Raw genomic sequence first — 54,590 nt, 5'->3', positions numbered from 1 at the left:
CGCCAGGTCCAGGCGGGCGCCCTCGGTGGCGCGGGTCGCGGTGTTGAGCCGGGCGACGATGCGGTGCTCGCTCATGCCGGTGTCGGCGCGGCCGGAGTCGACGGCGATCTCGGCGAGCTCCTCGGAGTGCGCCGGCCCGCCGGCCTCGGTGAAGTGCACGTACACGTCGGAGCCGACGGATTCCCGGACGTCCACGGTGACGGTGCACACGGAACGCTCGTCGTGGCCCTCGACGAGGGCGGCGTCCTCGAAGTCCTCGGGGCGGATGCCCACGATGACGTCGCGCGGCGCGTCCGCCCGCTCCAGCGCGCGGCGCGTGCGGTCGTCGACGGGCAGGTCGCCGAGGGAGGTGCGCAGGGCGCCGTGTTCCAGGGTGGCGGCGAGGAAGTTCATGCCGGGCGAGCCGATGAAGCCGGCGACGAAGAGGTTCACCGGCGTGTCGTAGAGGTGCTCCGGCGAGCCGACCTGCTGGACGACGCCGGCGCGCATGACGACCACCCGGTCGCCGAGGGTCATCGCCTCGACCTGGTCGTGGGTGACGTAGACGGTCGTGGTGCCCAGGCGCCGCTGGAGGGCGGCGATCTGGGTGCGCATCTGGACCCGGAGCTTGGCGTCGAGGTTGGACAGCGGCTCGTCCATCAGGAACGCCTTGGGGTCCCGGACGATGGCGCGGCCCATCGCGACGCGCTGGCGCTGACCGCCGGAGAGGTTGGCCGGCCGGCGGTCGAGGTGCTGGGTCAGGTCGAGGATCCGGGCGGCCTCCTCGACCTTGGCGGCGATGGTGGCCTTGTCCACCTTGGCGAGGCGCAGCGCGAAGCCCATGTTGTCGCGCACGCTCATGTGGGGGTAGAGCGCGTAGCTCTGGAACACCATGGCGATGTCGCGGTCCTTGGGCGCCCGGTCGTTGACGACCTGTCCGGCGATGCGCAGGGTGCCCTCGGTGATGTCCTCCAGCCCGGCGATCATGTTGAGCGTGGTGGACTTCCCGCAGCCGGAGGGGCCCACCAGGATCACGAACTCCCCGTCGGCGACGGTGAGGTTGAAGTCGTGGACGGCGAGCGCGCCGTCGGGGTAGCGCTTGGTGATGCCGTCGAGGACGATCTCGGCCACGGTCCGCCTTCCTGGTCCCGCCCGGTGGGGGCGGACTCATCCCTTGACTGCGCCGGCGGTGAGGCCGGCGACGATACGGCGCTGGAACAGCAGGACGAAGATCACGATCGGGATGGTGATGACCACCGCCGCGGCGGCGATGGACCCGGTCGGCTGCTGGAACTGCGAGCTGCCGGTGAAGAAGGCGATGGCCGCCGGCACCGTCCTGGCCGAGGTGGTCGAGGTCAGGGAGATGGCGAACAGGAAGTCGTTCCAGCAGAAGATGAAGACGAGGATGCCCGTGGTGAACACGCCGGGCGCCGCCAGCGGGGCGATGACCAGCCGGAAGGCCTGCCACGGGGTGGCGCCGTCCACCTTGGCCGCCTTCTCCAGGTCCCACGGGATCTCGCGGAAGAACGCCGACAGCGTGTAGATCGCCAGTGGCAGCGAGAAGGTCATGTAGGGGATGATCAGGCCGCCCCAGGTGTCGAAGATCCCCAGCACCCGCTCGATGTTGAACAGCGGGGAGACCAGAGAGATCGGCGGGAACATGGCGATCAGCAGCGAGACGCCGATCAGCAGCCGCTTGCCGGGGAACCGCAGCCGCGCCACCGCGTAGGCGGCCATGGTGCCGAGGACGACGGCGACGGTGGTCGCGATCACCGAGATGCCGATCGAGTTGACCAGCGCGCGGGTGAACTCGGAGGTCCGGAAGATGCCCCGGTAGTTCTCCCAGGTCCACTTCCGCGGGATGAAGTCGCCGTCGGTGAGGGTGCTCGGCTCCTTGAAGGAGAGCGCCACGATCCACCACACCGGGAACAGCGCGTACAGGACGACGACCAGGTTGGCGATGCCCCAGCTGGTCAGGGTGCGGGTGCGGTTGCTCATCGGCGCTCCGGCTCGCCACCCGGCGCGGCGGCGCCGAAGACCTTGATGAAGACGAAGGCGATGACGGCCACGCAGAGGAAGATCAGCACCGAGATGGCCGACCCGATGCCCAGGTTCAGGGCGGTGAACAGGTTGTCGTAGCCGAGGATCGACACCGATCCGGTGTCGTTGGAACCGCCGGTCAGCACGTAGATGTTGTCGAACACGCGGAAGGCGTCGAGGGTGCGGAACAGCAGCGCGACCAGGATCGCCGGCTTCATCAGGGGCAGGACCACCAGACGCAGCCGCTGCCAGAACGTCGCGCCGTCCACCATGGCCGCCCGGACGGTCTCCTCCGGCACCAGGGCCAGCCCCGCGAGCAGCAGCAGGGCCATGAACGGCGTGGTCTTCCACACCTCGGCCAGGATGATCAGGCCGATCGCCTGCCACTGGTCGGTCAGCGGGGCGCTGCCCTCCGGCAGGAGCGCGGCGAGGTAGCCGACGCCGGGCGTCCAGGCGTACTGCCAGGAGTAGGCGGCGACCACGGTGACGATGCCGTAGGGGACCAGGACCGCGGTGCGGACGGTGCCGCGGCCGAACGCCGCGCGGTGCATCACCAGGGCGAGGGCCAGGCCGATCACCAGCTCGATCGCCACCGAGACCACGGTGATCAGCACGGTGACCCACAGGGCCTGCCACCAGAACTTCGAGGTGAGCACCGCGCCGTAGTTGGCCAGTCCGACCCAGTGCGCCTGCTGGGGGAACCGCAGGTCGTAGCGCTGGAGCGAGAGGTAGATCGCGTAGACGATCGGGTAGGCGGTGACGGCGAGCATCACGAGGGCGGCGGGCGCGCACAGCAGCAGGCCGAGCCGGCGCTCCTGGCGGGCGCCCTCGGAACGCTCGGCGACCTTCTTGGCGGCGGGATCGCCGAGGGCGGTGGCAGGTGTCACGGGATCAGCCCCTTGGAGCCGAGCGCGTCCTGGATCTGCCGGCGGACGTCGGCCATGGTGCTCTCCGGTTGGATGTCGGCGGGCGGGGAGAGGGCGTGCGAGATCGCGATGGAGACGTTCTGGTACGCGGGGGTCTGCGGCCGCACGCTGGCGGTGTCCAGCGCGGCCAGCACGTCCGCGGCGAACGGATAGCTCGCGGTGAGCTCGGCGGCCTGGTACAGGCTGCGCAGCGACGGCGGCAGCCCGCCCTTGAGCGCGTTGGTGAGCTGGTTCCCGCGGTCCCGCAGGCACAGGGTGGCCTCGAAGGCGAGGTCCGGGTGCCGGCCGTACGCGCCGACGGCCAGGTCGATCCCGCCGATGGTGACGGTGGCCGGCCGGCCGGGCAGCACCGCCGGGTAGGGCGCCCAGCGGAAGTGCTTGAACAGCTCGGGCTGGTTGGCCTTCATCGACGGGTAGACGAAGGGGTAGTTGAGTTCGAACGCGGCCGTTCCCGACTCCATCGCCAGCCGGTTCTGGTCCTCCATCTGGTTGGGCAGCGACGGGTCGGCGGCCGCCGAGGTCGCGGTGTCGTGCATCACCTGCGCGGCCAGCACCGCCGGGGCGCCGAGCGAGGGTGCCTGCGCGTCCGGGGTGAGGACGGAGCCGCCCGCGCTGGTGACCAGGGTGTTGAACCACACCGTCAGGCCCTCGTACTGGGCGCCCTGGATCTCGACGTAGTGCGGCTTGCCCGCCTTGGCCAGCGCGTCCGCCTGGGCGAGCATCTCCGACCAGGTCCCCGGCGGGTTCGGCACCAGGTCGTCCCGGTACCAGAGCAGCTGGGTGTTCGAGTTGTACGGCGCGGCGAACAGGCGGCCCTGCCAGGTCGCGGTCCGTACGGCGGCGTCCAGGGTGTCCGCGGTGGCCTGCTCCTTCATGGCGCCGGTCCACTCGCGGATCCAGCCGGCCTCCGCGAACTCCGCCGACCAGGTCACGTCCAGGCCGAGGATGTCCACCCCGGTGTCGTGCGCGGCCATCCGGCGCACGAGTTGCTGCCGCTGCCCGTCGGCGCCGCGCGGCAGCTTGTTGTAGTTGATGGTGTACCGGCCGCCGGACTGCCGGCCGCAGCGGTCGGCGGCCTGCTGGAGCGCGCCGGAGTCGTCCGGGAAGTTGTACCAGTTGAGCGTGACCGGTCCGCCGTGTCCGCTGCTCCCGCAGCCCGCCAGGGCCTGCGCGAGCACGAGCAGGCCCGCGGCGGCGGTGGACCACCGTGAGCGGAGGGCGCGGGTACCCGGCATCGCTCTCCCGGATCTGTGGGGGACGGACCGGACGACGGTAGCCGGGCGCGGCGCGGCGGTGCTCCGGCGGCGGACCCGCCACGCGGGGCGGCCAGCCGAACGGAGCAGTACCCGACGGGTGGTCACGGGCCCGGCTCGTCGGGGCCGGAGGCGCGGAACGCCCTTGTTCTTGAATGGGTGTTCAGATATGGTTCCCGCATGCCCAGACCCCGAGAGTTCGAGCCCGACGCCGTGGTGGAACAGGCCATGCTGCGCTTCTGGTGGCGGGGCTACCGGGCCACGTCCGTCGAGGACCTCGTCAAGGCGACCGGGGTGAAGCCCGGCAGCCTCTACAGCGCCTTCCCCGGCGGCAAGCACGCGCTGTTCCTGAAGTCGCTGGAGCGGTACTCCAAGCTGGTCGTTCCGCAGAAGCTGGGCGAGCTGGCGGCGCCCGGCGCCTCGCTGGCCGCGCTGCGCGGCTACTTCGACGGGCTGGTGCAGGACCTGCTCAGCACGGAGGGCCGGCAGGGGTGCCTGCTGGTGAACACCGCCATCGAGAACGCGGCCGAGGACGACGAGGCGGCCGCCGTCGTGCGCGGGCACCTGGCGCGCCTGGAGGCCTGCATGACCACCGCCCTGCGCAACGCTCGCGACGCGGGCGAGGTGCGGGCCGGCGTGGACCCGGCCGGCAGCGCCAAGGTGCTGGTCGCGACCTGCCAGGGGCTGATGGTCGTCGGGAAGGCGAACCCCGACGCGGCGGTCCTGCGCGCCATCGTCGACAACGCCTTCGCCGTCCTCGTCTAGGCGCTCGTCCCGAGGGCCACCGCACGCGGTGGCCCTCTTGTTCGGCCCGATAGTTGAACCACTATTCAAGAATGGATCCGTCCATGAAGGCCATCGTCATCTCCTCCTACGGCGCCCCCGAGGTCCTGCACCTCACCGACCTGCCCGACCCCGTGCCCGCGCAGGGCGAGGTGCTGATCAGGGTCAGGGCGTTCGGTCTCAACCACGCCGAGGCGTACATGCGCGCAGGGGCCTGGGGCGAGGTCGCGGCCGTCCCCGGCATCGAGTGCGCCGGTGTGGTCGAGGCCGACCCGTCGGGCCGACTGGCCCCCGGGACCCGCGTCGTCGCGATCCTCGGCGGCATGGGCCGCACCCGCAACGGCAGCCACGCCGAGCTGGTCACCGTACCGGCCGCCAACGTGGCCGCGGTGGACTCCCCGCTGGGGTGGGCCGACCTGGCGGCCGTCCCCGAGGTCTACGCGACGGCCTGGTACGGGCTGTTCGGCAACCTGGGCCTGCGCCCCGGCGAGCGCGTCCTGGTGCGCGGGGCGACCTCCTCCCTCGGCCAGGCCGCCGTCAACCTCGCCGTCGACCACGGCGCGCGCGTGCTCGCCACCACCCGCAACGCGGCGCACGCCGCGCTCCTGAAGGAGCTCGGCGCCGAGGACGTCCTCGTCGACGACGGCCACCTGGCCGCGCAGGTCGACAAGGCGACCGCCCCGGTCGACGCGGTCTTCGACCTCGTCGGCAACAGCGTCCTGCGGGACTCCCTGGCCACTGTCCGCCCGCGCGGACGGGTCTGCCAGCTCGGCTTCCTCGGAGGCTTCGAGCCGGTGCGCGACTTCGACCCGATCGCCGACCTTCCGACCGGTGTCCAGCTCAGCTTCTTCGGCAGCGCGTTCGTCCTGGGCACCCCCGAGTTCCCGCTCGCCGAGGTCCCCTTGCAGGCGATCTACGCCAAGGTCGAGTCCGGGGCCTTCCGGGCGCGACCGGTGCGGGTCTTCCGTTTCGACGAGATCGTCGAAGCCCACCGGGTGATGGAGGCGGGCGGCGCGCTGGGCAAGATGGCCGTCACCGTGGACTGACCCCGGGTGCCACCCCGGATCCGTGCGGGCGGGTCCGTCGCTGAGGGGGCGACAACTGCCCGCCCGCGCCGCGCCGGCCGTCGGGAGCGGCGCGGGGAACCGAGCCGCCCGGGTGGGCGTTGCTGGCTGAGGACACCCGGGCGCGCCGGCTGGCAGGCGCGCTGCGGGTGGCCGGTTCGCACCAGGGAAAGGAATGGCACATGCACGTCACCCTCGCCGAGGAGCTGATGCTGCTCTCGCTGGACGACGAGTCCGGTGTGGCGAAGGACGGTTCGGGCGCCGGATGGGCGGTGGCGGGAGGGCTCCTGGCCGACCTCGCGCTGGCCGGCCGGGTCGCGCTCGACGGCGGCCGGATCAGCGTCACCGACCGGACCCCGACCGGTGACCCGCTGCTCGACGAGCGGTTGGAGCGGCTCGTCGAGTGGGTCGGGCGCAAGGGCCCCGACAGGGCGAAGGCGACGGACTGGCTGACCAAGGACCACGCCACGGCCGTCCGGGCCACCGTGCAGCGCCTGTGCGAGCGCGGCCTGGTCGTCGAGGAGCGGCACCGGCTCCTCGGGCTGTTTCCGGTCCGGCGCTACCCGGAGGCGGACGGCTCGGTGGAGCGCGAACTCCGGGGCCGACTGGCCGCCGTGATCCGGCACCATGAGACGCCCGACGTCCGCACCGCGACCCTGATCGCGCTGCTGCACGCTGCGCGGCTGCACGGTCTGGCCTTCGCCGACCTCCCCCGGGCGCGGGTCGAGCTGCGCTTCGCGGAGATAGCCGCGGGCGACTGGGCGGCGGAGTCCGTCGGTCAGGCGATCCGGAACATGCACGTCGCCGTCGCGGCCATCGCGGCGGCGACCGTCGCCACCACCACGGCCGCCGTGACCGCCGTGAGCTGACGGGCGCCGACCCGGGGCCCGGTCCCGGCGGGCGGCCCCGGCCGGCTGCCGGGAGCCCGCCGACCCGGGATTTCCGGCCAGGTCGGGTTGTCCGCTGCCGCCCGGTAGCGTTACGTGGATATGACATGTACGCTGCGTGTCGCTGGTAGAACAGAGGCGGGCCTGGCCGCCACTCCGTGGGGGGAGTCACGTCCAGGCCCGGTCGCCGGCCAAGGGCCCGGTTGCGCTCGTGGGGGAGCTTCAGCCGGGCCCGTCGGTGGGCTATCGACGGTATGCCCAGTCCGACGGTGTTTCAGTCATGACAACCCGGACGGCATCGGCCGCTCGTCCGGCCGGGCGGGGCGCCGCCTCGGCGGCACCGGTCCCGTTCCGGAAATCCTCAAGCACCGGGTGCGTCAAACGCGATGACGGATCATCAGCGCGCCGGGTGCGAGGCGGCGGAGCCCGGGCGGTGCTGGAGGTCCACCGGGTTCTCGGCATCGGCCGGTGGCGGGCTGGCGGCGGCGCTCGTCGCCGTGGGCGGATGGCTCCGGTTGGAGGCGGGTTCACCGGACGGTGCCCCGCTCGGCACGGCGGGGCGGCCGGCCCCGGTCGGACGGACAGCCGGCGCGGTGACCGCCGGGGAGGCGTCCGCAGCAGAAGCCGGCTGGCCGGCTGCGGTGGTGGGCGTGGGGCTCGGAGCGCCGGTCGCATCCGCGGGTGCGCTCCGGCCGGGCGAGGACGGTGGGGTCGAGGTGCCCGCTCCGGACGTGCAGGCTCCGGTGGCGAGGCCGAGGAGCAGGACGGCGGCCACGACGGCGGCGGGTCGGTTCATGGCGGGAGCCTCCGGTGTTCTGGTGTCCAGCTGACATCCGTCCACCTTGGACGGCACCGGCGAAGCGCTGGTTCCGGCCTGCGCCGACCTCTCGGCGCCTGGTAGGCCGGTGCCCGGCACGCTCGTGAGCAGCGTGCCGGGCACCGGTGGGAGGCGAGCCGGGAGGGACGGGATCAGTCGTCGGTCTCGTCGTAGCGGCCGCGGCCCAGGCTGTGCAGGTTGAAGGACCAGATGCCGCGGCCGAAGGTGGCGGCGTAGAGCCTGCCGTCCGGGCCGATTTTGAGCTGCTGCACCGCGGTGGTGGGCAGGTTGCGGCCGAGGACGCGCCAGTCGGTGGTGCCGGGGGCGCGGTAGAAGGCGGCGAGGTCGGTGCCGAGGGCGAGGCCGCCGTTGGGGAGGATCTTGACGGAGGTGGCGGGGACGTCCGGCAGGTTGGCCGAGACGTCGGTCCAGGTGGCGCCGCCGTCGTGGGTCTCGAAGAGGTGGCCGTTGCCGGCGCCGGGGCCTTCCGTCCAGGTGCGGGAGAAGCCGTTGAAGGCGACGAAGACGTGCCGGGCGTCGTTCTCGTCGACGGCGAAGGAGGAGACGTAGCGGTTGGGCAGGGTGCCGTCGACGGGCAGGTTGAGCTGGTGCCAGCCGGTGCCGTCCGTGTTGCCGACGGCGATGCCGCGGCTGAAGCCCTGGTTGTTGCAGGGGCCGCACCAGCCCGCGTACACGGTGCCGTTGACGGTGGCGACGGCGGTGGCGACGTGGCCGGCGCCGAGGTCGTAGGCGGAGGTCCACTCGCTGCCGCTGCGGATGGCGTAGCCCTTGTGCTGGACCCAGACGTGCCGGCCGCCGGCGATCCAGGTGTTGACGTCCTTCGGGTCGCTGGTGATCGGGGCGATGAAGCGCGCGGCGCTGGTGTCCTTGTCGGGCGGGGCGACCTCGTAGGAGGTGGCCTTGCTCGGGTCGCTCCTCCAGGAGCCGTCGTTGACGGCGCAGTTCTGGGTGACCCACATGTCGAGGTAGACGTACTCCTCGGCGATGTTGCAGCCGTTGTTCGGGTCGACCAGGGTGTCGGCGCCGTCGCCGCCGAAGTCGGAGCCCATCACCTTGTCGTGGGCGCGCAGGATGGACTCGCCGTTGTCCTGGAGGCCGCCGCTGACGATGACGCCCCGGCCGGAGCGGTCCGCGGGGTCCTTTCCGACGCCCACCGAGTAGTACTGGAGGGTGTCCATGGTGCCGTCGGCCAGGGACTTCCAGTCGGTGGCGTGGCCGGAGGCGTCGGCCGCGCCGTTGATCGGACGGCTGTAGATCCCGCCGTCGTTGCCGACGTACACGCTGGTCCTGCCCCGGTACGACCCCACGGCGATGGCGTGCTGGTCGGAGTGGGTGGTCTGGGAGCAGTCACCGGTCTGCTTGGCCGGGTCGATGCTCCAACAGGGGAAGCCGAAGTTCCAGTACGGGCCCGGGACGGTCCAGCTGGAGCCGCCGTCCTTGGTCTCCAGGACCTCCTCCAGGCCGGCGTAGAGGTGGTCCGGGTTGGCCGGGTCGACCTGGAGGAACTGGTTGTACCAGGCCTGGATGCCCGGTTGGTAGCCGGCGTCCTGCAGCGCGGAGCCGGAGTTCTTCAGCTTGTCCTTGTCCGCGATCTGGGTCCACGGGCCGAACGGCGAGCCCGATTTGGAGACGTAGATGCCCTTCAGGCCGGTGTCCGGGTCGCTCGCCATGACCGCCGGGGACTGGTCGATCGCGTAGTACCGGGAACCGTCGGCGGAGGCTGCGAAGGTCACGTTGCCCACGTTCGCGGCGTCGGTCGGCAGGTCGCCGAGCGAGCCGACGCGCTGCCAGGTGCCGTCGGTGGCCTTGGCGTAGAAGCCGTTGTAGGTGTCGCCGCCGCGCCAGCCGACCGCCAGGACCACCTTGGTCGGGTCCTTCGGGTCGATCGCGATGTCGTTGGCGATGTTCTTGTACGGCGCGGCCGGGTCGCCCGCCCTCGAACCGCCCGGCAGGTAGTCCGGGTTGGGTGCGAACTCCAGCGCCCAGGGGCCGGACAGGTCCGTGGTGGAGTGGCTCCACACGCCCCGGCTGGTGGCCGCCCACACCTTGCCGCCGCCGAAGCGCAGCGCGTGGATGATCGTCGACTCCAGCTCCGCGCCGCCCACCCGCATGCCGGGCTGGAACTCGCCGTGCTTCGGGTCGCCGAGCACGTACACGCCGGTGCCGACGTACGAGGTCGCGCCGGTGTTGGACTCACCGGTCGCGTACCAGAGCCGGCCACCGCCGTCGAGGTTCAGCGTGCCGGTGGAGAGGGACGGCAGCTTGTCCGAGATGGACTGCCACTGCCCGCCGCCGGTGCGGGAGCGGAACACGCCCCCGTTGGCGCCGCCCGCGTAGACGTAGCCGTCGTCGTCGGCCGCGATGCCGGTGATCCGGCCGGTCACGAACCCGGAGCCGCCGCTGGAGTTGGAGTTGACGTCGCGGTAGCGCGGGTCGTCGGAGTTGTACGGCTTGTCGGTGACGTGGTCCCAGCTGCCGCCGGTGTGCGGCATGGACTGCAGCTGGGCCCAGGCGGCGCCGTACGCGCCGGGCGCGACCACCCCGGGGGCGGTGCGGGCCTCGGTGTACTGGGCGGTGCCCTCGGCGGAGTTCTCCGCCTCGTCGCCTTCGTCCTCGCCGGGGGCGTCCGCCCTGGCGCTGAAGGCGGGACCGGCGGTGGAGCCCGTGCCGCCCCGGACCCTCTTCGCGTGCTTCGCCCCGATCTCGGCCTGGTGCTGGGCCTGGTGCGGACGAGGCCCGGGTGTCCCGGACGGCGCGGCGAGGGCCTGGGTGGTGGTCAGTCCGAGCGCGGTGAGGGTCACGGCGGGCAGTAGCAGCCGTCGGCGTTGCCTGTTGGGCACGATGGTGGGTCCTCCCCATGCGGCGGGCCGCGCGGTCGCGCGGCTCCGGCGGAAACAGTCGGAAGCCTCGCGGTTCGGCCGGGTGGAGTGAAGGGCCCGCGCATAACGAATGATTAAAACCGAATTCAGTGAAGAGAGTTGGAAAGCCCGGAAGGCCTCGTCCCGCAGATTGAAGCAGCCGGAGCGGTGGGAACGGTCGGCGACGGACGGGCGCGGGGGGAATCCCTCCCCGAATGGGTGCGGGCCGCCGTACCGGCCCGGCCCCCGTCCCGAGCGCCGCTGACCGGCCGGGCTCCGCCGGGGGGGCCGGTTTGGCGGGCCGGCCGGGGAGTCTTGTATGGTTCCTGGCGAATCATCCAGAGGGGTGGAGGGACCGGCCCTACGAAGCCCCGGCAACTCCCCGGTCGACCCGGCGTCCGAAGTACGCGCCGCGCCGCCCGGGATCAGTGCCAACTCCGGCCTGTCGCCAACGTGGCGCGGGAAAGATGAGGAGACACGGTGCTCTCTGTGCTGTCCTTCGCCCGGGCGCTCTCCGCCGCCCCGGCCGTTCCGCGTACCCGTCTCGTGCCCGGCGCAGGCACTCGGCCGATCTCTCCGGCCCGTCCTCGCTGACCACCCCCGCTCCCCGCGGGGAGCCCCCGTGAGCGCGAATCCGCCCCCCGCTCACGGGTACGAGACTGGAGTACCCATCCCATGCAGAACACGAGCGGCGTCGGCGTGCTCGACAAGGTCACCTCGATCCTCGGCACCCTGGAGTCCGGCCCCACCACACTGGCCGGACTCGTCGCCGCGACCGGTATGGCGCGGCCCACCGCGCACCGGCTCGCCGTCGCGCTGGAACACCACCGCCTGGTCAGCAGGGACCTGCAGGGCCGGTTCGTCCTCGGCCCCCGGCTGACGGAACTCTCGGCGGCCGCCGGTGAGGACCGGCTGCTGGCCGCCGCCGGCTCGGTCCTCACGCACCTGCGTGACGTCACGGGCGAGAGCGCGCAGCTCTACCGGCGCCAGGGCGAGGTCCGCATCTGCGTGGCCGCCGCCGAGCGGCTCTCCGGCCTCCGCGACACCGTCCCGGTCGGCGTCACGCTGTCCATGAAGGCGGGATCCGCCGCCCAGGTGCTGCTCGCCTGGGAGGAACCCGAGCGCCTCCACCGCGGCCTCCTGGGCGCCCGCTTCACGGCCACCGCGCTCGCCGGGGTGCGGCGCCGCGGCTGGGCGCAGTCCATCGGCGAGCGCGAGCCCGGGGTCGCCTCCGTCGCCGCGCCCGTCCGCGGCCCGTCCAACCGGGTGGTGGCCGCCGTCTCCGTCTCCGGCCCGATCGAGCGCCTCACCCGGCACCCCGGCCCGCACCTGGCCCAGGCCGCCGTCGAGGCGGCCAACCGCCTCAGCGAAGCCCTCGCCCAGGCCTGAAGGGCCGACCGGGGCCCGGCCGGCCGTTCAGCGGCCGGGCAGGAGCCACCGCCACACGTCGCGTTCGGCGGTGGCCGACCAGACCACGTCGCCGTGGCCGTAGCCCGGCACCACCCGGTAGTCGACCCGGGCGCCGCCCCGGCTGACCAGGCGGGGGCCGAGGTCGTGGTCGCCGCGTCCGAGCTCGGCGTTCAGCCAGACGACATCGGCCCGGATCGCGGACCAGTCGATGCGGTGGACCTCCGCCCGGCCGGCCCAGAGCGCCGCCAGGTCGCGGAGCAGGGCGGTCGCCTGCAGGCCGCTGCCGAGCCGGGAGACCGCCGCCGTCCAGACCGGCAGCGGTGCGTGGTCCAGGACGAAGCGGTCCTCGGTGGGCGTGGCGCCGAAGGCGTACTCACCGGCGCTGTGGCCCCGGTGGTAGATCCAGTTCGCCGCCCCGGGCAGCTCCCGGGTGCGGGTCAGCGCGTAGTGCAGCAGGCCGAGGTTGCTGAACTGCGCCGCCCCGGGCACCGGTCGCGGCACCCCGCTCGGGGCGTCCGGGGCGGCGGCCGCGCGGGCGAACAGGCCCTTCAGCCCGGGGTCGACGGTCCAGGTGCCCGCAGCCAACAGCTGCCGGAACCCGTCGGTCAGCGCCGAGGCTCTCGCGACGAGCTCCGGCTCGGTCTCCGGGTCGTAGGGGCCGGTGGTGTCGAGGACGAGCACCCGGCGCAGCCGCTCGCCGCCGTCCCGTGCGGCGGTCGCCAGCGCGAGCGCGGCCCCGGCCGAGTGGCCGAGCAACTCGTACGGCAGGCCGGTGACGGACTCGACGGCGGCGACGACCCGCCGGAGGTCGGCCCGCTGGGCGTCCAGGCCCCGGTCCGCGCAGTGCGGGCCGATCAGGTCGGGCGTCAACGCGTCCTCGCGCGGCGTGGTGCCGACGACCAGGTACCCGTGGTCGGCGAGGAAGCGCGCAAGGCTCCGGCCCCGTGCGGTGCAGTAGTCGGCGGCGACGTTGAGCCCGCCACCCGGCAGCAGGTGGACCACCCGGTGCGCCCCGCCGCCGTCGCCGAGGACGTCGACGGTGAACCGCCCGCCCTGCCGGTCCGGGACGGCCAGCCGCCGGTGCCCCGGGCCGACGTCCACCACCGCCGAATCGCCGCAGCCGAGTGCCGCCGCCACCGCCCCGATCAGCTCCGCCCCCACCGCTTCTCCTCCCCGCGTGCTGCCGACCGCGCGCGGACCGGGCTCCGCCGCCCGCGGCGCGGGAACAGTCTGACGGACGGCTACGGGCGGCGCCGGTCCGGCCGCACCCGTCAGCCCCAGTACCCCGTGTGCACCGCGGCCGCCTCCTCGTACAGGTGCGGCCCCGAGACCTCCACCGGGCTGCCGCCGGCGGCGAAGACCTGACGGCAGGGCAGGTGGAGCACCGGCTCCTCCGGATCCACCCCCGCGATGACGTTCAGTTCGGTCGCCGCCAGCGCGTACACGACCCGCCGGATGCCGCTCCAGAAGATGGCGCCCGCGCACATCGCGCACGGCTCGGTGCTGGAGTACAGGGTGGCCTTGGCGAGCTGGGCCGGGGCCAGGGTGCGGGAGGCCCGCCGGACCAGGTTGGTCTCCGCGTGGGCGGTCACGTCGTGGTCCGTCAGCACGGTGTTCTCGGCGGTGAGCAGGACGCTCCCGTCGGCGTCCGTCAGCAGCGCGCCGAAGGGGTGGTTGCCGTGCGCGCGGGCGGAGGCCGCGATGTCGAGGGTCGCGAGCAGGTGGGCGCGGGTGTCATCGGCCATGACGTGCTCCTCGGGGATCGGCCGGGCGGAGGCTCGGGAATCGCATCGAACGTACACGACGTCCGCGGTGGGGCCGCCCCGGCGGTCGTGCCGGCCCGCTCAGCCGTACGGGACGACGGCGACCGGGCAGTGGACGTGGTGGACGACCGCGTGTGCCACCGGGCCGAGGTGGTGGTGGCGCAGCGGCGCGTGGTGGGTACGGCGGCCGACGACCAGCAGCCGGGCCGTCGCCGCCGCGTCCACCAGCTCGACGGCGGCCTTGCCCCGCACCAGCTCGTCCGTCACCTCCACCTCGGGGTGGCGGCCGCGCCAGGGCTCCAGGGCCTCGGCGAGCCCGGTCCGCTCGACGGCGGAGACCTCGCGCTCCAGCCCGCCGATGGCGCCGTAGGCCATGTACTCGCTGCCGGCGGGCGGGTTCCAGACGTGGACGACCCGCAGCGGCGCGGAGCGGAGCGCGGCGGCCTCGAAGGCGAAGGCCAGGACCTCCTCCGCCGGGTGCGTCAGGTCGAGGCCGACCGTCACGTCGCCGGCCGGCTCGCTCTCGTGGGCCCGCACCAGCACCACCGGGCAGGCGGCCCGGCGCAGCACCTCCTGGCTCACCGAGCCGGTCAGGTAGCCGCGCAGGGTGCCCAGCCCGCGTGAGCCGAGGACCACCACGGCCGCCGTGCGCGAGGCGGCCTCCAGCGCCTCCACCGGGTCGCCGGAGACCGGCGAGGAGACGATCGGCACCTCCGGTGCCAGGGCGCGCAGGGCTCCCTCGCGCTCGGCCAGCTGCGCCAGGGCGCGGTGGTAGGTCTGGTCGCTGCCGACCACGTCGCGCTTCGGCCAGGGCCACGCGTGGAGGACTTCGAGGCCGAGTCCGCGGCGCTGTGCCTCGCGGGCGGCCCATTCGGTGGCGGCGAGGCTCTCGGGCGAGCCGTCGAAGCCGACGACAACTGGTCCGGTCACGGCGTACTCCTCGGTTCCGCGGCGCGTCGACGGCCGTCCCCGGCCGCCGGGGCCGCCTCGGGTTGCGGCCCCAGTATCGGCGTCTCCCGCGCCCGCCGCCTCCCGGGCCGGGGCGGCTGCCGGTGCCCCGCCGCCGGTGCTCCGCCGCCGGCGTCGGCGTGGAGCGTCGCCGGGCAGGTCGGCGGCCCGGCGGGAGCCGCACCGAGCCGGAGTGGGCGTCGTGGTACCGCGGTACTACGGACGGCCCGATGATCAGCCCGCGGTGCCACGGATCCGGCCCGGGCCGCACCTAGCGTGGAACCGTGGGCGGCCGGGACGGCCCGGCCCCTGGACGTAAGGGCGAGCGATGATCGAGGCGCACCAGCTGACGAAGCGGTACGGGGAGAAGACCGCCGTGGACAGGCTGGACTTCACCGTCCGACCGGGAACGGTGACCGGGTTCCTCGGGCCCAACGGGGCCGGGAAGTCCACCACCATGCGGATGGTCGTCGGCCTGGACGCACCCACCAGCGGGTCGGTGCGGGTCAACGGCCGCCGCTACGCCGAGCACGCCGCGCCGTTGCAGGAGGTCGGCGCGCTGCTGGAGGCCAAGTCGATCCACCCAGGCCGTTCGGCCTTCAACCACCTGATGGCCCAGGCGCACACCCACGGCATCCCGCGCCGCCGGGTGGAGGAGGTCATCGAGATGACCGGCCTGCAGAGCGTCGCCCGCAAGCGGGCCGGGGCGTTCTCGCTCGGCATGGGCCAGCGGCTCGGCATCGCGGCCGCCCTGCTGGGCGACCCGGCCACGGTGATGCTGGACGAGCCGGTCAACGGTCTCGACCCCGAGGGCGTCCTGTGGATCCGCAACCTGCTCACCTCCCTCGCCGCCGAGGGGCGCACCGTCTTCGTCTCCTCGCACCTGATGAGCGAGGTCTCGCTGGTCGCCGACCATCTCATCATCGTCGGCCGCGGCCGGCTGCTCGCCGACACCACCGTGCAGGACCTGGTCCGGGAGGCCGGTGGCGACGTCGTCAAGGTGGCCAGCGCCGACCCGGCCCGGCTGCGCTCGGCGCTGGCCGGCCCCGGTGTGGAGATCACCGGCCGCTCCGGCTCCGAGGAACTCCTGGTCAGCGGCCGTACCGCCCGCGAGATCGGCCTGACCGCCGCCGAACACGGCATCGCCGTCTTCGAGCTCACCCCGCGGACGGTCTCCCTCGAAGAGGCGTTCATGGACCTGACCAGGGACGCCGTGGAGTACCACGGCACCACCACCGCCGGAACCGAGGGCAAGGCCGCGAGCACGCCCGAGAACGACGCCGAGACCGAGACCCCGAGGAGCGCGGCATGAGCACCATCGTGACCTCCGAGCCCGCCACGTCCACCGAACCGCGTGCCGCCCGCCCCGCGTACAAGGTGACGGCCGCACGCGTGCTGCGCTCCGAGTGGGCCAAGCTGTGGTCGCTGCGCTCGACCTGGATCACCCTCGGGCTGGCGCTGCTCTTCCTGATCGCCTTCGGCCTGATCGCGGCCTCCCAGTTCAAGTCGCGGATCACCTCCGGCCGCCCGATGGACCGGGACTTCGCCGCCGCGAGCACCCTCAGCCTGTCGCTGTTCGGCACCAACTTCGCGCAGCTGGCGCTCGGCGTCCTCGGCGTGCTGGTCGCGGCCGGCGAGTACTCGACCGGCATGATCCGCTCGACCCTGGCCGCGGTGCCGCGCCGTCTGCCGGTGCTCTGGTCCAAGGCCGCGGTGTACGGCCTGATCGCGCTGGTCCTCGCCACGGTCGGGGTGTTCGTCGCCTTCCTGGTGGACACCCGCATCCTCTCCGGGACGCGGGCGGCGATGACCCTCTCGGACGCCGGGGTGGTGCGCGGCCTGCTCGGCGCCGCGCTCTACCTGGGCCTGGTCGGCGTGATCGGCGTCGCCCTCGGTGCGCTGCTACGCTCGGTGGCCGGCGGCATCTCGGTGCTGGTCGCCTCGCTGATGCTGATCCCCGGGCTGGTGTCGCTGCTGCCCAGCTCGTGGCAGGACCACATCAGCCCCTACCTGCCGAGCCACGCGGGTGAGGCGATGTTCGCCCTCCACCACGACACGACCACCCTCTCGCCGACGGCCGGACTGCTGGTCTTCCTCGGCTGGACGGTGCTCGCCCTCGCCGGCGCCGCCGTACGGCTGGTCCGCACGGACGCCTGAGAGACTCCCGGTGCGGCGTCGGAACTCCCGGCGCCGCACCACCCGTACCACCACCAGGGAGAAGCCACCGGTGAGCGAGGACCGAGCCATTCCCGACGGCTTGGCCGCCGACGCGCTGTCCGGCCACCCGCTGTTCGTCCGGCTGGCCGGGATCGGCCAGCGCGTGCGGCAGGCGGACCGCGACCACCCCTGGGTCCTGGACGCCGCCGTGGTCGCGGTGGTCGTCCTGATGTTCTGCCTCCCCGACCTCTTCCCCTTCGCCGGCCGCGACGAGCCCGCGCACGAGCACCGGATCGTCTTCGCCCGCCCACCGCTGCCCGCCATGCTGGCCTTCCAGGCGGGTCTGGTCCTGCCCTTGCTGTGGCGGCGCCGGCGGCCCACCGAGGCGCTCGCGGCGATCATGGCGGTCTTCGTGCTGCAGTGGTCGCTCGGCGTCGCCCTGCGCGCCGACGCCGCCCTGCTGGTCGCCCTCTACAGCCTCGCCCTGCACGGGCGGCTGCGGCACCTGGCCTGGTCCTGCGCCGTGATGGTGGGCGCGATGGCCCTGGTGGCCGTGCAGGTCTCCGGCGGCGGGCTGCCGGTCGGCGACGCACTGTTCTTCCTGGTCAGCGCCGCCACGGCGGCCGTCGCCCTCGGCATCGCGGTGCGCATCCGCCGCGCCCAGCTCGCCGGGCTGCGCGAGCGGGCCGCCCGGCTGGAGATCGAGCGCGACCAACGCAGCCGACTCGCCGCCGCCACCGAACGCACCCGGGTGGCCCGGGAGATGCACGACATCATCGGCCACAACCTCTCCGTCATCGTCACCCTCGCCGACGGCGGCGCCTACGCCGCCCAGACGTCCCCCGATCGCGGCCGGGAGGCGCTCCAACTGATCGGCGAGACCAGCCGCCAGGCGCTCGGCGAACTGCGCCGGATGCTCGGCGTGCTGCGCGACCAGGGCGACCAGGCCGCCGAGTTCAACCCCCAGCCCGGCATCGCCGACCTCGACGCGCTGTGCGCCCGCATCCGCGCCGCCGGCCCCCAGGTGCTCTACACCGTCGGCGGCGACGTCGACCAGCTCGACCGCGGAGTCCAGCTGATGGCCTACCGGATCGTGCAGGAGGCGCTCACCAACTCCCTCAAGCACGCCGGCGCCGGGACCCGCGCGCACGTGACCCTGACCGCCGACACCGCCCGGCTGCGGGTGCGCGTGCGGGACAGCGGTCCGCCCGGCGCCGACCCCGGGCCGGTGCGGCCGGCCGGCGAGGGCCACGGCCTGGCCGGCATGCGCGAACGCGCGGCCCTGTACCGCGGCACCGTCACGGCGGGCCCCGGCCCTGGGGCAGGATGGACCGTGGAGGCCGTACTGGACCTCACCCCCGAACCGACAGGCGGCCCGACGTGACCACCGTCCTCATCGTGGACGACCAGCCACTGCAGCGCTACGGCTTCCGGATGCTGCTGGAGAGCCAGCCCGACACCGAGGTGGTCGGCGAGGCCGCCCACGGCGGCGAGGCCGTCCGGCTGACCGCCGGCCTGCGGCCCGACGTCGTCCTGATGGACATCCGGATGCCCGGGATGGACGGCATCGAGGCCACCCGGCAGATCGTCGCGACGGGCGGACGCTCGCGCATCCTCGTGCTCACCACCTTCGACCTCGACGAGTACGCCCACGCCGCGCTGCGCGCCGGAGCCAGCGGCTTCCTGCTGAAGGACGCCCGCCCGGAGGAACTGCTCGCCGGGATCCGCGCGGTCGCCGAGGGCGACGCGGTGGTGGCCCCCGCCATCACCCGCCGCCTGCTCGACGCCTACGCCCACCACCTGCCGGTCCGCCCGGCGGGCGCGGCGGCGGTCGAGGACGCCCGGCTGGACGCGCTGACCGAGCGCGAGCGGGAGATCCTGACGGCCATCGCCCGGGGCTGGACGAACAGCGAGATCGCCCGGCGCCTGGTGCTGGCCGAGTCGACCGTCAAGACGCACGTCAGCCGGGTGCTCTCGAAGATCGGCGCCCGGGACCGCGTGCAGGCCGTGATCTTCGCCTACGACCGCGGGCTGACCCGGCCCAACCCGCCGGTCGCGAACTGATCGCAGGCCGCACCGGGCGCGCCGCCGCACCGCATGACGACCGTTCCGCTCGGGGCCGCTCGGCCCGCTCCCTGCCGTCACCGCGAGCCTCGTCGCGAGCCTTCTGCACGGAACAGCCCCGGCGGCGGTCGGCCGTCAGCAGCTGTCGGCGAACTCGCGGAAGTCCGCGTCGTCGTCGTCATCGTCCAGGCGGAGGCCGACGACGATCAGCAGACCGAGGGCGAGCAGCAGCGCCAGCGCGGCCTTGGCGATCCGAGCGATCACAGGTTCTCCTCCGACGCCGTCAGGTGGTTGCGCAGGTCGTGGTCGGGCACGCCCACGCCGGTGGGCTCGAACGCGGCGGCGCTCAGGCCCCCGGCGCGGTCGGCGGCGCCCGCGCGGAGGCCGCCGGCGCCCTGGCGGCCGAGGGCGGCCCCGTCCTGGTGGGCGGGGTCGGCGGCTCTGGCCGGGTTGTCGGCTCTGGCCGGGTTGGAGGTGTGGGCGGGACCGTCGCCGGTCGCGCTCCGGTCGCAGGTGGTGGGTGCGGCCACGTGGGGGTCCGCCTCTCCGTCGGGGATGGTGCCCTCCGTTGGTAGCGGAACCGTTCGCCGCTGCGACGGCAGCAGTGCCCGGGAGTCACCCGAACGGGTTCAGGTCCCGCGTTCAGGCCGCGGGTTCAGGCCGCGGGTTCAGGCCGGGTCCGGGACACGGGCGGCGGCGCCCGGGCCGCTCCGAGCGGCGCCCGGTGGCTGGGAGGGAACGGGTTCGTTCACTAACATTGGAGGCAGGCGTGGTGACCAGAGAACCCCGGAAGGTGCGCAGCCATGTCCGCTGAAACCGACACCGCGCGAGCGGCGGTGACGGCCGCCCGGCTCCGGCGGCGCGGGGAGGCGCTGGAGAGCGCCATCTACGAGGCGGCCCTCCAGCAGCTCACCACCGACGGCTACGCGCGACTCACCATGGAGGGCGTCGCCGCCGCCGCGCAGACCGGGAAGGCGGCGCTCTACCGCCGATGGTCCTCCAAGGAGGACCTGGTGATGGACGCGCTGCGGGCCAGCCTGCCCCCGGCCGGCCCGGCCCCCGACACCGGCAGCCTGCGCGGGGACCTGCTGGAGGTGGTGACCGGGCTGCGCACCGCGATGTTCAGCGAACTCGGCGCCGCCGTCCGGGCGATCATGAGCGAGCTCGACCACCGTCGGGCGCACGCCTTCCTGGCGCTCGTCCTGGAGCGGGTGGTCGAGCCCACCACCGCGCTGATCGCCGACGTGCTCGACCGGGGCACCGCCCGGGGCGAGGTCCGCCCCGGGTCGGTCACCCCGCTGGTCACCGACGTGGTGCCGGCGTTGATGCTGTACCGGATCAAGATGTGCGGCGGCGACGCCGAACTCCTCGACCCGGCAGCGATCGTGGACGAGGTGCTGCTGCCGATCGTCCGTCCGTGAGACGGGACCGGGGCTGATCGGGCGTCAGTCGCCCTGGGCGGCCGCCTGCGGCGGGACGGCGGGCGCCTGCGGCGACGCGGTCCGGGCAGCGGCGGGCGCGGGGACGGCGGCGCCCTCGGCGAGCCGGGCCGTGGAGGCCTCGAAGAAGCGCAGCAGCTCCACCGGGAACGGCAGCACGAGCGTCGAGTTCTTCTCCGCCGCGACCTCGACCACCGTCTGCAGCATGCGCAGCTGCATCGCCGCCGGGGTCTCGGCCATCTTCGCCGCCGCCTCGGCCAGCTTGGCAGCCGCCTGGAACTCACCGTCGGCCGTGATGATCCGGGCCCGGCGCTCGCGGTCGGCCTCGGCCTGACGGGCCATCGAGCGCTTCATCGAGTCGGGCAGGCTGACGTCCTTGATCTCCACCCGGTCGATGTGCACGCCCCAACCCGCCGCTGGGCTCTCCAGCATGACCTCGAGGCCCTGGTGCAGCTGCTCCCGGCCGGAGAGCAGGTCGTCCAGCTCGCTCTTGCCGATGATCGAACGCAGCGAGGTCTGGGCGACCTGCAGCATGGCGAAGCCGTAGTTCTGCACGTCCACGGTGGCCTTGATCGGCTCGATCACGCGGAAGTACAGCACCGCGTCGACGCTCACCGAGACGTTGTCCTTGGTGATGCCCTCCTGGGCGGGCACCGGCATCGTGATGACCTGGACGTTCACCTTGCGCATCCGATCGAGCAGCGGCACCAGCAGCGTCATGCCCGGCTCGCGGACCGACCCGCGCACCCGGCCCAGCCGGAACACCACACCGCGCTCGTACTGCTGCACCACCCGCACGCCGGTCACCAGCCACAGCAGGGCGACCACGACGACGATCACGAGTACTGCCACGCCTGTTCTACCTTCTCCCCGTCGCGGTGCGGCCGGGCCGGGTCCGGAGTGGCCCTGTCGCCGGGGCGCGCCGCGCGCAGCACAGTATGCGCCCGGGCCGACCGGACGGTAAGGCGTGCGGACCCGGATCTTGACGCATCGTTGACGCGGCCCCGGTGCGTCCTCGGCGCGGGCGGCCGTACGCCGGTTCGCCGCCCGAGTGCGCCCGGCCGGGCAGCCGACACCGACCGGGCGGGCCGGACCGGCGGGTGCCCGCGGTGATCGGCGCTCCCGTGCCGCCGCCCCGGCCTGACCCGGCTGGGTCGGGGCGGGCCGGGCCGGTCGGAGTGTGCTACTCGCGGACGCCGACTGCCTCCGCCGCTCGCCGGTGAGTCGCCCGCCCCGTCGCCACCGACGAGGTGACCACGGTGACGAGGGCGCACAGCGCGATGGTCGCCAGGAGCTGCGGCCACAGGACCACCGTGGGGCCGAGGCCACCAGCTGTGCCGGGGAGGCGCGTTGGGTGGCCGCCGCCAGCCCGGTGGCGACGGCGGCGAGCACGGTGCCGACGACCACCGTTATGACCGACTCGGCCGCGGCCACCCGGACGATCTGGCCGCGTACCGCGCCGGCCAGCCCGAGCAACGCGAACTCCCGCCGCCGCCGCCATCGCCATGATCAAGGTGTTCGCGACCGCCGTCAGCGCGTAGGCGAGCGCGATCCCCAGGATGACCACCGCGGCGTTGTCCGTCTGTTCCTCGGCGGGCCGAGCGGTCGTCCGTCCCGGGCGCCGGCCGGTGGTGCGGGCTGCGGATAGGCTGAATCCGCACGTCAATGGCCGTGGGCGGCCGGGAGGGTTCGGGACGGTGGAGAAGATGGGCGAGCTGGAGGACCTGCGGGCGCGGCTGACGGCGTTGGAGGCGGAGGTCGACCGGCTGCGCGAGGAGTCCGCGGCGGCCCGTGCGGCGGCGACGGTGCGTACGGCGACGGGGCGTACGACGGCGGGGGAGCGCACGGTAGCGACGGGGCGCGCGACGAGTGCGGCGGCTGAGCGTCCGGACGCGGGCACGACGGACACGGCCGGGGCAAGGACCGACCGGGACGGCACGGAGGACCGCGCCGTCGTGCCCGTCCGCACCCGGGCGCCGGAGGGCGGCCACGGGGACCGGGTCGAGCGGCCCCAGTCGATGACCAGCCTCGCCGACGTCGTCGGCGTCATGGTCTCCGGACAGAACGAACAGACCCGGGTGCTGCGGGCCCACGCCCGGACCCTGGAAGCGCAGAGCAGCACGCTCGCCAAGCACGGGCAGTTCCTGGAGAGCCTCCTGGCGGGCCAGGAAGCCCTTCAGGAGGAACTGCGCCGCTGAGGCGCCCCTACGGGCCCGCGCACGACCGGGAGGGCTTCGCCCCGCGTGTGCGCCGGTCGGCGGCGCCCACGGCCGGGCCGCTTCGACACGCACGGGCCCGTGGCCTTCCTCGACTTGCGCTGGGCTGGACGCTTGGATGGGTCCGGCCCGGTCCCCGGACGCGTCCGGCCTGGTCACCGTCCGGGTGCCGTCCGGGTGCCGTCCGGACGACCTCCCTTGGCGAGCCGAGGAGCCATCACCGTGAACGACACGACCGACCCCGATTCCGGCCCCGGTTCCGGTTCTGGTCCCGGTTCCGACCGTGATCCCGGCCCGGGTCCCGGTCCCGACCGCGATCCCGAGCACGATGGCGCCCCCGCCGACGTGGCCCACCGGATCACCGAACAGCGGGAGCGACTCGGCATCACCGAGGATTCGCTGGCCCGCCAGGCGGCGATGGCTCCCCGCTACCTGCACCACCTGCTCGAAGCCGGACCGACGTTCGACCCCGGCGGGTTCGTCCGGATCGCCGCCGCCCTCGGCATGAGCCGGGAGGAGCTCCTGACGGGCCGTCGCGACGCCCCGCCCGGGCAGGGCGGCCCCGGCCCGCGCCCCCGGCTGCTCAGCCTGACCGAGGCCGAGTGCTGGGACATGGTGGGCACCCACGGCGTCGGCCGGATCGGCCTGCCGGTGCGGCCGGGGCCGGCGGTCTACCCCGTCAACTACGTCGTCGACCGGGCCTCGTTCGCCTACCGTACGGGCCCCCACGTCGGCACCGCCCCCCAGGAAGGCGCCGAGGTGTCGTTCCAGGTCGACCACATCGACGAGTACCTCGGGCGCGGCTGGAGCGTCCTCGCGGTCGGCACGGCCCACTACGTGGACGACCAGGAGGAGACACGGCACCTCGACGGCCTCCCCGGCGCGGCCCCCTGGGCGGGCGGGGACAGACCCTGCTGGGTACGGATCCGACCCGCCGAGATCACCGGCCGCCGACTGGTCACCGGCTGACCGGGGCGGCAGCCGGGGCACCCCTCGGTCCGGACCGCTCCGGGCGGCAAGTGCCCTGCCGGCGCGGCACGTTGGGCGGGCCGCTGGTGCCGTGGGCCGGGAAGGCCGATCGCGGCCTCCGGGGCATACTCGTCGGATGGATCACGGATCAAGGGCCTCCTGGACCAACACCACCCACGACTGGGCCGCCGCCGTGGACGCGGACCACCTCGCGGGCATCCGCCGCGACCCCGGGCGCTACGCTCCGGGCGGCGTGGACCACCTCGTGCTCGAGGTGGTCGCCTACGCGGCCGACGAGGCGGCAGGCCGGGGCGCGGGGCGGTGCGTCGTCACCCTGCGGGCCGACGGCTCGGTCTCGGTACGGGACGACGGCCGGGGCACCGACACCCGGGTCGACGAACGCGGCGAGGTGGTCAAGAAGCCGGTGATGGCGACCAAGGACCTGCGCTTCTTCGACTCCTCGGAGAACTGCCCGGACGGATCCGCGGAGGCGGAACGGCTTCCGGACGGCCGGCCGCGCCGGGGCATGTCCGTCGTCGCGGCGCTCAGCAGCCGGCTGGTCCACACCAACCGGCGTCACAACGGGGCCTGGACCCAGCGCTACGAGCACGGCATCCCGGTGACCGGCCTCGACACGATCGAGCCGGACGGCACCACCGGCACCTGCGTGACCTTCCTGCCGGACGCGTCGTTGCTCCCGCAGAGCCCGTTGGACGCGGACCGGCTGGCCCGGTGGGCCGCGCACTGGCCCGCCCTGGACCTCCGGGTCGAGGACCTGCGGGGCCGCTCGTAGCGGGGCTGGCGGGTAGCGGGAACGGCCCGTTGCGGTCACGGACGGGCGCGGCCGGGGGCGCGGTCACCCGACGACGGGTGGCCGGGCCGGCCGGCCCCGGGATCCGCACCCGCGGATGACGCCCTCGGGGCGTCCGCCGACGTGGCGAGCCCGCCTTGTAGCGGGCGCTACGCCTCGCTACGCTCGCCGCCATGAAGCAGCTGAACGTCCGACTGGACGACGCCGTGCACGAGGCCCTGGAGCAGCGCGCCGAGGCGGCCGGGATGAGCCTGCCGGACTACGCGCGCAAGGTGCTCGCAGAGGAGGCGGACGAGCGGCGCGAACGGTTCCTGACCGCGGCCGCCCACTTCGCCCAGGCCTGGGCACCGGCCTTCGAGGCGGAGTTCGGGCCCTACCCGCACCGCTCGCGCGACACCGCGGCGGACGCGGCGTGATCCTGCGGATCGACCGGGCCTGGCTGCTCGACCTCGCCCACCAGTTCCTGCCGCACGACCCGGACGTCACCGACTACGGCACCCTGGCCGCCGCGGTCGCCCGCCACGCCGACGCCGTGATGGACGTCCCCGTCTACGGCACCGTTCAGCAGCGCGCCGCGGCCCTGATGCACCAACTGATCCGCGTCCCCGCGCTGGAGTCCGGCAGCGAGCTCTTCGCCGCGGTGGTCGCCGCCTCCTACCTCAGCGCCTCCGGCGTCATCGTCACCGCCGAACCCAAGCAGGCCGTCGCGCTCGCCGCCCGCATCCGTGCCGACGACATTGACGTCCGCGAGACGGCGGCCGCGATCCGCACCTGGTTCCGCTGACCACCGGTCCTCTCGAACACTCGAGTGACGTCGCCCGTGGCTGACGGATCGTCACTGGTCCCACAGCGCCGAGGACCAGGACCCAGGCGCCGCAGCCCGGGACGCGGTTCGCTGTCCGCCGAACAGGGGAGCGGCGAAGCGGCCGCCGTGTCCATGGAGCCGGCCTGGCCGATACCGTGGCGCCACGACCGCGGAGGAAGGACCCGGCATGGCACAGCGCTCCGTCGAGGAGGAACAACCGCCCGGCTACCGCGGCTTGATCCTGGACTTCGTCGGCGTCCTCACCGAGGGCGTCCGCGAGTCGATCGCCGCCTGGGCCCTGGCCGAAGGCCTCGACGCGGACGCGTGGCGCCGCACCCTGACCACCGACCCCGTGGTGCGGCGGCTGTACACCGAACTGGAGCTCGGCCGGCTCCCGCAGGCCGAGTGGAACGCCCGCACGGGGGCCGTCCTCGGGGTGGACGGCGACAACCTGATGGGTCGGGCCTGGGCGGCGGTCCGCCCGGCAGCCGAGATGGTCCGGTTCGCCCGGGAGGCCCGCCGCGCCGGGTACACCGTGGCGCTGCTCTCCAACAGCTTCGGGCTGGATCCGTACGACCCGTACGGGGCGACGGGCGTCTGGGAGCTGTTCGACGTCGCGGTGGTGTCCGAGCGCGAGGGCATCGCCAAGCCCGATCCGACGATCTACCGGACGGTCCTCGACCGCATGGGCCTGGCCGCCGCCTCCTGCGTGTTCGTCGACGACCAGCCGGCGAACCTGCTCCCGGCCGCCGAACTCGGTATCACCACCGTGCTGGCCGACGGACTCCCCGGTACGGCCGGGCACCTGGCCCGCCTGCTCGGCCTGGACAGGGGCAGCCCCGCCACCGAGCCTGTGGTGGCGGCCGGTTCGGATGCGGCACGGCCCTGACGTCGGTCTCCAGGCCAACGGTGCGGGGCGAGTACGGCGGTTCGGCCTCGCGGCCGGAAGGTTCTTGTGCGAGGACGGCCGGCGGCGGCCCCGGGTGCGGGACCGCCGCCGGCGCGGGAACTGCCGTCAGCCGTTGCCGCCGCCCGCCTTGAGGACCTGGGCCGCGGCCACGCCGGCCGCACTGTTGCCGTGGCCGCCGCCCTCGACCTCGGCGGCGACGGCGAGGTCGTCGCGGTAGGCGATGAACCAGCTGTTGGTGGACTGGCCGGAGCCGGTCTCGACCGTACCGGTCTTGGCCCCGATCTGGCCGTTCAGCCCCGACATCGGTGCGCGGGCGGTGCCCTGGGTCGCGGTCCTGGCCATCATGGCGCGCAGGTCGCGGGCGACGTCCGCCGGCAGCTTCCCGGGCGCGGTGACGCGCTTGACGTCCTCCCGCAGGACGGGCTGACGGAACGTTCCGCTCTGCACGGTCGCGGCGACCGAGGCCATCAGCAGGGAGTTCACCTGGATCTGGCCCTGCCCGATGTACTCGGCCGCCGCCTCGTCCTTGGTGCCCGGCAACGGGATCGTGGCGTCCCGGCTCGGGATGCCGATGTGCCACTGCAGGCCGAGGCCGAACTGGTCGCGGGCCACCGCGGCCAGGGTGCCCGGCTGTAGTTTCTCCAGCCCCTTGTCGATGAATCCGGTGTTGCAGGAACGGGCGAAGTCATCGGTGAGCGTGGCGTTGGGGAAGTCCCCCGGCTCGTCGTTGTGCCAGGCCCTGGGGGAGTAGGTGGTCTCCTTGCACGGCACGACGGTGTCCGGGCTCACGCCCGCCTCCAGCAGCGCGGCGGAGGTGATCACCTTCATCGTCGAGCCCGGCGGCTGCCCGCCCCCGACCGCGCGGTTGAAACCGCCCTGCGGGGAGTAGGCCATCGCCAGGATCCGCCCGGTGCTCGGCTGGACGGCCACCAGCGAGGCCGGCTTGCCACCCGCCGACTGCTGCTTGACCGCCTCTTCGGCGACCTGCTGGAGATCGGCGTCCAAGGTGAGCTTGACCTGCGGTGCGCTCGACGGGGTCAGGACGAACAACTGCTCCGGATCCTGGGCACCGCCGCCGGACAGCACCACCGCCTGTCCGGTGACGACCGTCGCACCGTCCGCCGGGGCGATCTGCGGCAGCACGCTGCGCAGCGACGGGAAGGCGTCCAGCGGACGGCCCTTGCGGTCGGTCGGCTTCGACACCGGGTTGGCCAGCGGACGTACGCCGATCGTCCTGCCCGCACCGAGCTTGGGGTGCACCACACTCGGCACCCAGCGCACCAGCATCCGCCCGTCCGCGGCCCGCATCACACCCATGACGCTGTGGTACTCCCAGGCGTCCGGCGTGCTGTCGAACTCCGCCCGCACCTTGAAACCGACGGCCGGCTCGCTCGGGGTCCCGGCCGGGGCCGGGCCCGTTCCGGTCAGGGTGAGGGTCTTGGCGGGCACCCCCTCGTGGAACGCGGCCAGCGCCGCCCGGGCCGCCTCCGGGCGGTCGGTCATCCCACCCGCGACCGTGAAGTCCCCCCGCTCCCAGGCCGCCAGGAACTCCTTGGCCACCGCCTCGGCCTGCTCCGCGCTCGGCGGCTGCTGCGCCGCCCCCGTCGCGGCGGCCGGCCTGCCGCCGCCGTCCCCGGAGGAGCCGCCCGATACGGCGCTCACCAGGTTGTACGCGCCGTAGCCGCCGACCCCGACCAGCGCGGCGAAGACCCCGCCTACGGCCACCAGCACCGCCCGGCGCGCGCCCGAGCGCCGCGCCGGCTCCTCCTCCTGGCCGGTGTGCTCCCGGAGGTCCAGGTCGTCCTCGTACTCCTGGTACTCCTCGCAACCCCCGTACTCCCCGTACTTCCCGTACTCCGTGTACCCGGCGTCGTCGGCGCGCGCCTGCTCGTCAGCCATCCTGCTTCTTCCCCCCATGAGAATGTCCTGATCACGGCCCGACTTCTCCCCGTTCCCCGCACCGCGCGGTCCGGCGACGGGTCGTTCGGGCCCGGACCAGGGTAGTACCGGCCCGGGAGCGGACGATCGTCGGCCCGGCAAGCGCCGGCCGCGGCCGGGTCGGAGCTCGGCGCGGCTGCCCGTCATCAAGCCCCCAACACGGCGGTTACAGAACGGAGTTGTGGGTGCTGAACCGATCCCCAGCCGCCTCGCGCCCGCGGACGCCCGTCGTCCCTCGCCGCGGCCTCGGACGCGCCGACCTCCGGGCTCCAAGGTCACGGTCTCGCCAAGTCCCGTGCAAACGGCGCCTGATCATGGTGGGTTCGTGTCGACCCCGGCCCGCCGGGGAACATCTGAGCGCAGACGCGAACAACAGGAGACATGGTGGCGGTCGACGGCAGCAACATGGCGCACGCTGTGATCGAGACGGCGGTGAAGGAGCGCACACGGCTCCAGACCGGCCGGAGCCGGACGACGACCCTGGTGGTGCTGGGCTTCTTCGCCGCCCTGGGCCTGTTCCTGGCGCTGGTGGTGGGCAAGTCCGATCCGACCAGCGCGCCGACCTGCGACGGCCAGACCATGACGCGGGACTCCGAGTGCCGGATCTGGTCCAACCACGGCGGCGGGGGCACGTACAGCTACGACGAGATGATCGACCGCCGGGAGTCCTCGAACGGCGTGTGGCGGGTGGTCGGCTTCGGCGGTGCGGGCCTGGCCGTGGTCGGGATGGTCGTCGCGGCCACCAGGCTCGATCCGAAGCGCCCCTGGGGCAAGCCGGTCGCCGAGGCCTGCCCGCGCTGCCACCAGCCTACGCTGCGCGAGAAGTTGACGGTGCACAGCATCTCCCGCGGGCGGACGACGTACCGCTACAGCGGCATCGTCACCCTCTGCACACCCGTCTGCGGGTTCTCGGCGGTGCGGCAGCGCTGACGGCGAGCGGTCGGGCCCGGCCGGGAGCCCGGAGAGCGGCCGCCCGAGGGCCTGGGGGGTGTGAGGCTTCCCGGAGGCAGGCGCGTCAGTCCGCCAGGCCCAGCGGATCGGGGGCGGTGGCGAGCAGCTCCGGGCCGTTGGGCGCGCGGACGCTGTTGACGGCGGGCGGGACGGCGCGCACCCGCAGGTCGCCGTCGCCGGGGCGGCGCAGCAGGTGGTGGAGGTCCGTGGGATCGGTGTGGGCGGGGGAGAGCCAGGTGGGCACGTCGTCGGGGGCGATGGTCAGCGGCATCCGGTCGTGGACGCGGCCGGCCGAGTCGGTGGCGTCGGTGGTGATGACGGTGGCGGTGGCGAGCCAGGCGAGCGGGTCGGCCTCGGGCCGGCCGGGGTCGCGCCAGAACTCGTAGAGCCCGGCCATGAGCATCACGCCGCCCGTGCTGAGGAAGTACGGCTGCTTGTACTTCTTGCGGTCGGCGGTGGCGGGGACTTCGCGCCACTCGAAATAGCCGTCGGCCGGGATGACGCAGCGGCGGGCGGCGAAGGCCTTGCGGAAGGCGGGCTTGGTGTCGACGGTCTCCGAGCGCGCGTTGATCATCCGGGCGGCGCCGGACGGGTCCTTCGACCAGGACGGGACCAGTCCCCAGCGCAGCGCGCGCAGTTGGCGCTGCACCTCGCCGGTCTCCCGGTCGACGCGTTCGAGCACGGCGGGGATCGGGTCGGTGGGGGCGACGTTCCAGCTCGGCGCGAGGGTCTCGGCCGGGTCCCAGCGGAGTTCTCCGAGCAGTGAGACGAGGTCCTGGGGCGTGGTGGTGGAGACGAAGCGGCCGCACATGCCCCCAGCCTGCCACCCGCCGCAGCCGATCGGCGAGTACGGGGGCGGTTCAGCGCGCCGGGCGGCTGCCCGCCGGGTGCACGTCCGGCGACCGGCCGTCCGGCGAGCGGCCGCCCCGCGAGCGGTTCTGAGCGGTGTGGCCGCCCGGGGTGTGGCCGAACGTCCGGCGGAAGACGTCGATGAACGCGCTGGCCGAGGACCAGCCGCAGCGGTGCGCGACGGCCGTGACGGGCACGCCCTCGGCGAGCAGCACCAGGGCGTGGTGAAGGCGCAGCTGGGTGCGCCACTGGGGGAAGGTCATGCCGAGGTCGGCGCGGAAGAGCCGGGAGAGCGTGCGGCTACTGGCGCCGACGGCGCGGCCGAGCTCGGCGAGGGTCCGGGAGTCGGCCGGATCGGCGCGCAGCCGTGCGCACACGGCCTGGAGGAGCGGCTCGGCGGGGGTGGGCAGGTGCAGCGGCTGCTGGGGCGAGGCACGTAGCTGGTCGAGCAGGACGGCACGCAGCCGGGAGCGTTCGGGACTGTCCTCCCCGGGGGCCCGGGTGTAGGCGATGATCAGCTCGCGCAGCAGCGGGCCGACGGCGAGCACAGTGGGGCGGGCGAGGGCGAGCGGGTTGTCGTCGGCGGGCAGGCCGACGAGGTGGAGCTCGAGCAGGCCGTGCGCCTGGTGGGCGTGGACGGTGCCGGCCGGGATCCAGAGCGCGCGGTTGCCGGGGGCGACCCAGGAGCCGGCGTCGGTGGTGATCGCGACGACGCCCCGGGCCGCGTAGGCGATCTGGTGGTCGTCGTGGCGGTGGGCGTCGATCCCGGCGCCGGGCGGCAGGAGCCGGGCACGGGTCGGTGCGACGGGATCGTGGCGGATTTTCGACATCGGCTGGCAGGTTATCGGAAGTCGGACAGGGGGCGTGCGGCCCAGCATGGCGGAGTGCTGAAACGACCGTCAGAGGAACAGACTCGGCCGGCCGGCGCGCCGGAGGGCGAGCCGGCGAACCACTCGAGGAACCAGCCGGGAAACCCATCGGGAAGACCTTCACCGGGGCCGACCTCGCGCTCGCGACCGTGCCTCAGGTCGATCGCACTGCTGTCCGTCGGACACTCCTGCGTGGACGTCTACCAGGGTGCGGTGGCGGCGCTGGTGCCCTTCCTCGTGGCCGAGCGCGGCTACGGCTATGCCGCCGTGTCGGGTGTGGTGCTGGCCGCCTCGCTGCTGTCCTCGGTGGCGCAGCCGCTGTTCGGGGCGCTCACCGACCGCCGGCCGCTGCCCTGGCTGCTGCCGGTCAGCACGCTGCTGGGCGGCGCGGGCATCGCGCTCAGCGGTGTGGGCGGCTCGTACGGGCTGACGCTCGCCTGCGTGGCGCTGTCGGGCGTCGGGGTCGCCGCCTACCACCCGGAGTCGGCGCGGGTGGCCAGGTCGGTCACGCGAGGCACCGGCGCCGGCCACCGGGGGATGGCCTGGTTCTCGCTGGGCGGCAACCTGGGCTTCGCGGCCGCGCCGTTGCTGGTCGCCGCCGTGGTCGGGACGGGCGGGCTGCGCCTCACCCCGCTGCTGGCACTGCCGGCCCTCGCGGGCGCCGCGCTCTGCATCCCGGTGCTGCGCGACCTGGCCCGCCGCCGCGCCTCCGCGGCGGACGCGGCGGCGAAGCGAGGACGGGACGACCGGGCCTCCTTCGTGAGACTGTCGCTGGCGGTGGTGTGCCGCTCGATCGCCTTCGTGGGCCTGAGCACCTTCCTGTCGTTGTTCGCCACCCAGCGGCTCGGCGGCGGCACGGCGCCCGGCACGGCGGCGCTGGTGGTGCTCTACGCGGGCGGTGCGGTCGGCTCGGTGCTGGGCGGCGCGCTGGCGGACCGGTGGGGCCGGGTCGCGGTGGCCCGCTGGTCGTACCTGGTCGCGGCGGTGGCGCTGGCCGGGGTGCTGCTGGTACCTGGCCCCGCGCTGTACCTGTTCGTCGCACTCACCTCGGCCGGCCTGTACGTGCCGTTCTCGCTCCAGGTGACGCTCGGACAGGACTACCTGCCCACCCGGATCGGCACCGCGAGCGGGATCACCCTGGGGTTGACGGTCAGCATCGGTGGCCTGGCCGGTCCGCTGATCGGCGTTCTCGCGGACGCGACCTCGCTGCGCACGGCGCTGCTGCCGCTGGTGGCGATGCCGCTGCTCAGCTGGGCGCTGTTCCGCGCCCTGCCGGAGCCCGCCGCGCCCGAGGACGAGCCGGAACCCGCCGCGCCCGAGGACGAGCCGGAACCCGCCGCGCCCGTGGAGGAGCCGGAGCCCGCCGCGCCCGAGGGCGAGGCGGCGTCCGCCGGGGGCGGCCCCTGACCGGGCGCGGCGGGAGGCGGCCGGATCAGGTGGTCGCGCAGTCCAGGACCCGGCCGTCCGCCGTGCCGACCAACAGTCGGCCGTCCGCGGTGGCGGTGAGCGCCGTCGGGACGACGGGCACGCCCGCGACGGCCGGCCGGTCGCGCCGGCGGACGGCGCCGCTGTGCAGGTCGAGGGCCAGCAGTTCACCGTCGCGATAGGCCACGTAGACGGTGTCCGCCGCCATGTCGAGGTCGGTGGCGACGTGGTCGGTCCGGAACACCCAGCGCGGCGCGCCGTCGGCGGCCGCGCGGCGGACCACGAAGGAGCCGCCGGGCTGCAGCCCGTGGCCGTGGTGGACGGTACCGGCGTGCACGAGGTCGCCGTCGGCCGTCTCCACGCCCGGGCCGGGATAGTGAACCTCCCCGGGCTCCCAGGAGAACGGGAACAGGTGCCGGACCCCCGCGCCCACGGCGGAGCGCACCGCGAGCCAGTGCTGCTTCCGCTCCCGGCGACTCCGCCCGGTCACGTTGGCGTAGTTCCGGCTGCCGTGCCGGATCCGCAGGCGATCGTGCCGGTCGCGGTACGGCGTGGTCCGGTGACGGATCAGCAGGCCGTCGGTGAGGCCGGTGGGTACGGGTGGCTCCGGGTCGTCCTCCGCCCGGGCGATGGTGGCCAACACCGCGCCGTCGGGCCGCTCTTCGACGGAGAGGACGTGGCCCCGGGCCTCCCAGTTCGGGCTGAGCGCGGACAGTGCCCGCTCCGCGTCGACCCGTCCGTCCGGGCGCGGAGCCGGCACCCGGGGGCCGGCCAGGTCGGCGCCGGTCAGCGAGCGGGGTGCGACGGCGCGCCAGTCCGGCCGCCGTACGACGGCGATGTGGCCCTCGGCCTGCGCCGCCAGGTCGTCCTCACCGTCGTCGGGCGGTGCCATGAGCACCTGGAGGGTCTGCTCGTCGAGCCAGGCCAGTCCGAGGACTTGGCGGCCGAAGTCGTGCTCGACAAGGGAGCCGGCAACGCCCGTCTCCCAGTCCAGCAGGAGGAGTTCACCCTCGAAGAAGTAGCCGCCGTCGTACTGGCCGGTGCCCACGGCGAGCAGCGGTGCCGTCGGGTGGAAGGCCAGCGCTTGCACCGGGAAGGGCGAGCGGAGCACCGCCCGGCAGCGGAGGTCCTCCGTGCCGTACACCCCCACCGTCGCCCTCCCGGCGAACGCGCACTCGCCCGCGACGGCGGTGAGGCCCCGCTTCTCGTCGGGGACGGCGAGGACGGGGCGGCCGACCTCGGCGAACGGGCGGTCACCGAGGACGCGGCGGACACGGAGCGGGGAGATCATTCCCAGGATTCTCCCCGCAGGCCGGTGACCCCCCGACACCGGGGGAGGGCTGTGCTGCCCGCCGTCTGTCGACGGGACGTCACTTCCGTGTCAACCGCCGTCTCCCGTCACGTCGTTGAGGAAGTCCGGAGGACGAGCGGCCTCGCGGCGCATGTGCCTCGCGAATCGGGATAGACGAGCGGGCGGAAACCACCGCTCGCTCGGAAGGAGTCCCCCGTGACCGACACCGCCCGCCTCCCCGGAGCGCTCGAGCACCACTGGTCCTGGCAGATACGGGGCGCCTGCCGCACCGTCGACACCAACCTCTTCTTCCACCCGACCAATGAACGCGGGGCCGCCGCGAAGCAGCGCGAGCAGGTGGCGAAGTCGGTGTGCGCCCGCTGCCCGGTGCTTGCGGAGTGCCGGGAGTACGCGCTCGAGGTCCGCGAGCCCTACGGCGTGTGGGGCGGGCTGACCGAGGACGAGCGCCGCGCCCTGATCGCCGGCCGGCATTCCCGGCGCCCGGTGGCCGCCTGACCGCTGGGAACACAGCCGGGAGCACCGCCGGGAGCACTGCTTGGGGGCACCGCCGACCGGCCGCCGCCTTCCGGCGACGGCGATCCCCCTGCCCGACCGTCACGTCGGAAGGGGGATCCGAACCGCCCGAACGACCGTCGGCACCGGCTCGCGCAGGTGGCGCCCGTCCTGAACCCGGCGCGGGTGACCGCGGGTCAGGCCTTGATGGTGAGCCAGGCGCCGAGGCCGCTGCAGCCGCGGGCGTCGTAGGTGGTGCTCCGGTAGCCAGCCGGGATCGGCGAGTACGGGCAGGTCCAGATGCCGTTGCGGACGAGTTCGTGGAACCAGGCGCCGACGCCGCTGCAGCCGCGCGAGTCGTAGTTCGTCAGCACGTAGCCGGAGACGATGGGCGAGCCGGAGCAGGTCCACAGGCGGTTCTGCGCGGGCTGCTGGTACCACGAGCCGTGGTTGTTGCAGCCGCTGGCGTTGTACATGGTGATGACGTAGCCGCTCGGGACGGGTGCCCCGGAACAGGTCCAGCCGCCGGTGGCCGAGGCCGTTCCGGCCGTCGTGCCGGTGAGGGCGGCCGCGAGCACGGCGACCGTCGCAGCGGCCCTTCCGGCGCGGGTCATGAGCTGGCGGATGATCCTGGTCACGGCGACACCGGTCCGATCGGTCGTCTCCGTGCCGCCGGAGCGGCACGGGAAGGCGGAAAAGCGGGACGCGCCGCACCCTATCGACGGTGATCGGCTCTTCGATAGGTCAGATCGAATGGTTGCCACACCTGTCCGAAAACGGTCCGTGGACCCGGCCGGAACGGCCCGACGACCGCAGACCCGTCGGCCGATCTCGCGGGGCATGTGAACAGCGGTTCCGGGCAGACGTGATCGCGGAAAGCCGGCGCGCGGCCTCGGAAGTCCCTTCGAGCAGGACAGGACGAGCGTCGGCGACGGCACGGCAGTGGTGACCGCCCACCGGTCGGACGGCGGATCGAAAGGCGGACCCGCACAGCGGGCCGACCGGGCGAGTGGAACAGGACGAGTGGAAGGAGAGCCCGCCATGGCCGATTCGGAGAAGGCATCCGCACGCCGACAACGGTCGGAGCCGGGGGTGGTCGAGAGCTGTCTGCCGGCGAGGCTGGACCGGCTGCCCTGGTCGGCGTGGCACTGGCGGATCGTGATCGGCCTGGGCACGGTGTGGATCCTGGACGGTCTGGAGGTCACGATCGTCGGCAACATGGCCGGCCGACTCGCCCAGAACGGCAGTGGGATCGCCATCTCCACCAGCCAGGTGACGACGGTGGCCGCGGCCGTGTACGTCGCGGGGGCGTGCAGCGGAGCGTTGTTCTTCGGCTGGCTGACCGACCGGCTGGGCCGCAAGAAACTGTTCATGGTCACGCTCGCCGTCTACCTGGCCGCCACGGCGGTGACGGCGGTGTCGTGGACGGCGTGGTTCTTCTTCCTGTGCCGCTTCTTCACCGGTTTCGGCATCGGCGGGGAGTACGCGGCGATCAACTCCGCGATCGACGAGCTGATCCCCGCCCGGGTGCGCGGCAGGGTCGACCTGATCATCAACGGCAGCTTCTGGATCGGCGCCGCCCTCGGTGCCTTCGCCTCCATCGCGCTGCTCAACACCGCGCTCTTCGCCACCGACATCGGCTGGCGGCTGGCCTTCGGCATCGGCGTGGCGCTGGGCCTGGTGATCCTCCTGGTGCGCCGGCACGTCCCGGAGAGCCCCCGCTGGCTGTACACCCACGGACGCGCGCCGGAAGCCGAACAGGTCGTCGTCGAAGCCGAGCAGGCGGTGGAACGCGAGAGCGGACAACCGCTGCCCCCCGTCACCGGCGAGCCGATCCGCATCCGCGAACGCCAAGCACTCGGCTTCGGCACGATCGTCCGGACCGTCGTCGCCCGCTACCCCCGCCGCACCTCGCTCGGCCTCGCCCTCTTCATCGGCCAGGCCTTCCTCTACAACTCCGTCACCTTCGGCTACGCCGTCATCCTGACGACCTACTTCGGCGTGGCGGAGGGGGACACCGGCTACTACTTCGTGGTCATCGCGGTCGGCAACTTCCTCGGCCCGCTGCTGCTCGGGCACCTCTTCGACACCGTCGGCCGCAAGCCGATGATCGCCGGCAGCTACATCGGCTCCGGCCTGCTGCTGTTCGCCACCGCCGCGCTGTTCCAGCACGGTTCGCTCTCGGCCGCCACCATGACGGCCTGCTGGACGGTCGTGCTGTTCCTCGCCTCGGCCGGGGCCAGCGCCGCCTACCTGACGGTCAGCGAGATCTTCCCGCTGGAGACCAGGGCCCTGTCGATCGCCTTCTTCTACGCGGTGGGCACGGCGGTCGGCGGCATCAGCGGGCCGCTGCTCTTCAACGGCCTGGTCAGCAGCGGCAAGGTCTCCGACACCACCCTGGCCTTCTGCATCGGGGCCGCCCTGATGACGCTGGCCGGGCTCGTCGAGGCGGCGATCGGCGTCAAGGCCGAGCGCCGCAGCCTGGAGTCCCTGGCCACACCGCTCAGCGCCGTCCCCGCCCCGTCGAAGGGTTAGCCCGCAGACCGGGGTGACCGCCCGCTCCTTCACACCGCTGCGCGTGAAGTCGACCAGGTCGACTTCCCGCGCAGCGGTGTGTGGGCCGGCTTCGCCTCTCGGCCTCGCCGGGCCGCCCGGCCTCGCGCCATGAGAAATTGAACGCGTTCAGTTATGTCGCTAGGCTCGATGTTCGAGAGGGAGGGGAACCATGAAGATCGTCATTCCCGGCGGGTCCGGTGCGCTGGGGACGCTGCTCGACCGTGCGCTGACGGCGGCCGGGCACCGGGTGGTCGTCCTCAGTCGCAGGCCCGACGGGCCCCGGCAGATCGGGTGGGACGGGCGGAACCTCGGGCCCTGGGCAGCGGAGGTCGACGGCAGTGACGTGGTCGTCAACCTGGCCGGGCGGAGCGTCAACTGCCGCTACACCGAAGAGAACCGGCGGGCCATGATGGATTCCCGGGTGCAGTCCACCCGGGCCGTCGGCCAGGCGATCGCCGCCGCGCGCCGCCCGCCGGGCGTCTGGTTGCAGATGAGCACCGCCACCGTCTACGCCCACCGGCACGACGCCCCCAACGACGAGCAGACCGGCGCGATCGGCGCCGAGGAGCCCGATGCCCCGGCATCCTGGCGGTACAGCGTCGACATCGCCCAGGCGTGGGAGGACGCGCAGGCGCAGGCGGACACCCCGCACACCCGCCGGCTCGCGTTGCGCACCGCCGTCGTCCTCGGCCCCGAGCGCGGCGGCGTCCTCGACGCCCTCTCCTGGCTGGCCCGGCTGGGCGTCGGCGGCTCGATCGCGGGCGGCGCGCAGTACGTCTCCTGGATCCACGAGCGGGACTTCGTCCGCGCCGTCGAGTTCCTCATCGGGCGGGACGAGCTCGCCGGCGCGGTCAACCTCGCCGCACCGGACCCGCTGCCCCAACGCGAATTCATGCGCCACCTGCGGGCGGCCTGGGGCATGCCGCTGGCGCTGCCCGCCGCGCGCTGGATGGCCGAGATCGGCGCCTTCGCGCTCCGCTCGGAGAGCGAACTGCTGCTGAAGAGCCGCCGCGTCGTACCGTTCAGACTGCTCGACGCGGGTTTCACCTTCGAGCATCCCCACTGGCCGCAGGCCGCCCGTGACCTGGTGCGGCGGCTGCGCGGTCGCTAAGCGGGCGGGTGCGGCGGGCCACGGCGGTCGCCCGGCGAGTGGCGGGGACCGATAGGACCGAAGGGCCGAAAGGGCCGACGGGCCCGGGCGTGCCGGTGGGGCAGGCCCGGGCCCGTGGCGGCTCCGTGAGTGCGGGGTGGGCGGCGAGGGTGCCGACTTCGGACTACCGGTCCGCGGTGAGCCGGCCGGCCGCGCCCCAGCTGTCCGCCGGGTACTCCTGGATCCACACGTACACGCTCTCGGCGGGGACCTCCAGGGTCTCCACGAAGGCCTCGGTGACCTTCTTGACCAGCTCGCGCTTCTGCTCCACGCTGCGCGGGCCCTGCTGGATGGTGACGATCGGCATCTTCGGCTCCTGACCGGGTGTCTGCTGGACTCTCAATGCCGGGTTCTCCGGCTGGGAACAGTCCACCCGATCGGGCCGTCCGGACCCAGACCTGATTCGCTCTGGCAGCGATCATGAATCGTGATCGCTGCACGTCACGGGTGTCCGGCGGCAGGTTCCCGGTGCCTGGGGTGTCCGACGCGGCCCGGGTTCGTTCAACCAGGAGAGACCATCCCCCCGGGCCCCGCCCCCGATCCCCGACGTCGAGGAAGCCCCATGGCAGCGATCGACGCAGGTGCGCGGAAATGCGGAATCAGTAGCACGGACTGCCTGGCCGACTGCCTCGGGCTTCCGGACGTCCCCGAGCACGGCGCGTTGCAGTAGGCGCTTCGACGCGCAGAGCCCGGACCCGCCTCGGGCGAGGGGGCCGGGCCGTCGTGCTGATCCGCCGGGGCCCGGATGCGGCACGCGGCAGCAGGCCGCGCGGGTCAGGAGACGACGGGGCTGCGGCGCTCCACGAGGACCACGTCGCGCCAGCGCCCGCCGTGCTGGCCGAGGCGCTCGCGGATACCGACCACGCGGAAGCCCGCCTTGGCGTGGAGCGCGAGGCTGGCGGTGTTCTCCGGGAAGATGCCGGACTGCACGGTCCAGATCCCGGCGGCGTCGGTGGAGGCCAGCAGTGCCTCCAGCAGTGCCAGACCCACTCCCCGGCCCCGGGCGCCGGGGTGGACGTAGACGGAGTGCTCGACCACGCCGGCGTACGCGCACCGATCCGAGACCGGCGTCACGGCGGCCCAGCCCAGCACCCGGTCGCCGTCGAGCGCGACCAGGCGGTGCGCGGCGAGACGCGAGGTGTCGAACGCCTCCCAGGCCGGTGCGGCCTGCTCGAAGGTGGCATCGCCGCCGTCGATGCCGGCCTGGTAGATCGCCAGGACCTGGTCGGCGTGTTCGGGCCGCATCCCGGTGACGGTGACCCCGGTGGCCTTCACGCGGCGGCCTCGATGCCGAGTTCGGCGAGCAGGCCGCGGACGCGCTGCTCGATCCGGTCGCGGATCGGGCGCACGGCCTCGACGCCCTGGCCGGCCGGGTCCTCCAGCTTCCAGTCCAGGTAGCGCTTGCCGGGGAAGTAGGGGCAGGCGTCGCCGCAGCCCATGGTGATCACCACGTCGGAGGCCTGCACCGCCTTCACGGTCAGCACCTTCGGCACCTCGGCGGAGACGTCGATGCCGACCTCCGCGAGCGCCTCGACCACGGCCGGGTTCACGGTGTCGGCCGGGGCGGAGCCGGCGGAGCGGACCTCGACCCGCCCGCCGCCGAGGCGGGTGAGGAAGGCGGCGGCCATCTGGGAGCGGCCGGCGTTGTGGACGCAGACGAACAGCACGGACGGGACGGCGGGGGAGCTCACGGGTTCATCCTTCGGGGGGAACAGCGAAACGGGAACAGCGGAACGCGTTCGGCGGAACGGGCTCAGCGGCCGACCGCGGCCGCGTCGCGCCCGCCGCGCGGGACCACGACGTCCTCGGCGGCCGCCGCGGCGGGGCGGCCGAACAGCACGGCGGCCAGCGCGACTCCGGCCACCAGGCCGACGAGTTGGGCGGCGACGAACGGCAGCACCGAGGCCGGGGCGATCCCGGCGAAGGTGTCGGTGAACGCCCGGCCCACGGTGACGGCCGGATTGGCGAACGACGTGCTGGAGGTGAACCAGTACGCGGCGCCGATGTAGGAGGCGACCGCCACGGGGGCGACGTGCGCACGGCCGGTGCGGGCCAGACCGCAGATCAGCAGGATGAGCCCGGCGGTCGCCACGACCTCGCCCAGCCAGAGGTGCGGGGCCCAGCGGTCGTGGGTGGACCAGCGCACCAGCGGCTCGGCGAACACCGCGTCCGCCAGCACCGATCCGCCGATCGCCCCGGCGATCTGGGCGGGCAGGTAGGCGGCGACCTCGCGCAGGGTCGGGCCCCCACCGCCGCGGCGGCCGGACCACCAGGCGGCCAGGGTGACGGCGGGGTTGAAGTGCGCCCCGGAGACGGGACCGAGCAGGACGATCAGCACGCCGAGGCCGAAGACGGTGGCCAGCGAGTCGGCGAGCAACTGCACGCCCACGTCCCGGGACAGCCCGGTGGCCTGGATGCCCGAGCCGACCACGACCGCGACCAGCGCGCCGGTGCCGACGAACTCGACCGCGGCCCGACGCCCGAGCGGCGCCACCGCAGTCATCTCGCGCCCCCGGACGGAACGGTGGCGGTGGTGTCCGGGGTCTGGAGCAGGGCCGACAGCCTGGCCAGCGCGGCGGGAAGCACCCAGTAGTAGACCCAGGTGCCGCGCCGCTCGGAACCGACCAGGCCGGCCTCGCGCAGCACCTTCAAGTGGTGGGAGATGGTCGGCTGGGAGACGTCGAAGGGGCCGGTCAGGTCGCAGACACAGGCCTCGCCACCCTCGTGCGAGGCGATCAGGGACAGCAGTCGCAGCCGCACGGGATCCGCCAGGGCCTTGAACATCTTCGCGAGGTCGACCGCGGCCTCCTCGCCCAGGGGCTCGCGGACCATCGGCGAGCAGCAGGCCGCCGGGTCGTCCTGACCGATCACCGGCAGTTCCAGATTCGACATACGTCTATGTTGACAGTCATCTATTCGGAGAGGCAAGCTCGCTGCATAGACCGATATCGAAACAAGCCCTCGGATCGGAGAGCCCGCCATGTCCCGTGTTCAGCTCGCCCTGCGCGTCGCCGACCTCGAAGGCTCCATCGCCTTCTACTCCCGGCTCTTCGGCACCGAGCCGACCAAGCGACGCCCCGGCTACGCGAACTTCGCCATCGCCGAGCCGCCGCTCAAGCTCGTCCTCATCGAGGGCGACGCCGGCGAGGACACCCGCCTGGACCACCTCGGCGTCGAGGTCACCACCACCGAGCAGGTCGCCGCGGCGACCACCCGCCTCAAGGAAGCGGGCCTGGCCACCTTCGAGGACGGGGGTACCTCCCGGCCGAAGGCTGGGGGCGACACCTCCTGCTGCTACGCGCTGCAGGACAAGGTCTGGGTGCACGGCCCCGGCAAGGAACCCTGGGAGGTCTACGTCGTGAAGGCCGACGCCGACACCCTGGGCAAGAGCGCCGACAGCGCGCCGCAGGCCTGCTGCGGCACCACCGCCTGCCGCACGCCGGACCAGCAGGCCCTCGCCCCGGCCCGGAGCCAGCCCCCCAGCCCGACCGGGGCGAAGGCCGCCGTCTGCGCGTGCGGCAGCTGACGCTGGGCCCGACGCACCGGACGGCCGTGAGTCGGGCGTGCGCGGCGGCGAGAGCGGGGGGAGTGCCGACCGGCCGTCAGCCCTCGGCGTCGCTTCCCCCTTCCGCGTCAGGCTTCGGCCGGCGGTGGGGCGGCACCTGGAAGACGCCCTCCAAGAAGCCCTCCAAGAAGTTTCCGGAGAGGCCCAGCCGCAGGCGGTCGCCGCCGTGAGCGGCAGGATCGCCGTCCCCGGCGTCAACGGCGGCTCCGTCGACCCCCGGTACAGGCTTCCAGGAGCAGCCGGGGGAGCGGTGCGGAGCGTCGTACGGCGATCGAGGTCGGCAGGGCCAACGGGGTCCGGCAGGGGCGGAAGGCGATCCGGTGGGCGTTGGTCATCCGGGCGTTGGCGGCGTAGACCACCGTCCACATCGGAGTGCCGCTGCCGATCGAGGCCAGGGTGTCCTGGAGGGTGCTGTGGGGCGGACCGGGGAGCGGTCGGAAGCCGGCCTGCGCGCAGGCGTCCATGACCAGGTCCACCAGCGCCGGATGGTTGCGGCGTTCGGTCAACTGCAGGGGGAGTTCAGCGAGTTCACCCAGGTCGAGGTCGGGCTGGGCGGCGAGGGGGTGCCGGGCGGGCAGGGCGATCACCAACTCGTCCTGCCAGACGGGAATGAACCGGAGGCCCGGGTCGTCCTCCGCGACGGCACCGCGGACGAACCCGGCGTCGAGGCGGCCGTCGGCCAGCCGGGCGAGCCGCTCCCGCACCGGGGCGGCGTGGAGTTCGACGCGCACGTCGGGGGCCTGTCGCCGGTAGGTGTCGAGGATCAGGTCGAGCCGTTCGCCGAGCCCGGTGATGGTGCCGAGCCGGAGCACGGCGGGTGCGGCCAGCTCGGCGGCGAGGTCGGCGGCGAGGGTGCGGGCTGCGTCCTCGGCGGACAGCACGTCCCTCGCGGCGGGCAGGAAGCGCTCTCCGGCCGGAGTCAGCCGGACGTGGCGGGGGGAGCGGTCGAACAGCTCGACCCTCAACTCCCGCTCCAGGCGGCGGACCTGCTGACTCACCGCGGGCTGGCCGAGCAGCAGCTTCTCGGCGGCCCGGCCGAAGTGCAGTTCCTCGGCGACGGCGACGAAGCAGCGCAGCTGCCGTAGCTCCATGTGGTCCCCCTGCTCGACGTACCGACCGCCCATGGTCCCAGGCCCGCGGGGCGCCCCCGGCGACGCCCCTGCTCCGGCGGACCGGCCCGGTGCTCACCTGCTGCGCCGGGCCGCACCGGCCGACCGGGCGTTCCTGTGGGGGGCGGGGCCGCCCTGGCCCTCGCCACCGTGCCGGGGTCGCCCTGGCCCTCGCCACCGTGCCGGGGCGTCCGTGGAACCGGCCCGCCCCGGCCCGCGCCGATCACGGTCGGGGGCGACGGGCCCCGCCACGTCCACCAGCAGGGCCTGGGCCGGCAGGCGGCCGGCCGGTGACCGGCGGGGCGTCAGACCGCGGGCGGCGGAGCAGCCAGCAGGTGGTCCAGGACCCGCCCGAACACGAGGCGCGCGGCCGATGCCACCACCGGGTCGAACAGCCCCGGCAGACCGGTGATCCGCAGTTCCTCGGTCCAGACCACCGCGCTGCCGCCGCCCACCGGGCGGACCCGGAGTTCGGCGCCGCCCCGGACGACCCGGCCCCGTTTCGCGAGCCGGCACAGTTCCGGTTCGACCAGGGCGACGATCTCCATCGGGTCGTCGAACCGCACCGGTCCGACCCCCGTCCGCGCCAGCACCACGTCCCCCTCCGCCCGGCCGGTGCCGCGTGCCACACCCACGCGGGTGAAGGGCACCCGGTCGCCGTGCCGGGGCCATGCCGTGAGCCGCGTCCAGGCGTCGGACGGCGGGAGCGAGCAGCGACGGGTCAGGGTGAAACGGGCCATGCGCGGCAGCCTATCCGGGCCGGCGGGCAGGGCGGTCTAGCGGTGCAGGGGCGTGCCGTCCGGGGTCTCGCGGTCGGGGCGGGCCGTGAGGGCGGCGGGCGCCGGGATGTGCTCCCGGTCGTCCGGCGGGTAGAACTGCCGGGCCCAGTGCCGCATCGCGCCGATCGGCCCGTCGCCGGCGGCCAGGCGCGGCGGGGAGACGTACCTCTTCGTGGACCAGATCGGGAAGTCGTCGGCGGTGAAGGCGAGGGTGTGTTTGAACATCGGACCGGCCAGCAGCCTGGTCGCCGTCCGGCTGACCGCCCGCGCGAGCGCCGGCGGGAGCGAGGCCGGCTCGTCCAGGGCGAAGCGGCTCGCCTGGCGCAGCTGCATCCGGGCAGGGGCGACCTGGGTGGCCATCACCAGGGAGCAGATCCGCAGGCCGAGCGACGGGGTGTGGACGTCCGTGTGCAGGGCGGCGAGCCCGTAGCCGTCGACCTCCACCCGCACCTCCCGCATCCCGACCAGCGGAAACCGCTCCCGCACGCGCATGGAGATGTGGAAGCGGTGCCCGTCGAAATCCACCGGGGCCGCCAGCTCTCCGTGCGGCCAGCCGTGCAGGGTGAGGAAGTGGCCGAGGTCGAAGGAGTTCTCCATGACGTCCTGGGCGTAGCCGGGCATCTCGAAGGAGGCGTGGCGCAGCGGCTGGTCGTCGAGTACGTGCCAGGCGGGGATCTCCCAGTCCGGTTCGCGGCCGTCGTGGTGGCGCCAGACGAAGACCGCGTCGTTCACCTCGCACACGGGCAGCCGGGCGAGGCCGGCCTTGGGCGGTGGCGTGCCGTACCCGGTCCGGACGCACCGGCCGTCGGCGTCGAAGGCGAACCGGTGGAAGGGGCAGACCAGATCGCCGCCCTCGACCTCGGCGAGCCCGAGGTGGGCGCCCAGGTGGGGGCAGTGCGGCCGGACGGCGCGCAGCCGACCGTCCCGCAGGCGGTAGAGCACGACGTCCTCACCGGCCAGCTGCCGGGTGATCACGGTGCCGGGGCGGAGCTCGGCCGAGAACGCGAGCGCGGCCCAGCCGTCGGGGTAGGGCAGGGCGGGTGGCAGTGCGACGTCGGCCGGGGTCGGGCGGGAGCTGACGGGGTGGACGTGCTGGTGGGACACGCGGTTGGGCCCTCCTGTCGGTCTGTCCGGCGCCGCCCCTCCCAGGCGCTTGGCGTCCGAACCGATGGGAGTTCAGATGCTAGTCATGGAATGCGGTCCTCCGCGCGGCCAACCTCCCGGGAGAGTTATAGGTCTGATGATCAGTCAGGACCATGGGGTGCGGGTCACAGCTTGGCAAAGTCCGGCCCGCCCCCTAGATGTGCCATTGCACATGTCACATCATGCTCCCCATGAGAAAAGCCATCGCCCTCCTCGCGGCCGCCGCGGCCGTCGCAACCCTCGGCGGCACCGCCGCTTCGGCAGCCGGGCCCGACGCCGCCGACCTCGTCGACACCGGACAGGGGGCCCTCGCCTGGAGTTCCTGCAACGACCCGGCCACGCCCGCCCTGCAGTGCGCCATGCTGGACGTGCCGGTGGACTACGCCGACCCGCGCGGGCGCAAGATCAGGATCAAGCTGAACCGGCTCCCCGCCACCGCGCCCAAGGACAAGCAGCAGGGCCCGATCCTGCTCAACCCCGGCGGCCCCGGCGACTCCGGGCTCTGGATGCCCGCCTACATCTCCGGCCAGATCCCCGCTGACGTCGCCTCGACCTACGACTGGATCGGATTCGACCCGCGCGGCACCAACGGCAGCGACCCCCACGTCGTGTGCGACGCCCACTACTTCGACGGCGAGCGCCCCGACTACCAGCTGAGCCAAGGCACTTCGAAGGACTGGCTGAAGAAGGCGGCCGGCTACGCCGCCGACTGCGCGGCCGACTGGTCCTGGCTGCTGCCGCACATGACCACCGTCGACAGCGCCCGCGACATGGACAGCATCCGCCGGGCGCTCGGCGTGTCGAAGATCAACTTCTACGGCGGATCCTGGGGCACCTCGCTGGGCTCCACCTACGGCCAGCTCTTCCCCTCGCACGTGCGGCGCATGGTGCTGGACAGCATCGTCGGCCCGACGATCAGCTGGTACGACCACAACATCCTGCAGGACAAGGAGCACCAGCGCCGCTTCGACGCCTTCGCGGCCTGGACCGCCAAGGCCGACTCGGTCTACCACCTGGGCACCGACGCCGCCGCCGTCAAGAAGGCCTACGACCAGGTCGAGGACGCGCTGCGCAAGGACCCGGTCGACGCCGCCCCCGCGCCGGGGAAGATCGGCCCCGCCGAGTTCGAGGACACCTTCTACGGCGGCGGCTACAACTTCCTGCGCTGGCCCCGGATGGCCACCGTGCTCTCCGCCTACGTCACCCGGCACGACACCCAGCCGCTGAACATCGCCTACAACAAGTACGCGGCCCCCGGAACCGACGACGGCACCTTCCCCGCCTACAACGCGGCCCAGTGCACCGAGAACGCCTGGCCGCGCGACTGGGAGGTCTGGAAGAAGGACCAGGCCAAGGTCAATGCCGCCGCGCCCTTCTACACGTACAACAACATGTGGTACAACGCAGCCTGCATGTTCTGGCCCTACCAGGGCAACCAGGCCGGCCGACTGAAGATCACCGGGAAGGGCCTGCCCCCGGTCCTGCTCTTCCAGGCCACCGAGGACGCCGCCACGCCGTACGAGGGCGGCCTCGCCATGCACGACGCGCTGCCGGGCTCCAAGCTGGTCGTCCAGGACGGCGGCAGCTTCCACGAGATCCTCTTCCACGGCAACGCCTGCCTGGACGACACCTTCACCGCGTACCTGCGCGACGGCAGCCTGCCCCAGGGCAAGGGGCGGATCGCCAAGACCTGCGCGCCCGAGGACGACCCGACGCCGGTGTACGTCACCCCGCCGCCGGCGAACGCCAAGGCACTGACGGCCGCGCCGGCCGCCCCGCTCCCGCCCACCGACCCGGAGGCCCTGCGCGGCGTGCTGCGCTAGGACGGCAATCCCTCCGTCCGTGACGGCCGGGTTGCCCGGTCGGGCTGATCGCGGGCGGGAGGGTGGCCGCCACCGGATGAGCGGGGCCGGGGCCGGGTTCGGAAACCGGATCCGGCCCCGGCCGTCCGGCCAGGACACGGGTTCCACGGCCCGCCTCATCTGCCCGACCTGGCGAATCCACCTGCCGCTGCGCCCCCCGTGCGGCGGTCGGCGGCACGCTCAGGTGGGCCGCAGCCCGTCCAGGACGGCCTCGACCAGCAGGGGACTGCGCAGCGTCTCCTCCGGTCCGGCGCCGAGCAGGACGCGGTAGTAGACCGGGGCGTAGAGGAGGTCGACCATCGTGCGGGTGGGCAGGTCGGCTCGGAGCTGCCCGGCGGCCACGGCGGCATCGAGGCGCCGGATGCACCGCTGGATCCGAGGCTCGAGGAAGGTGGCGCGCAGGGCGGCGGCGAGCTCCGGGTCGCTCTGGGACTCGGCGATGATGCCGCGGTAGAGCGTTCCGGTGTCGCCGGTGAGCATGGCGGCCACGCTGGTGAGCTGAGCGGTGAGGTCGGCGGCGATGTCCCCGGTGTCGGGGAAGTCCATGGAGTCGCCGATCCGGTCGTTGACGGCGTCGAGGGCGATCGCGCCCTTGGACGGCCACCAGCGGTAGATGGTCGGTTTGCCGACGCCGGCGGTCGCGGCGATGGCCTCGATGGTGGTCCTGCCGTACCCCTTGGCTCCGGACACCTCGAAGACGGCGTCCAGGATGGCGCGGCGGGCCCGTTCGCTCCGGCGTTCCGGGTTCGGTTGGGGGGTCATGCGGAGAGTCTAGCCCCTCGACGTGACGTTACGTTTCGTTTTGACAGGCCTGCGGGGCCGGTCTAGCCTCCTAAGCGTTACGAAACGTTCCGTCACTCGACTGCTTGTTCCCGCTCTCCGCCGTCAGGAAGACCGCCATGACCGTTGTCACCGCTCCCACCGCCGCCGCCGTCGCCGACCGCTCGTCCGCTTGCTCGCACGTCTCTCCGCGCATGTCGTCGCTCGCCTCGTCGCCCGCCTCCGAGCGCTTCGCACGAGGGCAGGCGCTCCTGCGGGAGGTCGCCGGCCCCGAGGGCCCCGCCCTCCTGGACGGCCTCGACGGCATCGCCCCGGACCTCGCCCGGCTGACCGTCGAGTTCGGCTACGGCGACGTCTACGGCCGGCCCGGCCTCTCCCTCACCCAGCGGCAGCTGATCAACGTCGCCGCCCTGACCGCGCTGGGCACTGCCGCCCCGCAGCTGCGCTTCCACGTCGACGGTGCCCTCAACGTCGGCGTGGCGCCGGCCGGGATCGTCGAGACGGTCCTCCACGTGGCCGTCTACGCCGGAATCCCGGCGGCGCTCAACGGCATGGCCGTGGTCAAGGCCGCCTTCGCGGCCCGGCCGGACCTCGACTTCAGCCCCGCGCGCAGCGGAACGGACGGCGCCGAGACGCTCCGCGAGCGCCACGAGCGCGGGCTCGCCGCGCTCGACCGGATCGACGGCGAGGCCGGAGAGCGCGTCGTCGCCTCGCTGGCGGACATCGCCCCGGTCCTGGCCGACTACGTCGTCGACTTCGCCTTCGCCGACGTCTACTCACGGCCCGCCCTCGGCCTGCGGACCCGCGAGCTGGCCACGGTGGCCGCCTGCACCGCGCTCGGCACCGCGGGCCCGCAGCTCCGCGTCCACCTGCACGGACTGCTCAACGTCGGCGGCACCCGGGACGAGGCGGTCGAGGCGATCATCCAGATGGCGGTCTACGCCGGCTTCCCGGCCGCGCTCAACGGGATCACGGCCGCCCGGGAGGTCTTCGCCGAGCGTGATGCCGCAGGCCTAGCGGGGGCGTAGGACCGCGTCGGACGCCCGTGGCCGCGCCACCCGTCACAGCCACCGCCGCGTGGCGTTGGCGGTGGCGCCCGCCGTCGGCGAGGCGCCCCGTCGGCGAGGCGCCCCGACCGGGGCCGCGCCCCCTCGGCACCTCGATTCCTTGCCCCGACCGGGTGATGGTCGGCGACTCTCCGGCCGCACGGGTGGCGGGGGAGCCGAGCGGACGGCCGGTGCGCATAGGTTCGTCCCCGTGATGGGCAATGACGTGGTCCTGGCGCTGGTGGTCGCCACTGCGCTGGGCTTCGATTTCACCAACGGGTTCCACGACACCGGCAACGCCATGGCCACCTCCATCGTCACCGGCGCCCTGCCGCCGCGCATCGCGGTCGCCGTCTCGGCGGTGCTGAACCTGGTGGGCGCGTTCCTGTCGACAGCGGTCGCCGCGACCATCGCCAGCGGGCTGGTGAACAGTCACGATGTCACGCTGACGGTCGTCATGGCAGGCCTGACGGGCAGCATCCTCTGGAACCTGACGACCTGGTACGTCGGCATCCCGTCGAGTTCCTCCCACGCGCTGATCGGCGGCGTGGTCGGGGCCACCATGGCGGCGGCCGGCTCCTCCGCCGTGAAGTGGCAGGCGCTGGTCGCCAAGGTGATCGTGCCGGCCGCCCTGTCACCGGTCATCGCCGGCGGGGTCGCCGGGCTCGGCACCTACCTCGTCTACCGCCTCACCCGCGGCGTCGCCGACAGCCCGCGCACCCGCGGCTTCAAGACCGGCCAGATCGGCTCGGCCTGCATGGTCTCGCTCGCCCACGGCACCAACGACGCGCAGAAGACCATGGGCGTCATCACCCTGGCCCTGATCGCCAACGGAACGCTGAGCTCGGGAGCGAAGGCTCCGACCTGGGTGATCACCGCCTGCGCCGTGGCCATCGCCCTCGGCACCTACATCGGTGGGTGGCGGGTGATCCGGGCGCTCGGCAAGGGCCTGGTGGAGATCGAGGCGCCGCAGGGGATGGCCGCCGAATCGGCCTCGGCCGCGGTCATCCTCACCTCCACCGACTTCGGCTACTCGCTCTCCACCACCCACGTCGCCACCGGCTCGATCCTCGGATCGGGGGTCGGCAAGCGGGGCGCGGTCGTCCGGTGGAACATCGCCAACCGCATGGTGGCGGCCTGGCTGCTCACCCTGCCGGCTGCGGCACTGGCCGGCGCGCTGGCCTACTGGGTCGCCGACGGCATCGGTGGCACGACGGGCGTCGTGGTCGTCTTCGTGGTGCTGGTGCTGGCCTCGGTCGTCTTCTTCATCGCGTCCCGCCACCCGGCCGTCACCCCGGAGAACGTCAACGCGGCGTGGACCGGCTCGGTCGTTCCCACGCCCTCCATCGACGAGGCGGCCCCGTGAACTCCTGGATCAACCTGAGCGCGCTGTGGAAGATCGTCGTGGTCGGCCTGCTCGCCGGCGCCGGCCTGCCCGCGCTGTTCGCCGTCGGCGTCCGCGCCCTCAACCCGCCGGTCCGGACGGACGGAGCGGGCACCCCGCGGGCCACCGCCGGTGCGCTCGGCCGGGTCGTCGCCGCGGTGTGCTTCGCGGTGGTCCTCGCCGCGATCGGCTGGGGCATCTCCGTCATCGTCGCCCACCGCTGACCGCGGCGTCGATCCCCGACCGCGACCCGCCCCGCGCCGCCCGGTGCGCCCGGGTGTGCGCCGGTGCGCCGGGTGGGTGCATTCGCTCAAGTCACTTGGTGTGATACGGACTTGGCGGTCGCGCGCGGTGTGGTGGAGCATGGGCGGGCCCGGTCTGTCGCAGTGCGCTTGCGCTGCGGCCGGGGCCGCACGCGTGCGGCGAGAGGAGGCGGTCCGGTGGGTTCGGTGGCACGTCCGTTTCTCATCCGGGGCAGGGCGGTCCCGCTGGCCAGGTATCTGGCGGAGGAGGAGATCGAGGGCCTGGTGGCCTGCTCGTGCATCGGGAACGAGGTCACCATCGACCTCGGCGACACCCGGATCATGGTCGCGCTGTCCGACCTCGCCGGGGTGGTGCGGCTCGACTTCCACATGGTCCAGGACGGCCCGGCCAAGGCCCGGTCCTGGTCGCGCCGGCTGCCTGGCGAGAGCGAAGCGCGGGAGGTCGCCGCGCGCATAGCGCGGGACGTCCGGACGCTCGAGCGCGAGCTCGAGCCACTGCGCCGCCGGCCGCCGGAGGGGCCGGACCGGCGAGGTCCTGTTGCGTAGCCCCGGTGGGCCCGGCAGCGGCGCACCGCTGCCGGGCCGCACCGCTGCCGGGCCGCACCGCTGCCGGGCCGCACCGCTGCCGGGCCGCACGCTGCCGGGCGCCGACGCCGTGTCGGGCTCCGGGGCGCGTCGCGCCGCGGGACTACCGGGTGAGGAGCCAGGACAGACTGCCGGTCAGCTCCGGTCGCAGCGCGGGGTCCGCCACCGCCGGGGTGGGGTCGGTGGCGACGGCGCTGACCAGGTGGGGCCGGGACCTCGGGCCGGTCAGGTGCAGGGCGCCGAGGTCGAGCGCCGTACGGCCGCGCAGCTGCGGCTGCTCGCGCCCGTCCAGGTACCAGTGCAGCAGCGTGCCGGGCACGGGCAGGTCGACGGTGAGGCGGTCGGCGGGGGTGAGCCAGGTGCCGGCGGGGGTCGGACTGGTCAGCGGGGTGGCGTGGCGGTAGAAGCCGGCGATCATCGCCTCCCGCCCCGGCAGGTTGAACTCGCGCCCGAGCGAGCGCATGATCGAGTTCTCGGTCGGCCGGTAGAGCCCGGTCGGGTAGTAGCCGCCGCCCTCGTAGGTCCCGACCGTCCCGCCGTCCGGTGAGGCCTTCCCGAGCCAGCGGGACCACTTGACACCCTGGTCGCGCATCCGGTCGGCGGTCAGCGTGCTGATGTTGGCCTCGGCCGGTTCCTCGCCCTGGTACGCCCCCTGGCCGTCGTAGGCGTACTCGTCGGCCAGCTTGCCCAGCGAGTGCCCGGTCTCGTGCACCGCGATCTGCCCGGACCTGGCGTTGCCGCCGGCCACGGTGGCGATCCCCTCGTAGCCCAGTGCGGACTTGACGTCGTTGTAGCCGGCGCCGCCGTACTTGGTGCTGTTGGCCACCACGATCACCAGGTCCGCCTGCGGGGCCTTCGCGGCGTAGCGCTCGACCGCCTTCTCGTCCACGCAGAGCAGCCGCTCCACGCCGTCGCACCAGAAGTACGACCCTAGCGCGGTGTGCCGGACGGTCGCTTGGTCCGGGTCGCCGGAGACGCCGGACTCGGGCGAAACGGCGGACACGGCCCACACGTTGAACAGGCCTCGGTAGGTCGCGTACGGCTCGACGGCGGTGATCTCGCGCCACTTCTCGGCGGCGTCGGAGCGGAACTTCTCCTGCTCCTGGGCCGCGTACCCGTCACCGATCACCACCACGTCCAGCTTGGAGGCGGTGTCGCCGTTGCGGACCAGTGGGGTGACGTCACCGTCGCCGCCCGGCGCGGTCAGTCCGGGGGCGGCGAGGTAGGGGGAGACGGTGGGCGCGGTGGTGCGGGAGATGCCGCCGTCCTCGGCGAAGACCTCCACCTGCGCCCGGGGCTGGGCCGCGCCGGGCGAGCTCCAGGCGGGGGCGGCGCCGAGAAGAGCTGCGGCGAGGGTGGTGGTGAGCAGGACGGCTGCCGTCCTGGTGGTGGCCTTGGTCCTCAGGTGCACGGGTGCCCTCCCGGTGGTGGTCGTGTCGGGGGAGGTCCTTCCCTTGTTCTAGACCTGACAACCGCCCCGATGGACGGTCCAGGCCCCCGTCCCCGCCTCCGACCGCGGGCCGGCAGGAGTGCTGAGTGCACCGCGCCCGCTGCGCCCCCGGCGGGGGCGGTGGTCAGGACGCCTCGTGCGTGGTCAGAACATCTCGTACGTCATGTACGTGAGGTAGGCCGCGAACAGCCAGCACGCGACGCCGACGGCCAGGGTGACGATCAGCGGCCACTGGACGGTGATCAGGAAGACGGAGCCGACGGCCGTGGCGATCCAGACCCCGACGGAGTACATCAGGCTCAGCGCCACCGTGAACTCGAAATCCCCGAACAGGCTGGCGACCACCATGACCAGCCCGACGCCGATCAGCGCGCTGAACTCGATGATCTCCAGGTACGGCGTGTTCGGGGGCTGGGAGCGATGCCCGTGGTAGCTCAGTTCGAACACCCTGCCCCGGAGGATCTTCAGCTCCACGATGGTGCCGGGCGCGACGTCGTCGTAGAACGCCTCGCCGACGGAGTAGCGGGCGCTGGGCGCCTTCTCGCGGGCCACGGTCAGCACGTAACTGGTCGAGTCGGAGTCCGATTCCTCCGACTTCTCCGTCACCCGGCCGCTCTCCGACGTCGCGCAGTCGTCGCCCGGTGCGGCCGCCGCGGTGCAGGCCGGGGTGGCCCGGTACGCGCGTATCTCCTCGAAGGTGTCGGTGAACCGCACGAAGCCGAGGACCGTGAGGGCGAGGCCGACGAAGCCGACGGCGAAGGGGGCGGCCGCCCACAGGGCGTCGCCCAGGCGGAGCCGGCGCCGCGGCGCCGCGGGCCGCTGCTCGGGGCCCGGCTCCGGGGGTGGCGCGTCCTGGACGGGAACGGAATCCTCAGGCACCGTCACCGTCCGGCGTCCGTACCGTGCGCGCGTCCATCGCCATCCCCCGCTGACTCTCCAGGACTTCCCCGTTCGCGCCCGGTTCCGCACCGGCTACGGGCGGGGCGCAAGCCGGATCATGCCAGGAAAACCCGGAGCGCGGGAGGAATTACCCAGGCGAGGGGGGGCCTTGGCGTGACGGGTGGTCACGCCCGATGCGTCAGGAGGTGGCGACCCGCCAGGCCGCCTCGATCATCCGGAAGATCTCGTCCACCGCGGCCTCTGGCTCCGGCGCCTCACGGGCCAGCGAGTAGGCGTCGATCACGAACCTCGCGATCGCCCGCCCGGCCGTCGGGGTGAGCGGTAGCCCGGGGTCGGCGGCGATCGCCGCCGCCAGCGACTCCGCGTGGCGCAGCCTCATCGACTCCTCGTACTCCCGCAGGGCGGGCGATCCGTCGATCATGCGCCAGACCGGTGCGGCGCTCTCCGCCGTGCAGTGCCGCACCAGCGCCAGGATCTCGCGGCGCAGCGCGGGAACGAGCGGATCACGCGGTGCCCGGCCGGTGACCGCCTCCGTGAGGCGCTGCTCGAAGTTCTCGTCCCGCTCGAACACCAGGGCCTCTTTGGAGGGGAAGTGGGAGAAGAGCGTGGTGACGGCGACGTCGGCCTCCGCGGCCACCTCCCGGATGCCCACCGCGTCGTACCCGCGCTCGAGGAAGAGCCGCAACGCGGTGTCGGCGATCTTCTGGCGGGTCGCGGCCTTCTTGCGTTCGCGGCGTCCGGGCGGCGTGGTCATGGCGAAGACACTATCAGATGCGAATTCATAACCGTTTCAAATCACTAACGGTTAGTGTTACGGTCAGGCCATGAAGAGGATGAGCTTCGCCGAGTACGGCGGTCCCGATGTCCTGCACCTCGCCGATGTCGAGGAGCCCCACGCGGGCCCCGGCCGCATACGCATCGCCGTGCGGGCGGCAGGCGTGAACCCCGTCGACTGGAGGATCCGCGAAGGCCAGTTCAGCGGGACCCATCCGATCGCGCTGCCCGCAGGCGTCGGACAGGACGCCGCCGGCGTGGTCGACGAGGTCGGTGAAGGGGTGCACGGGATCGAGATCGGTGACCACGTGTTCGGCGAAGGCTCGGCCACCTACGCCGAGTTCGCCGTCCTGTCGGCGTGGGCGCGCATGCCCCCGGGCCTGACGTTCGAGGAGGCGGCCGGATACCCGTCCGTCATGGAGACCGCGCTGCGCATCATCCGGCAGGTGGGTGTGGAACCCGGGCAGACCCTGCTGGTGAGCGGCGCGTCCGGGGGAGTGGGGTCGGCGGTGCTGCAGGTCGCCCGCGACCGCGGCATCGCGGTGATCGGCACCGCCGGCCCCGCGAACCAGGACTACCTCCGGAGCCTCGGCGCCCTGGCCACCGCGTACGGCGAGGGTTGGGCCGCCCGGGTGCGGCAGCTCGGTCCTGTCGACGCGGCTCTCGACCTGGCCGGGTCCGGTGTGATCCGGGAACTCGTCGAGCTGACCGGGGACCCGCAGAAGGTGGTCTCCATCGCCGACCTCGGCGCGCCGGACTTCGGCGTCCGCTTCTCCGGCGTCGCCGGGAGCATGGCGGAGGCCCTCGCGCAGACCGTCGACCTCATCTCGCGGGGCAGGCTCCACATCCCGGTCGAGAAGTCGTACCCCCTCGCCGAAGCGGCGGCCGCGCACATCGACAGCCGTGCCGGTCACACCCGCGGACGGCGAGTCGTGGTCATCTGACGCGCGGGGGCGTGGGGCGTGCCGTCGCCCAGCTCGGTCGGCTGAAGCGGACACACGCCGTTCGCGCGCACTGCCCAGGGCGGGGCCGAAGGCCGCCCGGGACGGCGGAAGCCGCTGCTGCCGGGCCGGCAGCAGCGGCTTCGCAGGCCGAACACGTCCGCAAGAACTCCGCCGCCCCGGTTTCGGTCGCCCGGAGGCCGAGTCGCCGCAAGGAACGCCGGTGCCAGGGCTGCCGGAGGTTACCGGGGCCGTCGGGGGTTACTTGAGGGCGGTGAGGGCGGCTTCGTAGTTCGGCTCGTCGGCGATCTCGGGGACGAGTTCGGTGTGGAGGACGGTGTCGTTCT

General features: G+C 73.6%; 56 protein-coding genes and 1 riboswitch (1 of these 57 running past the window's edge). Of the genes, 27 read left to right on the top strand and 29 right to left on the bottom strand.

The genetic code is table 11. The features are described from left to right. The 4 genes in view from ACGF07_RS30520 to ACGF07_RS30505 are tightly spaced (at most 36 nt apart) and all read right to left on the bottom strand, a layout consistent with a single transcriptional unit that may run on beyond the window. Positions 1–1,110 carry the 5' portion of an ABC transporter ATP-binding protein gene (locus tag ACGF07_RS30520; protein WP_392903953.1) on the bottom strand. The gene continues 78 nt to the left of window position 1, outside the view, so 1,110 of the gene's 1,188 nt are visible here — the first part of the coding sequence; the start codon lies at positions 1,108–1,110; its stop codon lies beyond the left edge, outside the window. Positions 1,111–1,146: 36 nt separating this feature from the next. Beyond that, positions 1,147–1,977: a carbohydrate ABC transporter permease gene (locus ACGF07_RS30515; RefSeq protein ID WP_350748454.1), complete on the bottom strand. Its 831-nt coding sequence runs from the start codon at positions 1,975–1,977 to the stop codon at positions 1,147–1,149. Next, the gene (locus tag ACGF07_RS30510) at positions 1,974–2,906 is read right to left on the bottom strand and encodes a sugar ABC transporter permease (RefSeq protein WP_350748451.1); all 933 of its coding nucleotides are present in this window, start codon (positions 2,904–2,906) and stop codon (positions 1,974–1,976) included. Before ACGF07_RS30510 ends, ACGF07_RS30515 begins: the two co-directional genes overlap by 4 nt. Next, entirely contained in the window at positions 2,903–4,180 is a 1,278-nt protein-coding gene (locus tag ACGF07_RS30505) for an ABC transporter substrate-binding protein (RefSeq protein ID WP_392903949.1), read from the bottom strand. Before ACGF07_RS30505 ends, ACGF07_RS30510 begins: the two co-directional genes overlap by 4 nt. A gap of 198 nt (positions 4,181–4,378) precedes the next feature. On the opposite strand from ACGF07_RS30505, the gene ACGF07_RS30500 reads away from it, so the two are divergent. From ACGF07_RS30500 to ACGF07_RS30490, 3 genes are all read left to right on the top strand, one after another. After that, a complete protein-coding gene (locus ACGF07_RS30500) occupies positions 4,379–4,963 on the top strand; it encodes a TetR/AcrR family transcriptional regulator (protein ID WP_392903947.1) in 585 nt (194 codons plus the stop codon). 71 nt (positions 4,964–5,034) lie between these two features. Next, positions 5,035–6,027 (top strand): zinc-binding dehydrogenase, encoded by a 993-nt coding sequence (locus ACGF07_RS30495; protein ID WP_392903945.1) that lies wholly within the window; start codon positions 5,035–5,037, stop codon positions 6,025–6,027. Positions 6,028–6,227: 200 nt separating this feature from the next. Then, positions 6,228–6,914: a GPP34 family phosphoprotein gene (locus ACGF07_RS30490; protein ID WP_392903942.1), complete on the top strand. Its 687-nt coding sequence runs from the start codon at positions 6,228–6,230 to the stop codon at positions 6,912–6,914. 415 nt (positions 6,915–7,329) lie between these two features. On the opposite strand, the gene ACGF07_RS30485 is transcribed toward ACGF07_RS30490, so the two are convergent. Both ACGF07_RS30485 and ACGF07_RS30480 read right to left on the bottom strand, forming a co-directional pair. After that, complete coding sequence (locus ACGF07_RS30485) at positions 7,330–7,728, bottom strand: hypothetical protein (RefSeq protein WP_392903940.1); 399 nt, start codon at positions 7,726–7,728, stop codon at positions 7,330–7,332. A 173-nt stretch (positions 7,729–7,901) separates the two neighbouring features. After that, a complete protein-coding gene (locus tag ACGF07_RS30480) occupies positions 7,902–10,613 on the bottom strand; it encodes a glycosyl hydrolase (RefSeq protein ID WP_392904011.1) in 2,712 nt (903 codons plus the stop codon). Between the two features lie 346 nt (positions 10,614–10,959). Next, positions 10,960–11,102: riboswitch (SAM riboswitch) on the top strand. A 201-nt stretch (positions 11,103–11,303) separates the two neighbouring features. Between ACGF07_RS30480 and ACGF07_RS30475 the strand changes: the two genes are divergently transcribed. Continuing rightward, complete coding sequence (locus ACGF07_RS30475; protein ID WP_350745448.1) at positions 11,304–12,017, top strand: IclR family transcriptional regulator; 714 nt, start codon at positions 11,304–11,306, stop codon at positions 12,015–12,017. A gap of 27 nt (positions 12,018–12,044) precedes the next feature. On the opposite strand, the gene ACGF07_RS30470 is transcribed toward ACGF07_RS30475, so the two are convergent. From ACGF07_RS30470 to ACGF07_RS30460, 3 genes are all read right to left on the bottom strand, one after another. Beyond that, positions 12,045–13,199, bottom strand: a complete 1,155-nt coding sequence (locus tag ACGF07_RS30470; protein ID WP_392903938.1) for a hypothetical protein — start codon at positions 13,197–13,199, stop codon at positions 12,045–12,047. Between the two features lie 110 nt (positions 13,200–13,309). Further along, positions 13,310–13,783 (bottom strand): nucleoside deaminase, encoded by a 474-nt coding sequence (locus tag ACGF07_RS30465; RefSeq protein WP_350745442.1) that lies wholly within the window; start codon positions 13,781–13,783, stop codon positions 13,310–13,312. Between the two features lie 99 nt (positions 13,784–13,882). Then, positions 13,883–14,731 carry a universal stress protein gene (locus ACGF07_RS30460; RefSeq protein ID WP_392903936.1) on the bottom strand — a complete coding sequence of 283 codons (849 nt, stop codon included), beginning with the start codon at positions 14,729–14,731 and terminating at the stop codon, positions 13,883–13,885. Positions 14,732–15,077: 346 nt separating this feature from the next. Here ACGF07_RS30460 and ACGF07_RS30455 point away from each other — a divergent pair, with 346 nt between their 5' ends. From ACGF07_RS30455 to ACGF07_RS30440, 4 genes are all read left to right on the top strand, one after another. Then, positions 15,078–16,061, top strand: coding sequence for an ATP-binding cassette domain-containing protein (locus ACGF07_RS30455; RefSeq protein WP_392903934.1), 984 nt, complete (start codon positions 15,078–15,080; stop codon positions 16,059–16,061). Continuing rightward, the gene (locus ACGF07_RS30450) at positions 16,058–16,906 is read left to right on the top strand and encodes an ABC transporter permease (RefSeq protein ID WP_392903932.1); all 849 of its coding nucleotides are present in this window, start codon (positions 16,058–16,060) and stop codon (positions 16,904–16,906) included. The genes ACGF07_RS30455 and ACGF07_RS30450 overlap by 4 nt, the downstream gene beginning before the upstream one ends. 70 nt (positions 16,907–16,976) lie before the next feature. Beyond that, on the top strand, positions 16,977–18,290 hold the full coding sequence (locus tag ACGF07_RS30445) for a histidine kinase (protein WP_392903929.1): 1,314 nt from the start codon (positions 16,977–16,979) through the stop codon (positions 18,288–18,290). After that, positions 18,287–18,970, top strand: coding sequence for a response regulator (locus ACGF07_RS30440; RefSeq protein ID WP_392903927.1), 684 nt, complete (start codon positions 18,287–18,289; stop codon positions 18,968–18,970). Before ACGF07_RS30445 ends, ACGF07_RS30440 begins: the two co-directional genes overlap by 4 nt. A gap of 135 nt (positions 18,971–19,105) precedes the next feature. Here ACGF07_RS30440 and ACGF07_RS30435 read toward each other — a convergent pair whose 3' ends face one another. Together ACGF07_RS30435 and ACGF07_RS30430 are read right to left on the bottom strand one after the other, a co-directional pair. Further along, positions 19,106–19,234 (bottom strand): hypothetical protein, encoded by a 129-nt coding sequence (locus tag ACGF07_RS30435; protein WP_350745425.1) that lies wholly within the window; start codon positions 19,232–19,234, stop codon positions 19,106–19,108. Continuing rightward, positions 19,231–19,500: a hypothetical protein gene (locus ACGF07_RS30430; RefSeq protein WP_392903924.1), complete on the bottom strand. Its 270-nt coding sequence runs from the start codon at positions 19,498–19,500 to the stop codon at positions 19,231–19,233. The genes ACGF07_RS30435 and ACGF07_RS30430 overlap by 4 nt, the downstream gene beginning before the upstream one ends. A 273-nt stretch (positions 19,501–19,773) precedes the next feature. Between ACGF07_RS30430 and ACGF07_RS30425 the strand changes: the two genes are divergently transcribed. Next, a complete protein-coding gene (locus ACGF07_RS30425; protein ID WP_350745419.1) occupies positions 19,774–20,391 on the top strand; it encodes a TetR/AcrR family transcriptional regulator C-terminal ligand-binding domain-containing protein in 618 nt (205 codons plus the stop codon). 24 nt (positions 20,392–20,415) lie between these two features. Here ACGF07_RS30425 and ACGF07_RS30420 read toward each other — a convergent pair whose 3' ends face one another. Beyond that, positions 20,416–21,261, bottom strand: a complete 846-nt coding sequence (locus ACGF07_RS30420; RefSeq protein ID WP_392903922.1) for a slipin family protein — start codon at positions 21,259–21,261, stop codon at positions 20,416–20,418. A gap of 854 nt (positions 21,262–22,115) precedes the next feature. Between ACGF07_RS30420 and ACGF07_RS30415 the strand changes: the two genes are divergently transcribed. The 6 genes from ACGF07_RS30415 (at position 22,116) to ACGF07_RS30390 (ending at position 26,099) form a co-directional block, all read left to right on the top strand. Further along, the gene (locus tag ACGF07_RS30415) at positions 22,116–22,607 is read left to right on the top strand and encodes a hypothetical protein (protein ID WP_392903920.1); all 492 of its coding nucleotides are present in this window, start codon (positions 22,116–22,118) and stop codon (positions 22,605–22,607) included. Positions 22,608–22,970: 363 nt separating this feature from the next. After that, positions 22,971–23,594, top strand: coding sequence for a pyridoxamine 5'-phosphate oxidase family protein (locus ACGF07_RS30410; protein WP_392903918.1), 624 nt, complete (start codon positions 22,971–22,973; stop codon positions 23,592–23,594). A gap of 136 nt (positions 23,595–23,730) precedes the next feature. Further along, complete coding sequence (locus ACGF07_RS30405; protein ID WP_392903915.1) at positions 23,731–24,387, top strand: ATP-binding protein; 657 nt, start codon at positions 23,731–23,733, stop codon at positions 24,385–24,387. A gap of 191 nt (positions 24,388–24,578) precedes the next feature. After that, entirely contained in the window at positions 24,579–24,821 is a 243-nt protein-coding gene (locus ACGF07_RS30400) for a plasmid mobilization protein (protein WP_392903913.1), read from the top strand. After that, on the top strand, positions 24,818–25,189 hold the full coding sequence (locus tag ACGF07_RS30395) for a fic family toxin-antitoxin system, toxin component (protein ID WP_392903911.1): 372 nt from the start codon (positions 24,818–24,820) through the stop codon (positions 25,187–25,189). The genes ACGF07_RS30400 and ACGF07_RS30395 overlap by 4 nt, the downstream gene beginning before the upstream one ends. Positions 25,190–25,397: 208 nt before the next feature. Next, complete coding sequence (locus tag ACGF07_RS30390) at positions 25,398–26,099, top strand: HAD family hydrolase (protein WP_392903909.1); 702 nt, start codon at positions 25,398–25,400, stop codon at positions 26,097–26,099. A gap of 126 nt (positions 26,100–26,225) precedes the next feature. Here the strand turns inward: ACGF07_RS30390 and ACGF07_RS30385 are convergent, their stop codons facing one another. After that, a complete protein-coding gene (locus tag ACGF07_RS30385) occupies positions 26,226–28,019 on the bottom strand; it encodes a penicillin-binding transpeptidase domain-containing protein (protein WP_392903906.1) in 1,794 nt (597 codons plus the stop codon). A 420-nt stretch (positions 28,020–28,439) separates the two neighbouring features. Here ACGF07_RS30385 and ACGF07_RS30380 point away from each other — a divergent pair, with 420 nt between their 5' ends. Continuing rightward, positions 28,440–28,988: a hypothetical protein gene (locus ACGF07_RS30380; RefSeq protein ID WP_350745115.1), complete on the top strand. Its 549-nt coding sequence runs from the start codon at positions 28,440–28,442 to the stop codon at positions 28,986–28,988. A gap of 85 nt (positions 28,989–29,073) precedes the next feature. On the opposite strand, the gene ACGF07_RS30375 is transcribed toward ACGF07_RS30380, so the two are convergent. Then, a complete protein-coding gene (locus tag ACGF07_RS30375) occupies positions 29,074–29,820 on the bottom strand; it encodes an SOS response-associated peptidase (protein ID WP_392903903.1) in 747 nt (248 codons plus the stop codon). A gap of 49 nt (positions 29,821–29,869) precedes the next feature. After that, positions 29,870–30,688: an AraC family transcriptional regulator gene (locus ACGF07_RS30370; protein ID WP_392903901.1), complete on the bottom strand. Its 819-nt coding sequence runs from the start codon at positions 30,686–30,688 to the stop codon at positions 29,870–29,872. 231 nt (positions 30,689–30,919) lie between these two features. On the opposite strand from ACGF07_RS30370, the gene ACGF07_RS30365 reads away from it, so the two are divergent. Next, the gene (locus ACGF07_RS30365) at positions 30,920–32,134 is read left to right on the top strand and encodes an MFS transporter (protein ID WP_392903899.1); all 1,215 of its coding nucleotides are present in this window, start codon (positions 30,920–30,922) and stop codon (positions 32,132–32,134) included. Positions 32,135–32,159: 25 nt separating this feature from the next. Here the strand turns inward: ACGF07_RS30365 and ACGF07_RS30360 are convergent, their stop codons facing one another. Further along, positions 32,160–33,443: a hypothetical protein gene (locus tag ACGF07_RS30360; RefSeq protein ID WP_392903896.1), complete on the bottom strand. Its 1,284-nt coding sequence runs from the start codon at positions 33,441–33,443 to the stop codon at positions 32,160–32,162. Between the two features lie 216 nt (positions 33,444–33,659). On the opposite strand from ACGF07_RS30360, the gene ACGF07_RS30355 reads away from it, so the two are divergent. Beyond that, complete coding sequence (locus tag ACGF07_RS30355; protein WP_392903894.1) at positions 33,660–33,959, top strand: WhiB family transcriptional regulator; 300 nt, start codon at positions 33,660–33,662, stop codon at positions 33,957–33,959. A 194-nt stretch (positions 33,960–34,153) separates the two neighbouring features. Here the strand turns inward: ACGF07_RS30355 and ACGF07_RS30350 are convergent, their stop codons facing one another. Continuing rightward, a complete protein-coding gene (locus tag ACGF07_RS30350) occupies positions 34,154–34,594 on the bottom strand; it encodes a hypothetical protein (RefSeq protein ID WP_350745129.1) in 441 nt (146 codons plus the stop codon). Between the two features lie 403 nt (positions 34,595–34,997). Between ACGF07_RS30350 and ACGF07_RS30345 the strand changes: the two genes are divergently transcribed. Both ACGF07_RS30345 and ACGF07_RS30340 read left to right on the top strand, forming a co-directional pair. Continuing rightward, a complete protein-coding gene (locus tag ACGF07_RS30345) occupies positions 34,998–36,491 on the top strand; it encodes an MFS transporter (protein ID WP_392903892.1) in 1,494 nt (497 codons plus the stop codon). 190 nt (positions 36,492–36,681) lie between these two features. Beyond that, positions 36,682–37,623, top strand: coding sequence for a TIGR01777 family oxidoreductase (locus ACGF07_RS30340; protein WP_392903890.1), 942 nt, complete (start codon positions 36,682–36,684; stop codon positions 37,621–37,623). Positions 37,624–37,786: 163 nt separating this feature from the next. Here the strand turns inward: ACGF07_RS30340 and dmpI are convergent, their stop codons facing one another. The 5 genes from dmpI to ACGF07_RS30315 form a co-directional block, all read right to left on the bottom strand. Beyond that, positions 37,787–37,969: a 4-oxalocrotonate tautomerase DmpI gene (gene dmpI, locus ACGF07_RS30335; protein ID WP_350745138.1), complete on the bottom strand. Its 183-nt coding sequence runs from the start codon at positions 37,967–37,969 to the stop codon at positions 37,787–37,789. Between the two features lie 467 nt (positions 37,970–38,436). Further along, a complete protein-coding gene (locus tag ACGF07_RS30330) occupies positions 38,437–38,907 on the bottom strand; it encodes a GNAT family N-acetyltransferase (RefSeq protein ID WP_392904008.1) in 471 nt (156 codons plus the stop codon). Between the two features lie 26 nt (positions 38,908–38,933). Further along, the gene (locus ACGF07_RS30325) at positions 38,934–39,353 is read right to left on the bottom strand and encodes an arsenate reductase ArsC (protein ID WP_392903887.1); all 420 of its coding nucleotides are present in this window, start codon (positions 39,351–39,353) and stop codon (positions 38,934–38,936) included. Between the two features lie 62 nt (positions 39,354–39,415). Beyond that, positions 39,416–40,165, bottom strand: a complete 750-nt coding sequence (locus ACGF07_RS30320; protein WP_392903884.1) for an aquaporin — start codon at positions 40,163–40,165, stop codon at positions 39,416–39,418. Then, positions 40,162–40,494, bottom strand: coding sequence for an ArsR/SmtB family transcription factor (locus tag ACGF07_RS30315; RefSeq protein ID WP_392904005.1), 333 nt, complete (start codon positions 40,492–40,494; stop codon positions 40,162–40,164). Before ACGF07_RS30315 ends, ACGF07_RS30320 begins: the two co-directional genes overlap by 4 nt. A gap of 148 nt (positions 40,495–40,642) precedes the next feature. Between ACGF07_RS30315 and ACGF07_RS30310 the strand changes: the two genes are divergently transcribed. After that, positions 40,643–41,188 carry an ArsI/CadI family heavy metal resistance metalloenzyme gene (locus ACGF07_RS30310; RefSeq protein ID WP_392903882.1) on the top strand — a complete coding sequence of 182 codons (546 nt, stop codon included), beginning with the start codon at positions 40,643–40,645 and terminating at the stop codon, positions 41,186–41,188. A gap of 233 nt (positions 41,189–41,421) precedes the next feature. On the opposite strand, the gene ACGF07_RS30305 is transcribed toward ACGF07_RS30310, so the two are convergent. The 3 genes from ACGF07_RS30305 to ACGF07_RS30295 all read right to left on the bottom strand — a co-directional run bounded on the left by ACGF07_RS30305 (position 41,422) and on the right by ACGF07_RS30295 (position 44,219). After that, the gene (locus ACGF07_RS30305; RefSeq protein ID WP_392903880.1) at positions 41,422–42,318 is read right to left on the bottom strand and encodes a LysR substrate-binding domain-containing protein; all 897 of its coding nucleotides are present in this window, start codon (positions 42,316–42,318) and stop codon (positions 41,422–41,424) included. Between the two features lie 323 nt (positions 42,319–42,641). Further along, positions 42,642–43,076: an SRPBCC family protein gene (locus tag ACGF07_RS30300; protein ID WP_392903878.1), complete on the bottom strand. Its 435-nt coding sequence runs from the start codon at positions 43,074–43,076 to the stop codon at positions 42,642–42,644. A 36-nt stretch (positions 43,077–43,112) separates the two neighbouring features. Then, the gene (locus ACGF07_RS30295; protein ID WP_392903875.1) at positions 43,113–44,219 is read right to left on the bottom strand and encodes a Rieske 2Fe-2S domain-containing protein; all 1,107 of its coding nucleotides are present in this window, start codon (positions 44,217–44,219) and stop codon (positions 43,113–43,115) included. 230 nt (positions 44,220–44,449) lie between these two features. Between ACGF07_RS30295 and ACGF07_RS30290 the strand changes: the two genes are divergently transcribed. After that, positions 44,450–46,081 carry an alpha/beta hydrolase gene (locus tag ACGF07_RS30290; protein ID WP_392903873.1) on the top strand — a complete coding sequence of 544 codons (1,632 nt, stop codon included), beginning with the start codon at positions 44,450–44,452 and terminating at the stop codon, positions 46,079–46,081. A 219-nt stretch (positions 46,082–46,300) separates the two neighbouring features. On the opposite strand, the gene ACGF07_RS30285 is transcribed toward ACGF07_RS30290, so the two are convergent. After that, positions 46,301–46,882 carry a TetR/AcrR family transcriptional regulator gene (locus tag ACGF07_RS30285; protein WP_392903871.1) on the bottom strand — a complete coding sequence of 194 codons (582 nt, stop codon included), beginning with the start codon at positions 46,880–46,882 and terminating at the stop codon, positions 46,301–46,303. Between the two features lie 137 nt (positions 46,883–47,019). On the opposite strand from ACGF07_RS30285, the gene ACGF07_RS30280 reads away from it, so the two are divergent. The 4 genes from ACGF07_RS30280 (at position 47,020) to ACGF07_RS30265 (ending at position 50,139) form a co-directional block, all read left to right on the top strand. Then, positions 47,020–47,928: a carboxymuconolactone decarboxylase family protein gene (locus ACGF07_RS30280; protein ID WP_392903869.1), complete on the top strand. Its 909-nt coding sequence runs from the start codon at positions 47,020–47,022 to the stop codon at positions 47,926–47,928. A 232-nt stretch (positions 47,929–48,160) separates the two neighbouring features. Further along, positions 48,161–49,312 (top strand): anion permease, encoded by a 1,152-nt coding sequence (locus ACGF07_RS30275; RefSeq protein WP_392904003.1) that lies wholly within the window; start codon positions 48,161–48,163, stop codon positions 49,310–49,312. Beyond that, complete coding sequence (locus tag ACGF07_RS30270) at positions 49,309–49,554, top strand: hypothetical protein (RefSeq protein ID WP_392903867.1); 246 nt, start codon at positions 49,309–49,311, stop codon at positions 49,552–49,554. The genes ACGF07_RS30275 and ACGF07_RS30270 overlap by 4 nt, the downstream gene beginning before the upstream one ends. A 225-nt stretch (positions 49,555–49,779) precedes the next feature. Further along, positions 49,780–50,139, top strand: a complete 360-nt coding sequence (locus tag ACGF07_RS30265) for a hypothetical protein (protein ID WP_392903864.1) — start codon at positions 49,780–49,782, stop codon at positions 50,137–50,139. 142 nt (positions 50,140–50,281) lie between these two features. On the opposite strand, the gene ACGF07_RS30260 is transcribed toward ACGF07_RS30265, so the two are convergent. The 3 genes from ACGF07_RS30260 to ACGF07_RS30250 form a co-directional block, all read right to left on the bottom strand. Further along, positions 50,282–51,589, bottom strand: a complete 1,308-nt coding sequence (locus ACGF07_RS30260; protein WP_392903861.1) for a M64 family metallopeptidase — start codon at positions 51,587–51,589, stop codon at positions 50,282–50,284. A gap of 183 nt (positions 51,590–51,772) precedes the next feature. Beyond that, a complete protein-coding gene (locus tag ACGF07_RS30255; protein WP_392903858.1) occupies positions 51,773–52,507 on the bottom strand; it encodes a hypothetical protein in 735 nt (244 codons plus the stop codon). 199 nt (positions 52,508–52,706) lie between these two features. Continuing rightward, positions 52,707–53,282 (bottom strand): helix-turn-helix domain-containing protein, encoded by a 576-nt coding sequence (locus tag ACGF07_RS30250; RefSeq protein ID WP_350741774.1) that lies wholly within the window; start codon positions 53,280–53,282, stop codon positions 52,707–52,709. 70 nt (positions 53,283–53,352) lie between these two features. On the opposite strand from ACGF07_RS30250, the gene ACGF07_RS30245 reads away from it, so the two are divergent. After that, positions 53,353–54,246 carry an NADP-dependent oxidoreductase gene (locus tag ACGF07_RS30245; RefSeq protein ID WP_392903856.1) on the top strand — a complete coding sequence of 298 codons (894 nt, stop codon included), beginning with the start codon at positions 53,353–53,355 and terminating at the stop codon, positions 54,244–54,246. The last annotated feature ends 344 nt before the right edge of the window (positions 54,247–54,590 follow it).

The organism is Kitasatospora sp. NPDC048194 (assembly GCF_043202455.1).
Lineage (GTDB): Bacteria > Actinomycetota > Actinomycetes > Streptomycetales > Streptomycetaceae > Kitasatospora.
The sequence above is the reverse complement of the archived record's forward strand: the minus strand, read 5'-3'. Positions and strand labels throughout refer to the sequence as shown.

Bases quoted from the DNA above. Each gene is read 5' to 3' on its own strand.
- ACGF07_RS30515 (WP_350748454.1), bottom strand. From the start codon at position 1,977: ATGAGCAACCGCACCCGCACCCTGACCAGCTGGGGCATCGCCAACCTG.
- ACGF07_RS30505 (WP_392903949.1), bottom strand. From the start codon at position 4,180: ATGCCGGGTACCCGCGCCCTCCGCTCACGGTGGTCCACCGCCGCCGCG.
- ACGF07_RS30500 (WP_392903947.1), top strand. From the start codon at position 4,379: ATGCCCAGACCCCGAGAGTTCGAGCCCGACGCCGTGGTGGAACAGGCC.
- ACGF07_RS30495 (WP_392903945.1), top strand. From the start codon at position 5,035: ATGGATCCGTCCATGAAGGCCATCGTCATCTCCTCCTACGGCGCCCCC.
- ACGF07_RS30490 (WP_392903942.1), top strand. From the start codon at position 6,228: ATGCACGTCACCCTCGCCGAGGAGCTGATGCTGCTCTCGCTGGACGAC.
- ACGF07_RS30485 (WP_392903940.1), bottom strand. From the start codon at position 7,728: ATGAACCGACCCGCCGCCGTCGTGGCCGCCGTCCTGCTCCTCGGCCTC.
- ACGF07_RS30475 (WP_350745448.1), top strand. From the start codon at position 11,304: ATGCAGAACACGAGCGGCGTCGGCGTGCTCGACAAGGTCACCTCGATC.
- ACGF07_RS30465 (WP_350745442.1), bottom strand. From the start codon at position 13,783: ATGGCCGATGACACCCGCGCCCACCTGCTCGCGACCCTCGACATCGCG.
- ACGF07_RS30455 (WP_392903934.1), top strand. From the start codon at position 15,078: ATGATCGAGGCGCACCAGCTGACGAAGCGGTACGGGGAGAAGACCGCC.
- ACGF07_RS30450 (WP_392903932.1), top strand. From the start codon at position 16,058: ATGAGCACCATCGTGACCTCCGAGCCCGCCACGTCCACCGAACCGCGT.
- ACGF07_RS30425 (WP_350745419.1), top strand. From the start codon at position 19,774: ATGTCCGCTGAAACCGACACCGCGCGAGCGGCGGTGACGGCCGCCCGG.
- ACGF07_RS30415 (WP_392903920.1), top strand. From the start codon at position 22,116: ATGGGCGAGCTGGAGGACCTGCGGGCGCGGCTGACGGCGTTGGAGGCG.
- ACGF07_RS30405 (WP_392903915.1), top strand. From the start codon at position 23,731: ATGGATCACGGATCAAGGGCCTCCTGGACCAACACCACCCACGACTGG.
- ACGF07_RS30400 (WP_392903913.1), top strand. From the start codon at position 24,579: ATGAAGCAGCTGAACGTCCGACTGGACGACGCCGTGCACGAGGCCCTG.
- ACGF07_RS30390 (WP_392903909.1), top strand. From the start codon at position 25,398: ATGGCACAGCGCTCCGTCGAGGAGGAACAACCGCCCGGCTACCGCGGC.
- ACGF07_RS30385 (WP_392903906.1), bottom strand. From the start codon at position 28,019: ATGGCTGACGAGCAGGCGCGCGCCGACGACGCCGGGTACACGGAGTAC.
- ACGF07_RS30380 (WP_350745115.1), top strand. From the start codon at position 28,440: ATGGTGGCGGTCGACGGCAGCAACATGGCGCACGCTGTGATCGAGACG.
- ACGF07_RS30375 (WP_392903903.1), bottom strand. From the start codon at position 29,820: ATGTGCGGCCGCTTCGTCTCCACCACCACGCCCCAGGACCTCGTCTCA.
- ACGF07_RS30370 (WP_392903901.1), bottom strand. From the start codon at position 30,688: ATGTCGAAAATCCGCCACGATCCCGTCGCACCGACCCGTGCCCGGCTC.
- ACGF07_RS30360 (WP_392903896.1), bottom strand. From the start codon at position 33,443: ATGATCTCCCCGCTCCGTGTCCGCCGCGTCCTCGGTGACCGCCCGTTC.
- ACGF07_RS30345 (WP_392903892.1), top strand. From the start codon at position 34,998: ATGGCCGATTCGGAGAAGGCATCCGCACGCCGACAACGGTCGGAGCCG.
- ACGF07_RS30340 (WP_392903890.1), top strand. From the start codon at position 36,682: ATGAAGATCGTCATTCCCGGCGGGTCCGGTGCGCTGGGGACGCTGCTC.
- dmpI (WP_350745138.1), bottom strand. From the start codon at position 37,969: ATGCCGATCGTCACCATCCAGCAGGGCCCGCGCAGCGTGGAGCAGAAG.
- ACGF07_RS30330 (WP_392904008.1), bottom strand. From the start codon at position 38,907: ATGCGGCCCGAACACGCCGACCAGGTCCTGGCGATCTACCAGGCCGGC.
- ACGF07_RS30320 (WP_392903884.1), bottom strand. From the start codon at position 40,165: ATGACTGCGGTGGCGCCGCTCGGGCGTCGGGCCGCGGTCGAGTTCGTC.
- ACGF07_RS30315 (WP_392904005.1), bottom strand. From the start codon at position 40,494: ATGGTCCGCGAGCCCCTGGGCGAGGAGGCCGCGGTCGACCTCGCGAAG.
- ACGF07_RS30310 (WP_392903882.1), top strand. From the start codon at position 40,643: ATGTCCCGTGTTCAGCTCGCCCTGCGCGTCGCCGACCTCGAAGGCTCC.
- ACGF07_RS30305 (WP_392903880.1), bottom strand. From the start codon at position 42,318: ATGGAGCTACGGCAGCTGCGCTGCTTCGTCGCCGTCGCCGAGGAACTG.
- ACGF07_RS30300 (WP_392903878.1), bottom strand. From the start codon at position 43,076: ATGGCCCGTTTCACCCTGACCCGTCGCTGCTCGCTCCCGCCGTCCGAC.
- ACGF07_RS30290 (WP_392903873.1), top strand. From the start codon at position 44,450: ATGAGAAAAGCCATCGCCCTCCTCGCGGCCGCCGCGGCCGTCGCAACC.
- ACGF07_RS30285 (WP_392903871.1), bottom strand. From the start codon at position 46,882: ATGACCCCCCAACCGAACCCGGAACGCCGGAGCGAACGGGCCCGCCGC.
- ACGF07_RS30280 (WP_392903869.1), top strand. From the start codon at position 47,020: ATGACCGTTGTCACCGCTCCCACCGCCGCCGCCGTCGCCGACCGCTCG.
- ACGF07_RS30275 (WP_392904003.1), top strand. From the start codon at position 48,161: ATGGGCAATGACGTGGTCCTGGCGCTGGTGGTCGCCACTGCGCTGGGC.
- ACGF07_RS30250 (WP_350741774.1), bottom strand. From the start codon at position 53,282: ATGACCACGCCGCCCGGACGCCGCGAACGCAAGAAGGCCGCGACCCGC.
- ACGF07_RS30245 (WP_392903856.1), top strand. From the start codon at position 53,353: ATGAAGAGGATGAGCTTCGCCGAGTACGGCGGTCCCGATGTCCTGCAC.